Source organism: Aminobacter sp. SR38 (assembly GCF_014843375.1).
Taxonomy (GTDB): Bacteria; Pseudomonadota; Alphaproteobacteria; order Rhizobiales; family Rhizobiaceae; genus Aminobacter; species Aminobacter ciceronei.
This window is the reverse complement of sequence record NZ_CP062117.1, coordinates 1-57671: the sequence shown is the minus strand read 5'-3', so window position 1 is coordinate 57671 and position 57671 is coordinate 1. Positions and strand designations below refer to the sequence as shown.

At 60.8% G+C, this 57671-nt stretch carries 49 protein-coding genes and 7 pseudogenes (1 of these 56 running past the window's edge); 37 read left to right on the top strand and 19 right to left on the bottom strand.

The window, feature by feature from the left end:
* The 4 genes from IG197_RS36430 to IG197_RS32490 all read left to right on the top strand — a co-directional run.
* Nucleotides 1–476, top strand: the 3' portion of a protein-coding gene (locus IG197_RS36430) for a hypothetical protein (RefSeq protein ID WP_246765507.1). It extends 61 nt beyond the left edge of the window; only the last 476 of its 537 coding nucleotides appear in the window; its start codon lies off the left edge, out of view; the stop codon is at nucleotides 474–476.
* A gap of 108 nt (nucleotides 477–584) precedes the next feature.
* Nucleotides 585–4025 (top strand): DEAD/DEAH box helicase, encoded by a 3441-nt coding sequence (locus tag IG197_RS32500; protein WP_192321284.1) that lies wholly within the window; start codon nucleotides 585–587, stop codon nucleotides 4023–4025.
* Nucleotides 4022–5761: a phospholipase D-like domain-containing protein gene (locus tag IG197_RS32495; RefSeq protein ID WP_192321162.1), complete on the top strand. Its 1740-nt coding sequence runs from the start codon at nucleotides 4022–4024 to the stop codon at nucleotides 5759–5761. The genes IG197_RS32500 and IG197_RS32495 overlap by 4 nt, the downstream gene beginning before the upstream one ends.
* Entirely contained in the window at nucleotides 5758–6903 is a 1146-nt protein-coding gene (locus IG197_RS32490) for a hypothetical protein (protein WP_192321160.1), read from the top strand. The genes IG197_RS32495 and IG197_RS32490 overlap by 4 nt, the downstream gene beginning before the upstream one ends.
* Nucleotides 6904–6909: 6 nt before the next feature.
* Here IG197_RS32490 and IG197_RS32485 read toward each other — a convergent pair whose 3' ends face one another.
* Both IG197_RS32485 and IG197_RS32480 read right to left on the bottom strand, forming a co-directional pair.
* Nucleotides 6910–9660, bottom strand: coding sequence for a UvrD-helicase domain-containing protein (locus IG197_RS32485; protein ID WP_192321158.1), 2751 nt, complete (start codon nucleotides 9658–9660; stop codon nucleotides 6910–6912).
* A gap of 25 nt (nucleotides 9661–9685) precedes the next feature.
* Nucleotides 9686–11071, bottom strand: a complete 1386-nt coding sequence (locus IG197_RS32480; protein ID WP_192321282.1) for a hypothetical protein — start codon at nucleotides 11069–11071, stop codon at nucleotides 9686–9688.
* Between the two features lie 207 nt (nucleotides 11072–11278).
* Here IG197_RS32480 and IG197_RS32475 point away from each other — a divergent pair, with 207 nt between their 5' ends.
* The 3 genes from IG197_RS32475 to IG197_RS32465 all read left to right on the top strand — a co-directional run bounded on the left by IG197_RS32475 (nucleotide 11279) and on the right by IG197_RS32465 (nucleotide 13365).
* Nucleotides 11279–12259 (top strand): 3'-5' exonuclease, encoded by a 981-nt coding sequence (locus IG197_RS32475; RefSeq protein ID WP_192321156.1) that lies wholly within the window; start codon nucleotides 11279–11281, stop codon nucleotides 12257–12259.
* A gap of 14 nt (nucleotides 12260–12273) precedes the next feature.
* On the top strand, nucleotides 12274–13095 hold the full coding sequence (locus IG197_RS32470; RefSeq protein WP_192321155.1) for a DUF429 domain-containing protein: 822 nt from the start codon (nucleotides 12274–12276) through the stop codon (nucleotides 13093–13095).
* A gap of 72 nt (nucleotides 13096–13167) precedes the next feature.
* Nucleotides 13168–13365 carry a hypothetical protein gene (locus IG197_RS32465; protein ID WP_246765506.1) on the top strand — a complete coding sequence of 66 codons (198 nt, stop codon included), beginning with the start codon at nucleotides 13168–13170 and terminating at the stop codon, nucleotides 13363–13365.
* A gap of 106 nt (nucleotides 13366–13471) precedes the next feature.
* On the opposite strand, the gene IG197_RS37000 is transcribed toward IG197_RS32465, so the two are convergent.
* Nucleotides 13472–13825 carry a hypothetical protein gene (locus IG197_RS37000; protein ID WP_192321153.1) on the bottom strand — a complete coding sequence of 118 codons (354 nt, stop codon included), beginning with the start codon at nucleotides 13823–13825 and terminating at the stop codon, nucleotides 13472–13474.
* A 221-nt stretch (nucleotides 13826–14046) separates the two neighbouring features.
* Here IG197_RS37000 and IG197_RS32455 point away from each other — a divergent pair, with 221 nt between their 5' ends.
* From IG197_RS32455 to IG197_RS32440, 4 genes are all read left to right on the top strand, one after another.
* Nucleotides 14047–15012, top strand: coding sequence for a DUF3991 and toprim domain-containing protein (locus tag IG197_RS32455; RefSeq protein ID WP_192321151.1), 966 nt, complete (start codon nucleotides 14047–14049; stop codon nucleotides 15010–15012).
* Between the two features lie 145 nt (nucleotides 15013–15157).
* Nucleotides 15158–15760, top strand: coding sequence for a DUF1419 domain-containing protein (locus tag IG197_RS32450; protein ID WP_192321150.1), 603 nt, complete (start codon nucleotides 15158–15160; stop codon nucleotides 15758–15760).
* A gap of 12 nt (nucleotides 15761–15772) precedes the next feature.
* Nucleotides 15773–16171: a DUF3085 domain-containing protein gene (locus IG197_RS32445; protein WP_192321148.1), complete on the top strand. Its 399-nt coding sequence runs from the start codon at nucleotides 15773–15775 to the stop codon at nucleotides 16169–16171.
* 98 nt (nucleotides 16172–16269) lie between these two features.
* Nucleotides 16270–21405 (top strand): N-6 DNA methylase, encoded by a 5136-nt coding sequence (locus IG197_RS32440; protein ID WP_192321146.1) that lies wholly within the window; start codon nucleotides 16270–16272, stop codon nucleotides 21403–21405.
* Nucleotides 21406–21702: 297 nt separating this feature from the next.
* Here the strand turns inward: IG197_RS32440 and IG197_RS32435 are convergent, their stop codons facing one another.
* Entirely contained in the window at nucleotides 21703–22035 is a 333-nt protein-coding gene (locus IG197_RS32435; protein WP_192321144.1) for a hypothetical protein, read from the bottom strand.
* Nucleotides 22025–22345: a hypothetical protein gene (locus tag IG197_RS32430; protein ID WP_246765505.1), complete on the bottom strand. Its 321-nt coding sequence runs from the start codon at nucleotides 22343–22345 to the stop codon at nucleotides 22025–22027. Before IG197_RS32430 ends, IG197_RS32435 begins: the two co-directional genes overlap by 11 nt.
* Before the next feature lie 556 nt (nucleotides 22346–22901).
* On the opposite strand from IG197_RS32430, the gene IG197_RS32425 reads away from it, so the two are divergent.
* From IG197_RS32425 to IG197_RS32395, 7 genes are all read left to right on the top strand, one after another.
* Complete coding sequence (locus IG197_RS32425) at nucleotides 22902–24641, top strand: ParB/RepB/Spo0J family partition protein (RefSeq protein ID WP_192321142.1); 1740 nt, start codon at nucleotides 22902–22904, stop codon at nucleotides 24639–24641.
* 97 nt (nucleotides 24642–24738) lie between these two features.
* Nucleotides 24739–25215, top strand: coding sequence for a hypothetical protein (locus IG197_RS32420; RefSeq protein ID WP_192321140.1), 477 nt, complete (start codon nucleotides 24739–24741; stop codon nucleotides 25213–25215).
* Nucleotides 25212–26105, top strand: coding sequence for a hypothetical protein (locus IG197_RS32415; protein WP_371746609.1), 894 nt, complete (start codon nucleotides 25212–25214; stop codon nucleotides 26103–26105). Before IG197_RS32420 ends, IG197_RS32415 begins: the two co-directional genes overlap by 4 nt.
* Nucleotides 26081–26446 carry a hypothetical protein gene (locus tag IG197_RS32410; RefSeq protein WP_371746608.1) on the top strand — a complete coding sequence of 122 codons (366 nt, stop codon included), beginning with the start codon at nucleotides 26081–26083 and terminating at the stop codon, nucleotides 26444–26446. Before IG197_RS32415 ends, IG197_RS32410 begins: the two co-directional genes overlap by 25 nt.
* Before the next feature lie 4 nt (nucleotides 26447–26450).
* On the top strand, nucleotides 26451–26906 hold the full coding sequence (locus IG197_RS36420) for a hypothetical protein (RefSeq protein WP_246765504.1): 456 nt from the start codon (nucleotides 26451–26453) through the stop codon (nucleotides 26904–26906).
* A gap of 344 nt (nucleotides 26907–27250) precedes the next feature.
* Nucleotides 27251–27859 (top strand): hypothetical protein, encoded by a 609-nt coding sequence (locus IG197_RS32400; protein WP_192321139.1) that lies wholly within the window; start codon nucleotides 27251–27253, stop codon nucleotides 27857–27859.
* A 337-nt stretch (nucleotides 27860–28196) separates the two neighbouring features.
* Nucleotides 28197–29123 carry an ArdC family protein gene (locus tag IG197_RS32395; RefSeq protein WP_192321137.1) on the top strand — a complete coding sequence of 309 codons (927 nt, stop codon included), beginning with the start codon at nucleotides 28197–28199 and terminating at the stop codon, nucleotides 29121–29123.
* 53 nt (nucleotides 29124–29176) lie between these two features.
* Here the strand turns inward: IG197_RS32395 and IG197_RS32390 are convergent, their stop codons facing one another.
* Nucleotides 29177–29434, bottom strand: a complete 258-nt coding sequence (locus IG197_RS32390) for a hypothetical protein (RefSeq protein WP_192321135.1) — start codon at nucleotides 29432–29434, stop codon at nucleotides 29177–29179.
* Between the two features lie 722 nt (nucleotides 29435–30156).
* On the opposite strand from IG197_RS32390, the gene IG197_RS32385 reads away from it, so the two are divergent.
* The 5 genes from IG197_RS32385 (at nucleotide 30157) to IG197_RS32365 (ending at nucleotide 32650) form a co-directional block, all read left to right on the top strand.
* On the top strand, nucleotides 30157–30474 hold the full coding sequence (locus tag IG197_RS32385; RefSeq protein ID WP_192321133.1) for a DUF736 domain-containing protein: 318 nt from the start codon (nucleotides 30157–30159) through the stop codon (nucleotides 30472–30474).
* A 175-nt stretch (nucleotides 30475–30649) separates the two neighbouring features.
* A complete protein-coding gene (locus IG197_RS32380; RefSeq protein ID WP_192321131.1) occupies nucleotides 30650–30904 on the top strand; it encodes a type II toxin-antitoxin system prevent-host-death family antitoxin in 255 nt (84 codons plus the stop codon).
* Nucleotides 30897–31325, top strand: a complete 429-nt coding sequence (locus IG197_RS32375; RefSeq protein WP_192321130.1) for a hypothetical protein — start codon at nucleotides 30897–30899, stop codon at nucleotides 31323–31325. The genes IG197_RS32380 and IG197_RS32375 overlap by 8 nt, the downstream gene beginning before the upstream one ends.
* Nucleotides 31326–31850: 525 nt before the next feature.
* The gene (locus IG197_RS32370; protein WP_192321128.1) at nucleotides 31851–32168 is read left to right on the top strand and encodes a DUF736 domain-containing protein; all 318 of its coding nucleotides are present in this window, start codon (nucleotides 31851–31853) and stop codon (nucleotides 32166–32168) included.
* 311 nt (nucleotides 32169–32479) lie between these two features.
* Nucleotides 32480–32650: a hypothetical protein gene (locus IG197_RS32365; RefSeq protein WP_192321126.1), complete on the top strand. Its 171-nt coding sequence runs from the start codon at nucleotides 32480–32482 to the stop codon at nucleotides 32648–32650.
* A gap of 42 nt (nucleotides 32651–32692) precedes the next feature.
* Here the strand turns inward: IG197_RS32365 and IG197_RS32360 are convergent, their stop codons facing one another.
* Nucleotides 32693–32971 carry an HU family DNA-binding protein gene (locus IG197_RS32360; protein ID WP_192321124.1) on the bottom strand — a complete coding sequence of 93 codons (279 nt, stop codon included), beginning with the start codon at nucleotides 32969–32971 and terminating at the stop codon, nucleotides 32693–32695.
* 138 nt (nucleotides 32972–33109) lie between these two features.
* Nucleotides 33110–33367: a WGR domain-containing protein gene (locus IG197_RS32355; protein ID WP_192321271.1), complete on the bottom strand. Its 258-nt coding sequence runs from the start codon at nucleotides 33365–33367 to the stop codon at nucleotides 33110–33112.
* A gap of 148 nt (nucleotides 33368–33515) precedes the next feature.
* On the opposite strand from IG197_RS32355, the gene IG197_RS32350 reads away from it, so the two are divergent.
* Complete coding sequence (locus IG197_RS32350) at nucleotides 33516–33743, top strand: hypothetical protein (RefSeq protein ID WP_097523135.1); 228 nt, start codon at nucleotides 33516–33518, stop codon at nucleotides 33741–33743.
* Nucleotides 33744–33753: 10 nt separating this feature from the next.
* Here the strand turns inward: IG197_RS32350 and traG are convergent.
* The 3 genes and pseudogenes from traG to traC all read right to left on the bottom strand — a co-directional run bounded on the left by traG (nucleotide 33754) and on the right by traC (nucleotide 36183).
* A pseudogene (gene traG / locus IG197_RS32345) lies at nucleotides 33754–35681 on the bottom strand (Ti-type conjugative transfer system protein TraG).
* A pseudogene (traD, locus tag IG197_RS32340) lies at nucleotides 35668–35882 on the bottom strand (type IV conjugative transfer system coupling protein TraD). Before traD ends, traG begins: the two co-directional pseudogenes overlap by 14 nt.
* 4 nt (nucleotides 35883–35886) lie before the next feature.
* Complete coding sequence (traC, locus tag IG197_RS32335; protein ID WP_192321122.1) at nucleotides 35887–36183, bottom strand: conjugal transfer protein TraC; 297 nt, start codon at nucleotides 36181–36183, stop codon at nucleotides 35887–35889.
* A 260-nt stretch (nucleotides 36184–36443) separates the two neighbouring features.
* On the opposite strand from traC, the pseudogene traA reads away from it, so the two are divergent.
* The 5 genes and pseudogenes from traA to IG197_RS32310 all read left to right on the top strand — a co-directional run bounded on the left by traA (nucleotide 36444) and on the right by IG197_RS32310 (nucleotide 42742).
* Nucleotides 36444–39745, top strand: a pseudogene (traA, locus tag IG197_RS32330) (Ti-type conjugative transfer relaxase TraA).
* A 38-nt stretch (nucleotides 39746–39783) separates the two neighbouring features.
* Nucleotides 39784–40272 (top strand): conjugative transfer signal peptidase TraF, encoded by a 489-nt coding sequence (gene traF, locus IG197_RS32325; RefSeq protein WP_371746616.1) that lies wholly within the window; start codon nucleotides 39784–39786, stop codon nucleotides 40270–40272.
* Nucleotides 40273–40312: 40 nt separating this feature from the next.
* Nucleotides 40313–41480, top strand: a pseudogene (locus IG197_RS32320) (conjugal transfer protein TraB).
* Between the two features lie 12 nt (nucleotides 41481–41492).
* Entirely contained in the window at nucleotides 41493–42119 is a 627-nt protein-coding gene (locus IG197_RS32315) for a TraH family protein (protein ID WP_192321118.1), read from the top strand.
* A gap of 314 nt (nucleotides 42120–42433) precedes the next feature.
* A complete protein-coding gene (locus IG197_RS32310; protein ID WP_192321116.1) occupies nucleotides 42434–42742 on the top strand; it encodes a transcriptional repressor TraM in 309 nt (102 codons plus the stop codon).
* Between the two features lie 3 nt (nucleotides 42743–42745).
* On the opposite strand, the gene traR is transcribed toward IG197_RS32310, so the two are convergent.
* The 3 genes and pseudogenes from traR to IG197_RS32295 all read right to left on the bottom strand — a co-directional run.
* Nucleotides 42746–43450, bottom strand: a complete 705-nt coding sequence (gene traR, locus IG197_RS32305; RefSeq protein WP_192321114.1) for a transcriptional regulator TraR — start codon at nucleotides 43448–43450, stop codon at nucleotides 42746–42748.
* A gap of 185 nt (nucleotides 43451–43635) precedes the next feature.
* Complete coding sequence (locus tag IG197_RS32300; RefSeq protein WP_192321112.1) at nucleotides 43636–45147, bottom strand: APC family permease; 1512 nt, start codon at nucleotides 45145–45147, stop codon at nucleotides 43636–43638.
* 242 nt (nucleotides 45148–45389) lie between these two features.
* Nucleotides 45390–45689, bottom strand: a pseudogene (locus IG197_RS32295) (transposase); the annotation flags it as partial.
* Nucleotides 45690–45831: 142 nt separating this feature from the next.
* Here IG197_RS32295 and IG197_RS32290 point away from each other — a divergent pair.
* From IG197_RS32290 to IG197_RS32255, 8 genes are all read left to right on the top strand, one after another.
* A complete protein-coding gene (locus IG197_RS32290) occupies nucleotides 45832–46671 on the top strand; it encodes an NAD(P)/FAD-dependent oxidoreductase (protein ID WP_246765503.1) in 840 nt (279 codons plus the stop codon).
* 138 nt (nucleotides 46672–46809) lie between these two features.
* A complete protein-coding gene (locus tag IG197_RS32285; RefSeq protein ID WP_192321110.1) occupies nucleotides 46810–47148 on the top strand; it encodes a ferredoxin family protein in 339 nt (112 codons plus the stop codon).
* Nucleotides 47149–47198: 50 nt separating this feature from the next.
* Entirely contained in the window at nucleotides 47199–48578 is a 1380-nt protein-coding gene (locus tag IG197_RS32280) for a glutamine synthetase family protein (RefSeq protein ID WP_192321108.1), read from the top strand.
* Nucleotides 48579–48641: 63 nt separating this feature from the next.
* A complete protein-coding gene (locus IG197_RS32275; RefSeq protein WP_192321106.1) occupies nucleotides 48642–49799 on the top strand; it encodes a cytochrome P450 in 1158 nt (385 codons plus the stop codon).
* A 14-nt stretch (nucleotides 49800–49813) separates the two neighbouring features.
* Nucleotides 49814–50011 (top strand): ferredoxin, encoded by a 198-nt coding sequence (locus tag IG197_RS32270; RefSeq protein ID WP_192321104.1) that lies wholly within the window; start codon nucleotides 49814–49816, stop codon nucleotides 50009–50011.
* Between the two features lie 24 nt (nucleotides 50012–50035).
* Complete coding sequence (locus tag IG197_RS32265; protein WP_192321102.1) at nucleotides 50036–50638, top strand: type 1 glutamine amidotransferase; 603 nt, start codon at nucleotides 50036–50038, stop codon at nucleotides 50636–50638.
* A gap of 16 nt (nucleotides 50639–50654) precedes the next feature.
* On the top strand, nucleotides 50655–50891 hold the full coding sequence (locus IG197_RS32260; protein WP_192321101.1) for a hypothetical protein: 237 nt from the start codon (nucleotides 50655–50657) through the stop codon (nucleotides 50889–50891).
* Between the two features lie 413 nt (nucleotides 50892–51304).
* Complete coding sequence (locus IG197_RS32255) at nucleotides 51305–52063, top strand: GlxA family transcriptional regulator (RefSeq protein WP_371746615.1); 759 nt, start codon at nucleotides 51305–51307, stop codon at nucleotides 52061–52063.
* A 205-nt stretch (nucleotides 52064–52268) separates the two neighbouring features.
* Here the strand turns inward: IG197_RS32255 and IG197_RS32250 are convergent, their stop codons facing one another.
* The 5 genes and pseudogenes from IG197_RS32250 to IG197_RS36405 all read right to left on the bottom strand — a co-directional run bounded on the left by IG197_RS32250 (nucleotide 52269) and on the right by IG197_RS36405 (nucleotide 57566).
* Entirely contained in the window at nucleotides 52269–52541 is a 273-nt protein-coding gene (locus IG197_RS32250) for a hypothetical protein (RefSeq protein WP_057352977.1), read from the bottom strand.
* A gap of 53 nt (nucleotides 52542–52594) precedes the next feature.
* Nucleotides 52595–54174: pseudogene (locus tag IG197_RS32245) on the bottom strand (IS66 family transposase).
* A 69-nt stretch (nucleotides 54175–54243) separates the two neighbouring features.
* Nucleotides 54244–54597, bottom strand: coding sequence for an IS66 family insertion sequence element accessory protein TnpB (gene tnpB, locus IG197_RS32240; protein ID WP_192321099.1), 354 nt, complete (start codon nucleotides 54595–54597; stop codon nucleotides 54244–54246).
* A 202-nt stretch (nucleotides 54598–54799) separates the two neighbouring features.
* Nucleotides 54800–56216, bottom strand: a pseudogene (locus IG197_RS36415) (Tn3 family transposase); the annotation flags it as partial.
* A gap of 984 nt (nucleotides 56217–57200) precedes the next feature.
* Nucleotides 57201–57566 carry a DUF4158 domain-containing protein gene (locus IG197_RS36405; RefSeq protein WP_246765501.1) on the bottom strand — a complete coding sequence of 122 codons (366 nt, stop codon included), beginning with the start codon at nucleotides 57564–57566 and terminating at the stop codon, nucleotides 57201–57203.
* Between the last annotated feature and the right edge of the window lie 105 nt (nucleotides 57567–57671).

The window sequence follows — 57671 nt, the reverse complement described above, 5'->3', positions numbered from 1 at the left end:
CTTATCTGCATTTCGACACGGGTCTTGGCGAACGCGCGGATTTTGAGGTCGTGACCCCGCGCACCGCCCTTTCTGATTTCGTCCCGTCCCGCCTGTGGCTCCCCTATGGAGTCTGGAAACTGAAGGACGGGTCTGAAGTCATTTTTTCCCGCGACTATTTTCCGATGTGGGGAATTTCCGAGGATCGAGTTCAGCGGCTCGCCCCCTGGCTTTGGATCAATGGCATCGTCGACCAAAGCCATTTTTGGAAGGCGGGAGGCGGCAACTGGACGAGCAGTTCAGTACGAGAAATGGCAATCTCCCAACTTGCTGCTTACCGCATCTTCGAACTTCCCAGGCTGATCGATGTAATGCCGCAACTTTTTGAAGCCGATGTCGACTCGATCGAAGATGGTGTCAGAAGGCTTTATGCCGCGGGACGTCGGGACACCGCCCTCCCATCCTATGCCGAATTGAACACGCGCGTTCTTGGCTAAGTCTACGGGCCACAATGTTTGGGAGAATACCAGCTTCAGATTGGATTGACGACGCAACCACCAGACGAATCTGCTATGTCAAAAGCAAATCGGGCGGGCTGGAACGGCATGACGACAGTCAATACGGTCAAACAACATAGAAAATTGTCGCTGGAGTCCCGGTTTACGTTTGCCGAGGACTCTCTCGCCCGTGTGAGCGGTGCTTGGGATTCGGACCTGCGATCCGCGACCGGGCTCGACGATGGTGAGCGATATTTGCTGCGGCTCTTCAGAAAGACCGGCACGCCGCTGGATGACGACCTGAAGGCGATTATCACTCGAGGATTGCGACGAATTCGACGTGTTCTCTCCTCACGGCGGGCGCGTGAAGTCCTGGTCGAAGTACTCGATGTCGTTGAGGACGGGCAGGAAATCGCGATCGTCATGGTTGATCCCGGCAGCCCGATCTCCGGATCGTCCCATAGAAGGAGAGCACGACAGAACCGCTTTCTGGCGAGTACCAGCCGGAATGTTTTCTGGCGCAATATCGTCCGCATCGCGGAAGCGCTTACCCTGTGCCACGATGCCGGTATCGTGCATGGCGGTGTGAGCACCCATACGATCTTCTCGCATTCAGACGATAGCGACGACTATCGTCTCGGGGGATTTGAAGCATGCGTCCACATTGCTGACAGCAATCTTGGAGCCTCCGGCCATCTTCTGCGCGCTTCTGGCGCGATTTCATTTCGGCAGGATTGGATCGATCTTGCCGGAGTGGCCGCTGCCATCCTCGGCGTGGACGGAGATAATTCCCCTTCGCTGCTCTCGATCGAACGCCGAATGCTGGATCGTTTGGCGAACCCACCGCAGTTTCAGCTCTTTGACGGCAGCATCGTGCTCGGGGAGTTGAGGGAAGTTGTCGCCGAACTCGACAGGGTCGGGTCAAGTTCAGATGGAGAACTCATCCTTTACCCCTCGCGCAACGCCCTCCAGAGCGATTTACCGACTCTGTCGTCCGGGACGATACCCGCGCATGACGGCGTTGCCCTCATGCAGTTCGTCGCGGAAGATCTGCTTTCCGCCGGGGTTCGCCTTGTCCCCGCCGGTCAAGATAGCCTGCGCATTCTCACTGATCTGGCGATCTACAACGTGAAGATCGTCCACGACGCGATTGGCATGATTGAGTCGGCGCATAAAAGGCGACCGAACGACTGGATACAAGGCGCGGAGGATGTCGTTCACCGTTTGCATTTGGCGAGAAATCGCGCGAGTGCCGAAGAGCGCGTGCGCAACCTTGGTCCAGGTGCACGACGATGGCGAGATTTCGCGGAACGCGTCCGAGTAGCCGGGGTAACGAGTGATGTTCCGATGTGGTTCGCTCTGATCCTGCTTGAGGCATTTACCCTGCTGAGGGAGCAGTTTCGTCTGTATCCCGTCGAAGTTCTTTCGTTGCCCGCCAGCGAGCAGAACGTGGTGTGGCTCGCACCTCGCGACGATTCGATACGGGACGATCAGCGCGAAATAATGGGATTGCGCCCCACAGCGGAGGCAATGCGACGCGAACTCAAATATGACGACGGAAAGGTGAATTGGACCGTTTCGAAGTCGGCCAGACTCGCAACCGGCCGTGAGCGAGTGCCGGAACTGAGCTATGAGGGAAGCAATCTGGTCGATGGAAAACTGGCGTTCGCCTTTGCAACGAACCTGGCGGTTCCGGCAGGGCAGTCTCTTTATTTGCGGCCACGCAAGGATACCGGAACCGAGCGCGCTATCAGGCGACGGCTGCAGAACATTGTTGCGGCCAGGGCCAATGTCGAGCTCCTAAGAGCGTTGGATGACCCGGCGCAGGTGGCGATGGACGACATGCTGCGCGACATTGCTGTTCCAGGTTCACCGCCGGCAGATGCGGATATGGAGCCTTCGAAGATCGAGGCTTGGCAGTCGATCGTCGCGGGAAGGTCGATCAATGTCGTCGTCGGTCCCCCTGGTGTGGGAAAAACCTTTTTGATTTCACATCTCGTGAAAAGCATCCTCGATCAAACGCCCGATGCCCGCATTCTGGTGTCTGCCCAGAACCATGAGACTCTCGTCCATATGGAGGACGACCTTCGAAAGTTCTTGCCGAAGCAATCGAACATTGTCGTTCGCGTCGAACGATCTCGCGTCAGCGAAGAAGAGAGCACCTTGCGTCGGAACTCGGTCGTCTTGTTGCGATCCGTATCCAAGCCCGACGCTGAGCGCGCGGCGGTCATGGCAAGCCAGCTCCATCAGATCGCTCAGGCGCTCAATCCCGTCGACAGGTCGGAAAAGTCGGTTGCCGAACGCGCCTTGCGCGACACCGACAATCTGATGCTTCGCTCGTCCGATGTCACCTTGGCCACCACCTCATCCCACGTTCTCGAGGAAATGATTGCCGATGGTGAACAGTTCGACTGGGTCTTCATCGAAGAAGCCGCGCGTGCAAACGGTGCTGAACTGATTGGCGCCCTTCTTCTCGGCAACCGGCGGGTTATGATCGGCGATCATAATCAATTATCGCCTTTCGACGTGGTTGAACGCCAAAAGTTCTACGACGGCAAGCGGGCAAACGAACTGTTGAGGGATGCCAAAGAAAAGCTTTCTGCTATTCCCGATCTGCCTGGCGAAGTGGAAATCGCCCTCGACGCGCTGAAGGCGGACCAGTTCTTGCTCAGCGACGTACTCGCCATCGCCGCTCGTCTTGAGGAGCCGTTCCGATCAATCGTCGAGCGAGAGGCCTTGAGAACCGCGGACACGAAACGTCCGAGCTCGATCGCAAACACGCTACGGGAACAGAGCCGGATGCACCCGGCAATCGGCGAGCTTGTCTCCGATACCTTTTACAAAGGAGAACTCGTTTCGTCGGAGCGCGTGAAACAGCGCAAGAAGGCAGTGGACACTGTCGAAGAGTTCCCCGCTTCGCCTATCGTCATCCTCGACATGCCTTCGTTGAGTGTCGTCAAACGCCGGGCATTCGAGCAGAAGATCAAGCGCTCGTATCGCAACGAGTCCGAGGCAACGGCGATCGTGAGCGCCATGAAAAGGCTGCGACCAATCGTGTCGGCAGACGGGCGTCGGCCAACGTTGGCGGTGCTGTCGCCCTACTCCGCCCAAGTTAGTCATTTCGAGCGCTTGCTCAAACCCGAGATCGACACGGCCGAGAAGACCCTGTTTGGCTTCGCCAGCCCGCGCGGAGATGGAAAGTTCTTCTATACGAGCGACAGTTTTCAGGGGGGTGAGGCGGACGTGATCGTCGCTAGCCTTGTCCGAAACAACGTGCTCGTTGGCACGCGAGCCCTGGGATTCATCAAAAATCCGCAGCGGCTAAATGTTCTCCTCAGTCGAGCCAAGCATAAGCTGATACTTGCCACCAGCCGGAGGTTTATCAGCAATACCGTAAACGGAATCGATCCGGACGGGCTGAACGACGAGCTCGGCTTCTTGCGAAGGATGCTCGACGGAATCGCGCGGCTTGCAGAGACAGAGTTTCCGGGGGGTGACATGGGCGCTTCCATCGTCATGGTCGATGAGAATGGGAAGCTCTCCCGATGAACAACATCTACATTCCGGCATGGCATTATCGTGCGCCGGGCATCGTTCAGCGCACGTGGGGCTGGAGCCCTATCGAGGAAATGGTGCTGCTGTCGCTTGATCGCGATCCGGGAACAATCGATGCCGTTGCGGCACACCTGGAAATCCCGCGACAGGTTGTGAGCTCAACGGTCGCCCGTCTGATGCAATTCGGCCTCGTTGAAGTCCGGCTTTCACCACAGCCGGTGCTCGCGACAAGCAGTGTCGGGCATGGCTTCATTCGCGCCGGGCGCGCGCTTCCAGAACGGACCGCGGACCGCGAAATCGGTATCAGTGTCGTCTATGAAAAGGTCGGGCAATCGGTCTTCAGGACGCGAGATGTGGACACGATTCCCGTGTCTAAGCTCCCGGCCAGTGGAGCGATTGTCGCTTTTCCCGCGGACGAAGTGCCGGAGACGGACTATTCTATGATGCAGCGTGTCAGCCAGTTCACAGCCGGTACACTTCGCCCAGGGGAGTGGCTTCGGGGTGTGGAGGCCAACAGTTCATTCCTGGAGCGAAAATTCCTCGTTCTCAATCTCGATGATGTGAAAGACGGGATTCTGCCACAGGGGGCAAGTGACCAGCTCGTGGAAGCGCTAACGGCGACGATAAAAACCGGCATCTTGCCGACGACCGCCGCACCGCCAGTCAGCCAGCCCGTGGTGATCAACACGTCGTTTGCCACTGACCAGCTTGTCGTTGGGTCTGAACAGCACTTGCAGCGCTTCGAGCAAATCGTGGGCGCTGCAAAGTCCCATATCTTTGTCCTTTCAACTTTTGTCGCCTCGCAGTCAGATGAGAAAGGCAAAGAGAAGCGCGAGAGGATATGGCAGGCCCTGGAGCAGGCTTGCAGACGCGGGGTCAAATGCCACCTGTTCTTCGGAACGTCGCTCGACCGCGCTAAGCATGCAGCAGCCATGCAGGAACTCTACACTCGGCTATCGGCAGTTCGGCAAACGAGAGGCTACCTGCTGGTACAGAGAGAGCCTGTCGGCAGCCATGCAAAGTTCATCCTCGCCGATGACGGCGATGGTGGCGCAATTGCGGTCATGGGGTCCTGCAACTGGCTGTCGTCGCCATTTTCGGCTGTCGAGGTTTCAGTGGAGCTCAGGGAAAACAACGCTGTCGCGACCGGGATGGATCTTCTCCGCGAGATCATCGCCAAACTCTCCGGCGCCAGCCGATCCGTGGAAACGCTCCTGTTCATGGCGTCGGAACTGCGGCGCCAGCGTAGCCGACTTTCAGCGGCTTCGGAAACCGCTCCTCCGGCCGCCCGGCTCACCATTCTTCGGGCCGACGACCACGAGCGCCTTCTGCGAGTTGCGGCGCACGATGCCCAGGAGCGTTTCATCTGCTGTACGAACAAGGTCGGAGCCAATATGGTCCCGGCCCTGTTCGACCCCGCAGAGGTCGCAGGCCGGCGACTGAGTGACGTGCGCGTGTACTACTCGCGGCGGTCCGGGCCGGTCAAACGCGGGCATGTCGCGGAACACCGCGAACGTCTGAATGGCCTCGTCGTGCTGACCGGCGTCCCAGAGCCGCAATTGCATGCCAAGTTCCTGGCGTGGGACAAGGACCATATCGTCGTCAGCAGCTTGAACTGGGGCTCGCAATCGGGGTTGGAGGAGAACCCGCTGGACGAAATCGGCCTTTACCTGGAAGGCCCGAACCTGGCGACATGCCTGCTCGAAAAATTCGAGGCGGCGAGTAGATGACCGGGGTCGTGTCTGACAAGTCCACGCCCAACCCCGCAAATGCAGGCCTTATCATGAAATTCGTGGAGCTTGATGGGCAAGACGGTCAGCCGCCTCGTTCCGTGAGCGTCGGTGGCCTGGAGCTGGAACCGCTGAACTACGACGAGCTGGCAGGCGCGCAACTGCATAAACCTCTGTCCGTCCCGCTCAATTGGCGGTTCGCTAGAATTCTTGAGACGAACATCGAAGGGGTAGAGATCAATGGGCTGGCACGCGGAAACGCAGTGCTCGATAGCACTCATAGTTCGATGGTCATCAGCCTACAGCGTGGCGGGTGGCTTCCGTCTGGTCTCGCGCTCGCCAATGCAGGCGTTACGGTTCTGCCGGATAGAAATGTCATCAGCCAGATCAAGGGACGTTTCGAGGAAGGCTCTGTTATCGGCGCGGGCCAGGACTTTCTGGACTTGCTTGCCGGGCAGGAGGTGCGACTTAACCCCCTTCTATACGCGATCGAAGGCAATGACCGGAGTATTCCAGATCGTCCGATTGTGGAAGCGCAGCTGACGGAGGTGATGGCCTTTCTCCGCAAAGCGCTGCCGACGGCAGAGCTCGTTGTCGGCAGCGACAGTCTGAGGGGCGCTCTGGGCCTGATCGACGACACCCGGGCAGGGTTTGAGCGAAAACGCAACTTCCTCCTTCATCTCGCGCCTTTCCTCACTGCTCCTACGAGCCGCAGGCTTTTCGACAAGAGATGGACCGATGTGATGGATGCGGCCGATCGCTACGGTGTGGCCCGCTATTCTCTCATCGTCCTTGCGGCACTGAGTGCAGTGGCGGTTCCAAACTCTGGCAGCCCCGCAAAGAGGATGTTGAAGTTTCGGGAAGGATACTCTGAGCAGGACGCGTACAACGCGCTCGCGGATGTTCGTTCGCTTGAGATCTTGATTCACCTTCTGGCGTTGTTTCCTAAGGAGCATCCTGCCATTTTTACCGCCGACAGGGCATTGGCGCTTTTCTGGACCGGAATCCGGGCGCATAACTTTCGACGCGAAACGCGTTCGGTATCGTGCGACCTGGCGCCGGTAGAGCAATTGTTTCCGGGCGACACGATCAACCTCTGGGAGAGCGACTGCAGGCGTCGCGCAGCCGTGCAGGCAACGTAGACCCGGTCATTCGGCGCTTCGTCGATTAAGTTGCTGCGTGTGGTCACAGCCGGGATACTGGTTGCACCCCAGAAAGCGGCTGTTGTTGCGACCATTCCTCTCGACTAATTGACCTACGCGGCATGCGGGACATTGATGCAGCGGACCGCCATCGACGGTCTCGAAACGCAGATTTTCCCCGGCGATTTCCGAAAGCTCCCGGATATATCTGGATGGGTCACGGCTGTTCGTGAGCAGGAACACGCCACGACTTGCGCGTGTCAACGCAACGTAGAATAGGCGGCGCTCCTCGGCATACTCAAACATTTCAGGCTGCGGCATGACCAGGTTGAGCAGCTCGTCGTCCTCGATCCGGCTTGGCACCCCGTAATCACCTTCGCTGACATCAAGCAGGATCGTATAGTCGGCTTCAAGCCCCTTGGCGCGATGGAAGGACAGTCCAGAAACCTCGATGTTGTCGAATCTTGGCACGGATCCCCTGAACGGTTCAAGCTGGTTGTAGCGCCACAGCACCATGACCTTGAGCTTCTCGCGCCCGTCGCTCCGCCATTGCCCTGAAATCCCGCCAAGGAAGATGTCGAGCCGCTTCAGCAGTCGGTGACAGGCGTCCGTGAAATCTGGCTTGTCTCGATCACCATCGATCGGAACGACCCGGATCGATCGCGCAATCGCCGGACGTGTCGAGCGCACCGACTTTTTCAATTGGGCGGAGTTCCGCTGCACGAAGCTGGCGGCGGTCTCGGCGATCAGCTGGTTGCAGCGATAGGTCTGCTCCAAACGGCCTTGCCAGCTCGCCCCGAAATTCGCATCGAACTGCGTGAAGATCGTAATGTCCGATCCGGCGAAGCGATAGATCGATTGCCAGTCGTCGCCGACGGCAAACAGCTTGGTGAAGGGCTTCTGGTGCTTCAGCGCCTTGATCAGCTTGGCGCGCGGCTCGGAAATATCCTGGAACTCGTCGACGAGGATCAGGGAATAGGGGCTCTTATACTGCCCGGTCTCCACGAACTGCGTGGCATTGACGATCATCGAGTCGAAGTCGATGCGGCCGGCTTCTTCCAGCTTCCGGGAATAGGTCTCGGTGATCTTCCAGACGACCTGCGCAAACTCCCTGGCGCGGGTCCGGTCGTGGAGCGATTTGGCCCGCTCCAGCAGCATGTCCAGAGTGAGGTGGCTGGCGCGGATGTGCTTGATGCAGACGGCAATCAGCTTGTGATAGTGCTTGATGACAACAGGCTCGAGGGCTTTGACGATCGCCGTGTAGCTTTTGCGTTCGAGCGGAATGCGCCGTTTTGCAAGCTCTGCCTCGAGCTCCGCAATCAGCGTTCCATTATTCGCCTGCGCCGAGGTGGTTTGAAAGATGTCCATCCCGGCCTTTCGGTAGGCGGCCAGCTTGTTTTCGGCATGGGTGACATAGTCTGTGAAGGGTGACGAGCCATCGGCATTGATAGCCAGGTGCTCGTGGATCGTCTTGCTTGCGGGGTAATAGAAGTCGGGATGGACGTACCGGATCTGTCCGTTTTTTTCTTCGATCGGAATCTGGCGTTCGTACTCAAACTCGACGGAATTGAGCCACAGCCAGTTGACGATCGTCTGCTCCTGGAGCGACTTCACATGGATCCCGGCAATCGTGCCGATGGTCGCATTGCCTTTCCGCCGGCGCACCGAAAGATAGCGCTCGTAGTCAGCCTCAGAACCAAACACGTCGACCGGGATATCCGCCTTGGGATGAAGGACGAGGAGGTTGACCCAGAGATCGGTGAATTCTGCATCTGATCGCAGCAGTTCCTCAATGATCCGTTCGATGATTCTCGCTTCGCCGGCGGGGTGCTCAACCCAATCGGCAAGTTGCGGCGGCCGACCTTCGACCTCTTCGATAATGCCGCGACCCAGCGCATGAAACGTGGTCACTTTGCATTCCGGATTTCCCGGATCGATCGCGAGCTGCCTGCATATCCGTTCTTGCAGCTCGTCGGCGGCGCTCTTGTTGAAGGCGAGCACGAGAATCTCTTCCGGCCGATAGAGCTGCTTGTCGAGGACATAGGCGACCTTGCCGACCATCGTGGCGGATTTTCCCGATCCGGCTGAGGCGACCAAGAGATTGTTGTCCTCCAGGCGAATGCATGCCTGACGTTGTTGGTCGGACAGTGATCGGTCATCCAGATTGTCGAAGAACGAGCGATATCTCGGCAGTTCTGCCGAAACGAACGCGTCATTGTATCGATGACGCACATCCGGATCGGTGATGAAGGCGAGGGACGGGGGGAGTGCTGCTTTCAGCGCGGCCGGCATCAGTTCCAGATCGAACAGAGGATGCGAGAGCGCTGCGGCGGCGTCACCGGTCACGCCCGCAATGACCCGGCCGAGGTCGGCTTGGGCCAGATATTGTCGGTTACCCTCAATGATCGCCCGCAGTTTGGTATCCACCTCGCTCAATCGACTAATGTCTGCGCCGATCAATGCGAAGAGGTGGTTGTTGATGAAGCTGTGTAGATCGGCCGCCAACTGTGTGGCGGCTTCTTCTCCAAGGCAGGACAGGTTATCGATCCGATCGCGCGACCGGACTTCGACGGTGTGCCATAGCAATGCCTTGCACACGGAAATGGCGACGACATCCAGACAGGGAAGTTTAACAGCGTCGCCGACTCCAAGACGTATGGATGCGGGCGAGGACGCGGTCAGCGTCATCTTCCATTTTCCTTGAGGAAGGAACCGTGCAAAGAATCCAGGCCGGTATGTTTGAACGCGATCAGACATCAGGGCTCACGCACTACTAGCAAATTCAGTCCGGCAGCCATGCGCAATCGACCCATTCCCGTTCGTAGCGCTTTGCAAAATCCCGCATCTCCCGCGCATTGGCCCCAGGTGTCAGGCAAGCGCGGGCGCAGGTCGTGACCACGTCGCGATAAAAGGCCGACGAAACCGGCCGGATGCCCTCGTAGTTCATGATCAGGTCGGGAAGGCGGTCCGTGATCGCCTCGCCACGGGGCGCCATGACAAGGGTCGGCGGCGTCCCAAACGCATTGATCAAGACGTATCTCCAGCTCGGGTCGGCCTGTCCCTGGGCGGGAACGAGTTCGCAAGGACAGGCATCACCGCCGCCGGAAATCTCCTGATAGACCGCTTCGAGCGCCTGAGCCTTCCTGGCGATAAGGACATAGGGCCCCGCAGGCGTGTAGCCGCCCATCCGTTCGTCGTATTCGATGCCCAACAGGCGTTCGAGGTCGAAGCGCGCCGACCTGTCGAGGGTGGAACGCTCCGAGATAAACCACTGGAGCTGGCGCAGGGTGATTCCAGTGGCCGCAGCGATCTCCTTCGGCGGATTGGGCCAGCAGGCGACCAGGTTCTTGGCGACTTCCGCTACGTTGTCATACTCGTCGTAGGCTGGGATGTCGTCATCGTCATCGACGTCTTCCGATGGGTCCTCTCCCGAATACAGCCACATCCTGCCGGTAAATCCGTCGTGTTTGAAATAGCGCGGCCGATCGGGTGGGAGTGAGGTTTCCCAGGACGACAGCCATGGACCGGCTTCCCACTCCACGTTATCGGGAAGAATGTCTGCCGGGGGTCGCATCGGCAGTCCCAGCCACCGCTCGATGTTGTCCTCGATTTTTCGATTGCCAAGCCCGCGAGGGCCGCTGACTGCCCGCCAATCGTGATCGTCATGTGCATCACGACAAAGGGCTTCGACGGACGTGGCCACAGACAGGTCGACCGGATTATGCCTTTTCGACAACCACAGAGAGGCATCGTGAGCCGAGCGTAACGATGCCGGAGCCGCTTTGTCCTTGGGGTCGGCAACCTCAAGCCGGATCCCGAACTTGGCAATATCCCTCGCCAATGATGGGTCGGCCCGTTCCACGTAGCGGTTTACACGCAAAACATCTGGCAGGCCGCGTAAACCCTCGGCGTTTCCCCATGCCGTCAGCAGCACGTCGCGCAATGATTTGCGCTTCTCCATCGTGGAGAATGTCAACCAGCGGATTGGTAGGCCGGCAACGGTGAGCCCGTAAAGTGCGATGGGGCACAGCCCATACCGTTTAGCGTCCGTCAGTCGTATCGGATCGCGGACAGCCACAATGCCGTGTTGAGGGTGGTGGAACAGGAATTTCGCGGTTGAGACATAAAAATGATGTTCTCGGATCGGCTGTTGCGGCTGATTGTTCATGGCTGTTCTCAAAAGCGTCAAATCGTTGTTCGGCATCCTACGATTTCGACGTCAGTACCCAAAGTAGTTCTTTGCTTTGAATAGTGCTTGTCCGCAGTTCCTCGACCGCAGGCTCCGTGCGACGTGCACCCGATCGGGGGCGTCGTTGCTTGCGCCTATGCCGATGCGTATTGTGCGCCGGCCATGCCGCAATCGGATCGGAATACAATGACCTCGCAACTCGACTTCTTTGCAGCTGCTGTTTTGCCGGCTACCACGAAGGTGACCAAACCGCAGGCTGTTGCTGGAAGGGGGCAGGGCGGCTTCGGTTCGGATGACGAGGCCATGGCCTGCCATCTGGAAGCGACCGGCAACTATCGCATTCTGCGAAGGCTCTCGCCCCGATCAGTTGTTGAGCGTGCTCGGCCCGAATTTCCACGGCAGGGCGTGATCCTCGACACCGAAACCACAGGCCTCAATTACCGCACCGACGAAATCATCGAAATCGGCGTAATCGCCTTCACCTTCAGTGACGCGGGCGAGATTGGCGATGTCACCGGCGTTTATGGGGGACTTCAGCAGCCAACCGTTCCCATTCCGGCCGACATCATACGCCTGACCGGCATCACCGATGACATGGTCGCCGGTCAGGTGATCGACGTTACCCGCCTCAAATCCCTCATCGAGCCGGCCGACATGATCATTGCTCACAACGCCGGTTTCGATCGGCCCTTTTGCGAAGCCTTCTCGCCGATGTTTTGCAACAAGGCATGGGCTTGTTCGGTTTCCGAGATCGACTGGGCGGCACGTGGCTTCGAGGGAAGCAAGCTCGGTTACCTGACTGGGCAGTCAGGATATTTTCACGACGGGCATCGTGCTGTCGACGATTGTTTCGCGCTGTTGGAAGTGCTCGGGCAGACACCGCTTGATTCCACCGCGACGCCATTTGCGGAGCTCTATCAAGCCAGCCAGCGGTCACGGGTCCGTATTTATGCGGAGAATTCCCCATTCGACATGAAGGATCATCTCAAGGCGCGCGGCTACCGCTGGTCGGACGGCTCCGACGGGCGCCCGAAATCCTGGTGGGTTGAACTACCGGAAGAGAAGCACGACGAGGAACTGCATTTCCTTCGGACAGAGATCTATCGCTGGGACGCCGACCTGCCCGTCAAATATTTGACGGCGTTCGATCGCTTCCGGGCGGCTTGAATAGTCGGGAGGCGATGACGACCATTGTGGGCATTGATGCGGCCTGGACGTCGACACAGCCGAGCGGTGTCGCGCTGGTTTCCTCCATGGGCGACGATTGGCGCCTGATCTTCGCGGGACCGTCCTATCGTCACCTCCTGGCCCATGCCGACGAGGGGCTGATCTCCACGTTCCGCCCTTCAGGTTCGATCGCAGAACCCGTGGCTCTTCTCGCCGCAGCTGGAAAAATCGCTGGAGCGCCTGTCGATCTCGTTGCTGTGGATATGCCTCTGTCTCGTGAGCCGATCGCAGCGCGGCGCGTGTCGGACAATCTGGTTTCGGCAGCTTACGGCGCCCGTCACTGCAGCACCCACACACCGAGTGCGAGTAGGCCCGGCAAGATCAGCAACGACTTCAGGAGCGGCTTCGGGCACCGCGGGTACGGACTGTTGACGAGAGAGGTTAGCGCGCCGGGCCTATTGGAAGTCTACCCGCATCCCGCCCTGGTCGAACTGATGCGCGCCGAAAAGCGGCTGCCTTACAAGCAGGCGAAGACGCGCAACTATTGGCCAATGGAAACCCCCGTCAGCCGGCGCAACAAACTCTTCGAAACCTGGCGTGCGATCGTCGCCAGCCTCGACCTGGAAATAAAAGGCGCATCCGAGATATTGCGGCTACCCCAATTCGAGGCTCCATCATGGCAGTTGAAGGCGTTTGAAGACATGCTCGACGCGGTCATCTGCGCGTGGGTCGGCATATGCGTTTTCGAGGGAACCGCCGTGCCGTTCGGCGACGACGCGTCTGCGATCTGGATACCCCAATCGGATCTTCTGGCGTCGCGGCGGGGTCGGCGATGATCGGATTACTGTGGCAAATGGATCGAACGCCGCCGCAAAATCCGCCGCCGCTGGCAGGAAGACGCCAGGCAATTGGCAGCAACCGATCCGGTCAATGCCTGTTATGAAGCGCAGCCGAGAGCTGCACGCAGCCGGGCGCAGAGAAACGTTGCCGAATCCTGGCATTGGGCCAAGGTCGCCAGCGAAGTCGCCCGCATCGAGCCGCGCGCCGCGATGGACTTCGAGGTCCTCAAGGCCATCGCCGATCAGGAAGCCGCCGGTCGCGGCTGAACAGCTGCATGACGGAAAATGGAGAACACTCGGGCGATAGCTGTGCCGCGAGCGAGCAACTGTGCCGGAACTCCACCCGGCCATCCGAAGCAAACCAATCCCGCTCTCAGATGATGGCGTCCTGGACCAGGTCCGGATCTGCGTCGATCAACCCTCTGTCGGGGTCGGCTAGCAAGCTGCCGCCACTCGGCTTTGCCTTCGCGGTGATCGCGACCGTCCCCGGTCCTTCGAGGAGCCATCGAGCGGGATCGGCCTGCTCCGGACGGAGGTTTCTCACATGGCACAGGATCTTGCACTCGCTCAGTCTCAGGCTTTCGCACTTGCCCGCACCCTCATGGTCCCGGTGACGCTGTTCAGGTCCGGCGATGAATTCGGCGTCGTCGTCAGCGACGAAATCGACGCCGACGACGATCTCGACATCATTCACGAATTCGACCCGCACGATCGCCGGCCGGCTCATTGAGCCGGCATTTCCCTTTTTGGGTGCCGCTTGCGAGCGGCAGGCGGCAAGGGAGGCTTCGCCGCGCCTGGCACGAACTGTCGGCGTGAAGGTACAGATCTGCAGATTGCCAAGGCGCGCCCTTGCCTCCTTTGCTCTTCGCGGCCCGGGGCAGGCGGTCCCGCAAACTGCGGGAAGAGAAATCGGACAAGAAAGGCGGACGCGGGAGCGCCGGCAAACGAATGAGAAAAGAAGAGCTGGAGGACCTCAGGGACCGGGTTCCGTGCGGCGCCCTGCTGGAGCAGGCGGGCTTTGCGGTGGACAGGCAGGAAAGCACACGCAGAGCCTTCAAATACCGGCGCGGTGCGGAAATCGTCATCGTCATCCATGAGGGGCGGGGATGGTTCGATCCCCTTTCCGACGCGAAGGGCGACGTCTTCAGCCTCGCCGGACACCTCGACGGCGTCGCTTTCGTCGATGCACTTGACCGCGTCGCCTCACTGGTCGGGTTCGTGTCCAGGGAGCCGGTCTGGACCCGATCCGCGGACGCGCCCTTGTCCCTCAGATCCATTGAGGACCGATGGGAGCAACGCCGCAAACCCTGGCGAGGCTCCATGACCTGGCGCTATCTGCGGGAGGAGCGTTGCCTGTCCGAGGCGATCATTCGCGACGCCATGCGGCTCAACGTGCTGCGGGAAGGCCCGCATGGCAGCATGTGGGCGGCCCATGTCGATGATGACGGTGTCGTCACCGGCTGGGAGGAACGTGGCCCCGACTGGCGTGGTTTTGCAACCGGCGGGTCGAAGGTCCTCTTCCGGTTCGGTCCAATAGGCGCCTTGCGACTGTGCGTGACGGAGGCGGCGATCGACGCCATGAGCCTGGCCGCCTTTGAAGGGGCACGGGAAGGCAGTCAATATCTCAGTACCGGCGGGGGATGGTCGCCGGCAACAGATGCCGCGCTACGCATGCTCGCCGCACGTCCCGCCGCCCGGCTCGTCGCCGCGACGGACGCCAACGACCAGGGCGAGACCTTCGCCGCGCGGCTGCGCGACATCGCCGATGCGGCCGGTTGCGACTGGCTGCGTCTGATGCCGCCGGTCGAGGACTGGAACGACGCGCTCAGGGCGCGGGAGAAGGAAAAGAAGACGTGGAAAAGGGAGAGAAGCGGAAGAGGCCTGCCGCATGCCCGCCGGCCGCGTCAAGGGTGAAGCTTCGCCCGGCTGAAGCCGGCCCTTGACCCGTCCGGACGGAGAGGCGGCCTGGGGGGAGGGGTCAGGAAGGGCTGAAGAGAAGATGGCGACCATGAGGTTCCGCCGCGCTTTCGCCCCGACGAAGGCCAAAAGGAGCCCGCTCATGACCCTCTCTCCCATCTGCAAAGTCTTCCAGGGCATCGCCGACCGGCATCAGATGTTCCGCATGTTCGATCGCCATGCGGGGCGCCCGAACCGATGGGAGGGCGACGACGGCGCGCTTTACCGCGGCGAGTGGTTCGAGATCGGTGAGCGCGAACATGACTATATGTTCGAGATCCTGCCGCCGCTCTTCATGCGCGGCGAGATGTTCGCCATGCGCGAATTCCTCACCGGCTCGATCACCAGCATCTTTTTCACACTGTCGATCGACGGGCGAATCCGGCACTTCCATGGGTATCGCGACCTTTCCGACAAGGGGTCGTGCGAGCGCATGCGCGCCGCAATCGTCGAGCGCGAATCCCGTCCCGTCCGCGCGATGACGCGCGAGGAGCGTCTCGAGCATATCTGGTCGAGCACGGCCGACGATTATCGCGGCTATGCCAGCGAGCGTTGGCCGGAGGCCGATCGCGGCAAGCGCACGGTCATGTTCTTCGCCAAGCCAGGCGGCACGACGCTGAAGCTGCTGGATACCCTTACCGACGCTGAGATCGCGGCAAAGCTGCCGGTGCATCTGCGTTACCTGCCCGACGCCATCGCGGCGTGAGGAAGGAGACCCATGTTCACCTTCTCCATCACCGACATTCGCGCCGTGCTCGAGTGCGGCCATGCCGACGCCAGGGCCAATGGCGGATATCGCGTTCCCTATCAGGGAATATCGCCGGAAACAGACGCCAGACCCGGCCTGTGGCTGGTCGGCGACGAGGGCGTTTATGCGATGTCCTCCGGCAAACTCGCCGAGGGCCAGCGCCCGCTCGTCGTCTATGCCGAGGAATGCAATCCGAAAACCAATCCCGACTACTGGCACACCAAGCGCCGATATTTTGGAGGCGATGACGGGGTCGAATTCATCGACGCCGTTGAGCTCGAACGGCTGACTGCCGCCGCGCCGGACGCGACGCATCTGACAATCACCATGGACGATACGTCCCTGTCTCTCCGCCTGATGGGCCGCTGACCACGGCGCTTTCCCTTCCCCATCCAATCTCGTGCGACCGAACCGCCTGCATTGCCGGCGGGCAAGCCGGCGCGCGCCTTCAAACAGGAGAATTTTTTATGGCGCATGATGACCCCTTCACCCTCGACATGTTCGGCTCAAGCGGGTTGTCCTCCGGGTTTGGCCTCGGTGTCACCGCTTTCGGCGGATTTCCCGCCGGAACCGCCCCTGAACCGGACAATGACGACGACGATCCTGATCCTACGCCGGCGGCGCCCGCCCCGGCGATGGCGCGCGCAGCGCCGCGAAAGAATGCGGTTCCTCCTGGACACGGCGTCCGTAGCAACTTCCATCTCGACAACGGCGAGGATCGCGGTCTCGCCGCATCCTGGAAGGAGCGAGCCAAGGCCAACGTCGCGGCGATCCTGCTTGCCGATGAGATCGAAAAACAGGAGCGCCCCGCGACGCGCGAGGAGCAAGTGAAACTTGCCCGCTTTACCGGCTTCGGCGCCGGCGAGCTCGCCAACACCATGTTCCGACGGCCGGGCGAGGTGGATTTCCGCGAGGGCTGGAACGATCTCGGGTCCTCATTGGAGGCGGCCGTCACCGATCGCGACTATGCGAGCCTTGCCCGCTGCACGCAATACGCCCACTTCACGCCGGAATTCATCATCCGGGCGATCTGGTCGGGATTGCAGCGCCTGGGCTGGCGCGGCGGCCGCATTCTGGAGCCGGGCATCGGCACAGGCCTGTTTCCGGCGCTGATGCCGGAAAACTATCGTGACAAAGCGCATGTCAGCGGCGTCGAACTCGATCCCGTCACCGCACGCATCGTCAAGCTGCTGCAGCCGAAGGCGCGGATCATCGAGGGGGATTTCGCGCGCACGGACTTCTCAGCCGTCTACGATCTTGTCATTGGGAACCCGCCCTTTTCCGATCGCAGTGTGCGTTCGGACCGGCAATACCGGCCGCTTGGTCTGCGGCTGCACGACTACTTCATCGCACGCTCCATCGATCTCCTGAAGCCCGGCGCCTTCGCCGCCGTCGTCACCAGTGCCGGCACGATGGATAAGGCGGATACGGCCGCCCGTGAGCATATCGCCAGATCCGGCGACCTGATCGCGGCGATCCGCCTGCCCGAGGGCAGCTTCCGCCGCGACGCCGGCACGGATGTCGTGACCGACATCCTGTTCTTGCGCAAACGCAAGGCCGGTGAGCCCGAGGCGGATCTTTCCTGGCTCGACGTCGATGAAGTCCGTTCTGCAACGGAGGACGAAGGCGCCATCCGCGTCAATCGCTGGTTTGTGCGCCATCCGGATTTCGTGCTGGGTGAGCACACTTTGACCTCCGGACCGTTCGGCGAGACCTATACCTGCCGTCCCCGCGCCGGCGTCGATCTCGAAGGGGCGCTGAATGCCGCCATCTCGCTCCTGCCGGAAGATCGCTACGACGGCGAGCCGTCCGCAATCGACATCGAACTGGAGGACGAGCTCGGGGAGGTCGTAGATCTCCGTCGCCAATCTGAAAAGGTCCGCGAAGGAAGCTTCTTCATCGACGCCAGGCATGGTCTCATGCAGATGGTCGACGGCTCCCCGGTTCCGATCAAGGTCCGCAAGGGGCGGTCTGCCGTGAGGCAGACAGGCGAATGCCTGTCCGGAAAGCATGTCCGCATCATCCAAAAGCTGATCCCTGTCCGGGATGCTGTGCGCGAGGTTCTGAAGGCCCAGGAGCAGGATCGCCCGTGGAAGGATCTGCAGGTACGGCTCCGCATTGCCTGGTCATCATTCGTTCGCGACTTCGGCCCAATCAACCACACGACGGTGTCGATCTCGGAGGATGCCGAGACCGTCGAGGTGCGCGAAACCCATCGCCAGCCAAACCTTCAGCCCTTCCGCGATGATCCTGACTGCTGGCTGGTCGCTTCCATCGAGGATTACGACCTCGAAACCGATACCGCCCGTCCCGGTCCGATCTTTTCCGAACGGGTTATCTCGCCTCCTGCCGCCCCGGTGATTATGTCCGCGCCTGATGCCTTGGCCGTGGTGCTCAACGCGCGCGGCCGCGTCGACATCGAGCATATCGCCGAACTCCTGCATCGTGACGCGCAAGCGGTTATTGCCGAACTGGGTGATGCGATCTTTTGCGATCCGACCGACGGTTCGTGGCAAACGTCCGACGCCTATCTCTCCGGCCCGGTCCGCACCAAGCTTGCTGCTGCTCAAGCCGCGGCTGCGCTTGATCCGGCTTTCGGGCGCAATGTCGCGGCGCTACAGGAAGTCCAGCCCGCCGACCTGGGTCCATCCGATATTACCGCTCGCCTCGGTGCGCCGTGGATTCCGGCGTCCGATGTCGTCGCCTTCGTCAAGGAGATGATGGGGGCGGAGATCCGCATTCATCATATGCCGGAACTGGGATTATGGACGGTCGAGGCTCGGCAACTTGGTTATAGCGCCACCGGCACTTCGGAATGGGGCACCAGCCGCCGCCATGCCGGCGAACTGCTCGGCGATGCGCTGAACAGCCGTGTGCCGCAGATCTTCGACACGATCAAGGATACAGGCGGCGAGCGCCGGGTGCTGAATGTCGTCGATACAGAAGCGGCCCGCGACAAGCTCCAGCGGATGAGGCAAGCCTTCCAGAATTGGGTCTGGTCAGATCCGGATCGCGCTGACCGGCTGGCGCGGGTCTACAACGACCGCTTCAACAACATCGCACCGCGCAAATTCGACGGCTCCCATCTGAAACTTCCCGGCGCCTCAGGCGCCTTCACTCTTTATGGGCATCAGAAACGCGGCATCTGGAGAATCATCTCCTCCGGCTCCACCTATCTCGCCCATGCCGTCGGCGCCGGCAAGACCATGACGATGGCAGCCGCCATCATGGAACAACGCCGGCTCGGCCTGATCGCCAAGGCAATGCTTGTCGTTCCCGGTCATTGCCTGGCGCAGGCGGCGCGTGAGTTTCTGGCGCTCTATCCGTCGGCCAACATTCTCGTCGCTGACGAGACCAACTTCACCAAAGACAAGCGCCAGCGTTTCCTGTCGCGGGCGGCGACGGCGGTCTGGGATGCGATCATCATCACGCACTCTGCCTTCAGGTTCATCGGCGTTCCCTCGGCCTTCGAGCAACAGATGATCCACGACGAGCTGGAGCTTTACGAGGATCTGCTGACCAGGGTCGATGATGAGGACCGGGTTTCGCGCAAGCGGCTCGAACGTCTGAAGGAAGGTTTGGCTGAGCGGCTGGAGGCGCTTTCTACCCGCAAGGACGATCTGCTGACCATCTCCGAAATCGGCATCGACCAGATCGTCGTCGATGAGGCGCAGGAGTTCCGCAAGCTGTCCTTCGCCACCAACATGTCGACGCTGAAGGGCATAGACCCGAACGGCTCGCAGAAAGCCTGGGACCTCTATGTGAAGTCTCGGCTTATCGAGACGAAGAATCCGGGCCGGGCGCTCGTGCTTGCCTCCGGCACCCCGATCACCAACACGCTCGGAGAAATGTTCTCGATCCAGCGCTTGCTCGGCTACGAGGCGTTGCGCGAGCGCGGATTGCATGAGTTCGACGCCTGGGCCTCGAACTTCGGGGATGAACGCACCGAACTGGAGCTTCAGCCATCCGGCAAATACAAGCCGGTAAGCCGCTTCGCCAGTTTCGTCAACGTCCCCGAACTGATTGCCATGTTCCGCGCCTTTGCCGACGTGGTGATGCCGGAGGACTTGAGGCAATACGTCAAGGTGCCTGACGTCGCGACGGCCAAGCGGCAGATCCTCACCGCCGCACCGACGCCAGCCTTCAGGGCCTATCAACAGATCCTAGAAACCCGCATCAAGGCGATCGAGGAGCGTGATCGGCCTGCCGAGCCCGGTGACGACATCCTGCTTTCCGTCATCACCGACGGACGCCATGCAGCGATCGACCTGCGCCTGGTGACGCCTGACATGGATGACGAGCCGGAAAACAAGCTCAATCTCCTGATCCGCAACGCGCATCGCATCTGGCAGGAGACCTCGGAGAACAGCTATGTCCGCCCGGACGGCAAGCCTTACGAACTGCCGGGCGCCGCGCAGATGATCTTCTCCGATCTCGGCACGATCAATGTCGAGAAGACCAGGGGATTTTCAGCCTATCGCTGGATCCGCGATGAGCTCATCCGCATGGGCGTGCCGGCATCCGAAATCGCCTTCATGCAGGACTTCAAGAAGACCGAGGCCAAGCAGCGCCTGTTCGGCGACGTTCGCGCCGGCAAGGTCCGCTTCCTGATCGGCTCATCCGAGACGATGGGCACAGGCGTCAATGCGCAACTCAGGCTGAAGGCGCTGCATCATCTCGATGTGCCATGGCTGCCCTCGCAGATCGAGCAGCGCGAGGGCCGGATCGTCCGTCAGGGCAACCAGCATGACGAGGTCGATATCTACGCCTACGCCACGCAAGGCAGCCTTGATGCCACGATGTGGCAGAACAACGAACGAAAGGCGCGGTTCATCGCGGCGGCGCTTTCCGGCGACACCTCGATCCGCCGGCTGGACGACCTGAACGAAGGCCAGGCCAACCAGTTCGCCATGGCAAAGGCGATTGCCAGTGGCGACGAGCGGCTGATGCAGAAGGCAGGCCTCGAGGCCGATATCGCGCGTCTGGAACGGTTGCGGGCCGCCCATGAAGACGACCTCTTCGCCGTGCGCCGGCGGATCCGCGACGCCGAGCGCGAGATCGAAACGGCGACCCGCCGCATCGGTGAAATCAGCCAGGACATCGAACGGCTGGTTCCGACGTCAGGCGACGCCTTCGCGATGATGATGACAGGCAGGCCATTCTCGGAGCGCAAGGACGCCGGCCGCGCGCTGATGAAGGAAATCCTCACCCTCGTCCAGCTCCAGAGGCCAGGTGAGGATCACATCGCCTCGATCGGCGGCTTCGATCTCATCTATGAGGGCGAACGTTTTGGCCGGGGTGACAATTACCACTACCAGACCCTGCTTCAGCGCACCGGCGCGACCCAAGAGATCGATCTCGCCGTCACCGTCACGCCGCTTGGCGCCATCTCCAGGCTGGAACACGCGCTTGACGGCTTCGAGGAGGAGCGCGAACGTTATCGCCAGCGGTTGGCGGAGTACCAGCGGCGGCTTTCCTCCTACCAGTCGCGGCAAGGTGGCGCCTTCGCCTTCGCCGACGAACTGGCGGAGAAGCGTAAGGCGTTGCGGGAGGTGGAGGAGGCGCTTGCAGGCGACGCGCGTGCTGAACTGCAAGCGGCCTGAAGGGCCGCGTCACGCACTTTTGAATGCGCCGCAGCATTTGCATAGCTGCGTTGCACAAAAAGTGGTTTGCGATTGGTCATAAAACAGGCATTGTGATGATAGCTGATGCACATGGCGGTCGCTCCTCCCAGTTCCGCCGCACCAGCTGTTCCCCTCTGGAGGTTTATTGACCTTCACACTTCAAGGGCCGCGGCTTCCGCTGGCCCTCTTTTTTTGCCCATGCCGAATTCAGGCTCATCTCCAACCAGGTGACGCATTCGCGACCGGAGCGTTCGCCGCTCTTCCTGACATTGCCGTTCAATGCATCGTGGCTTCCCGCAGCGGCAACAACTCGATGGCCTTGTTGATGACCTTACGCAACTGGCGCCAGTCGCGAAGGTCGCGTTCGTTCACCCGCTCCTGGATCGCGGTCAATATCCAGCCGACGCAGGCAATGTCGTCTTCGGCGCGATAGGCATCGGACCGCGCGAAGCAGGCGAGGATACGTGGTCTCGCGTCGCCATTATCCTTCGGGATGCTGGCGACCAGGTCGCGCGCCTCGCAGTAAGCGAGGGCAATACGCTGGCAGTCCTCGATCATGCCGCAGGTCCAGGCAAGCGTCTTCGATAATTCCTCGGATTCATCTCCCATCTCGGATCGGCTCCCCCATGATCATGCCGAGCGTCTCGATGACGGCAGGCGATAGTTGGAATTGCCTGGCCAATCCGCGCCCCATCGAGTTGTTCCCCATGGTTTCGATCAGAAGCCCTCTTTGCACGAGCGCGTGCATGTCCTGAGCAAGGACGCTCCTGGTGAGGCCGGTCAATTCCATCATCCGGGTCAGCGTGATGGTTGGATCTTCGCTGTGCAGGACGCCGATCAGCGTCATCAAACCGATCAGCTTGACGCGGGCCGTCGGCGTTTCGCCCTCAAGCGGATTGCCAAGGATCTGGTTGGTCATCATGGTCACGTAGGCCTGCGCAAGCCCCAGGGGCCGCCTTGAGCTTGAAGCGCAATCACGAGGCTCGCGCTTTCGCCCAATGCCATCGCCATTGGTAGACAATCCTCATCATCTCCTTCTCAAGCGATCACCGATGGCGCAGACGCACAATCCGAGCCGTGAGGGGGTGATTCTCGATGCAATCAGCCCGCGTTCTTTTGCCATCCTCAAGGCGATGATTTCAACCGCCGGGCGACAATCTTCCTGTCGGGTGTGCGCCGATCGGTGGCCTTGTGCCGCTCGTGAGCGGTTGGGATGGAAGAGAGGGAAAGAAAAAGAAGGGAAAACCGGTCGCAAAGCGATCTTGCCGGTGACGCGTGACCGCTCAACCGCCCGCTCCTCGTCCCGGCCGCGCGCGCCGCGCAGGGCTGTCAGCCCCGCTTGCGCGTCACGGCAGGGCCGCTCGCGCGCAGTTGCACCGGAAAGCCCGCTTCGCGGTCCGGGAAGTGTCTTCGGAAAAACTGAAGACAGGAAGAGCGGCAATCGCCGCCCCGAAACCCCTAAAGGAGCAGGTCCCATGCAGATCCTCAAACTCGACCCGCGCGCTCTCAAGGACAATCCCGACGATGCCCGCCGCTCGAAGTCCTCGCCGCAGGCCGATGCGCTGTTGCTGGCGACGGTGAAGGCCGTCGGCATCATCCAGCCGCCGGTCATCTCGCCCGAAACCGATGGCGGCAACGGCTACATCATCCAGGCCGGCCACCGCCGCGTCAAACAGGCGATCGCCGCCGGCCTCGAGGAAATCGACGTGCTGGTGACCGATGCCGCCAACGACAATGGCGCGATGCGCTCGATGATCGAGAACATCGCGAGAGAACCGCTCAACGCCATCGACCAATGGCGCGGCACGGAACGGCTTGCGGCTCTGGGCTGGACCGAGGAGGCGATCGCCATGGCGCTGGCATTGCCGGTTCGCCAGATCCGGAAACTTCGCCTGCTCGCCAATGTTCTTCCCGCCATGCTCGACCAGATGGCCAGGGGCGATATGCCGAACGAACAGCAGCTTCGCACCATCGCCGCCGCTTCGATCGACGAGCAGAAGGAAGTCTGGAAGGCCAACAAGCCGAAGAAGGGCGACATCGCGGCCTGGTGGCAGATCGCCAATGCGCTGTCGAAGACCCGCATGTATGCGCGTGACGCGAGCTTCGGCGACGACCTGCGGCAGGCCTACGGCATCGAGTGGGCTGAAGACCTGTTCGGTCCGGCCGACGAGGACAATCGCTACACGACCAATGTCGAGGCGTTCCTCGGCGCCCAGCAGGAATGGATGACGGCGAACCTGCCGAAGAAGGGCGCCATCGTCGAGGTCAACAGCTGGGGCCAGCCGGAACTGCCGAAGAAGGCCGAACGCGTCTACGGCAAGCCGGGCAAGGGCGACCACACCGGCCTCTATCTCGACCGCGACGGCAAGGTGCAGAGCGTGCATTACCGCATGCCGGAGCCGAAAGCGGCCAAGGGCCAAACCGGCTCGGCGGACGGTGACGCGACCGCTGACGGAGATGATGCCGCTGCAGCCGCCAAATCCCGCCCCGACGTCACCCAGAAGGGCCAAGACATGATCGGCGATTTCCGCACCGACGCGCTGCACGAGGCGCTGGCCCGCGCGCCGATCGAGGACGACACGCTGATGGCCTTGCTCGTGCTCGCCTTCGCGGGCATGAATGTCCGGGTCGACTCCGGCGCCAACGACCAAGTGTTCGGTCCCAGGCGGTTCAAGCGCCATGCGGCGCGACTCCTCGACCAGGACGGACGCCTCTCCTTCGACCTCCAGACGGTGCGGGTTGCTGCGCGCGCCATGCTAGTCGAGGTTCTGTCGTGCCGGCGCGGCATGTCGAACAGCGGTGTCGTCTCGCGCATTGCCGGCGCGGCGATCGGCGCGGACGGATACCTTCCGAACATGGGCACGGAAGACTTTCTCCTGTGCCTGTCGCGGCAGGCGCTCGAGACCGCAGCCAGGGAGGTCAGCCTGGAGCCGCAGCCGCGGGTGCGCGACACGCGGACGGCGCTCGTCGAGCACTTCAAGGGCGAAGCGACCTTCATCCACCCTGCCGCGCTGTTCGCGCCCGACCCGCGCGAGATCGCCGATCTGATCGGCCATGCCGATGAGCTCGACGCCGAAGATGGCGCCGCCGATGGTGGTGCCGGCGGAGTTGACACCGCGCCGACCCCTGCCGTCGACACCGACGACCCGTCCCGCGAGGCTCCGAACGAAGCGCCTGACGAGCTCGAGGCCGCCTACGGCATCGCGGCGGAATAGCCCGACCGCATTTCCCTCCCGAATGACGATCGCCGCCGGCTGCCCCGGCGGCGCTTTCGTTTCCATCAACCGCAGAACCCGAACTGGAGGCTTTCTCATGTCTGCGTCCCTGATCTTCGATCTCGCCCCGATCGGCTCACTCGTGTCCTGGTCCGACGGCAAGCCCCGCCCGCCGGAACGTTTCCATAAGAAGCTCGCCGCCTGGCAAACCAGAAACAGCCAGGGCCGGCTCATCCGCGAGGAAGGGCCGCGCAAGCTCGGCAGCTACACGTCGCCCGGCTATTTCACGCTCCATCAGGAGGACATCGGCGGCAAGTCCATGATCCTCGTCACCCTCCACCGGACCTTCGGGCTCGACTCCGATCTCACCTTCAAGGTCCTCGAGCGCCCGCCGCTCGGCGCGGTGCGCATCTTCGACCGCGCCGGTGAAGCGCGCGAGCTGCTCCATCTCGCCGAAGACCGGCAGGCTGCCGAGACCTGGTTGCGGTCGCATCGCTACCCGAGCGCCGTGCTCGAGGCGGTGACGCCCGACGAGGCAGACGCAAAGGCTGATGACCGGAGGACCGCACCATGAATCCGATCTCCATCCCCTCGCAAACTCGCAAGGTCTGTACCGACAAGATTGCTGACGTGGAATTCGACCGCGCCGCTGACGGCATGGCCGTTGCGCGCGTCGGCGATCTCGTCTTCGCCATGCTGCCATCCCGCGATGGCCGGCATCTGCTGGCGAGCGCCTGGCGCGTTTCGCGGCCGCTTGCCGCGCTCAGCCGCGACGATTTCTATTCGTACCATGGTTCGATCGAGGATGAGGCCGCCTTCAGCGCCCGCATGATCGAGCAGGCCGAGCATAGTCGCGAGCTTCAAGCACTCGCACGCCGGACCGTGCGCATCGCCTGCAATACGCCGTGGGGACCGTCGCAAGGGGCCACGCTCTATGCGGAGGGCGTTGTTGCCCACACCACGGCAGGCCATGGCGGCTTCTCGCTTTCGCCAGAGCGGAACGAAAAAGTCCATCCGCTGCTTCGTTCACAGGACGGGTTCTATGAGGAAGATTCGTCCTGGGCGGCCGTCGCCATCACCTTTCCCGACCTCTTCACCAGCATCGAGCGGCGTTCGGCGGAAGCAACGCTCAAGGATTGGCAGCCCGATGCCTGGGAAGCGATCACCGGCACGGTCCTTGCGGCTGGTGAATCTCATGTGAAGGACCGGCGCGCCTTCGAACGCGAACATGCCGGCGACTGGGTCGTGATATCAGCACTTCACTCCGACCATCATCCCGGCATGACCGAGGTGATTGCGACGCGCGGCGGAAGGCGTGATGCTCATGTCGAAGAACGGCGCTTCCTGGTTGCGTCCACCGAATACCAGGTCGGGCGGTTCGGCTTCGTCATCGACGAGGCGCGGCACGTTGCCTATGACCGCCGGTCGAGCTTCGTCACATGGGCGGGGAGGAGCACGCCATGATCCCCTCCATCGATCGTCAGGCGCGGTTGCGCCGCATGGAAGAGGCCTGCCGGCAGACCCGGCACCAGCTCGACATGATCGAGCGCCAGATCATCCGCAAAATAACGGCCTTGATCCCGTCGCTTGGAGCTCGCCGGCCGAGATATCGCCGTGGCAGGCCGCCCGAACCGGACGCCTTCCTCGCCCGCTATCGATCCAATCTCGCCGCCATCACCGCCGAGCGCCAGCCGGAGATCGATGCACTCTCCCGCAAGCTCGCTCGACAGGAGGCCGCGATCGGCGTCTTTCGCGAAAGCCTCTGCGCCGCAAAGCCTCAGCCTCAAACCCGGGGGGAGGTCTAGCGCCATGGCGACGATCGGAGATCTCGAACGCGCGGCCCGTATCGGTCCGACATCTCAGGAGCGCGCCGCCTTCTGGCGGCAGTTCCATCATCTCAAGGGTAAGGCCTGCCTCGACGCCGGTGTGGCCGAGCTCAAGCGATTGATTGCCGCGAAAGTCGCTCGTGCCGAGGGCGTGCCGGAAACGCGGCGGCGCCTGCCGAAGCGCGATCGGCTTCCGCCACTCACACCCGAGCAGCAGACGGCGCTGCAGGCCTATGCCGCAAGACACGGCCGGCGCTGGAAGAGCGTTCTGAACAATGTCTGGATGGGTGGGGCACCCCATGACGATGGCGGGATCCTGCGCGGTCTGCGCAATTCCCATGGCCCGACCTGGCTGCAGTCCTATCGGCTGCCCCCGCGCTGGTTCGGCGAACGCTGCGACCGCGGCGCCCGCACAAGGCGCGGCCGGCGTCGGGGATGACGAGGTGTAGCGCTCGCATGGCTGGCTTCCTTGTCCGCCATGGCATCTGGACACGGCCGCCTCTCCGGTCTGCCCTTCGGTTTTGCTGCGGTCTGAACCGGCGCCCGTCTGGTTCAAGGCCGCTTGCGCGCCGCGAGGCGGCCGGTCATGCCGCTCGTCGCAAAGCAGGCACGCGGGAACGGCACAGGACCGTTGGTCCCGCTTGCCCGCATACCGTCTTTGCTCGATCTGGCCCGCCCGGACCCTGAACCGCCCGGCTGGCGCAGGTTCTCTTCGACCGCACCGAAGGGCAGACCGGCCAAGGGGGCCGGAACCGCTTCGGAAAGCCAGAAAAGGAAACTGCCATGGCAAAGCCCGCAAGCACCTCCCGTCAAACGAACCGCCCGGCCAACCGCCCTTCAGCGCGCGTGGTCCAGCTCCGCAAGGGCGCCACCCTCGAAATGGTCCGCCTCACATGCCCCGACGAGGGCCAGGCGCTCCGCATCGCCGAGAGTTTCGGGACCGCGATCCTCGACAGCGACGGTATCCGCGACATGCATGAACGCCTGATCGTCGCGACCGCCACCGGTCTCTCCGAGGGGCTCGGCGAACGGGCGATGCAGATCCATCTCCAGCGGATCGTCGGCGCCTATGTCGGATCGGCCCATGGCGCCGGACAGTTCTATTCCCGCGCCGTCACCGAGGCGCGCGACGCCACCGCCAAAGGGGCGGGCGACGACCGCGAAGACGATCTCGGCCCGGTCGGCTATGACAGCAACGCGCAACGCAAGCGTGAATTTGCCGCCGACATGGGCATTCAGGCCCATGCACTGAGGATGGCTGCCGAAGGCGCGGTTGCCGCCTACGAGCAGATCGTCGGCGAGACGTGGAAGCCCTTCGACCGGCCGGTCGACAATCCCGGCGACAGGCTCGACCGCAAGGCGGCCGAAGCGCAGATGTCCGCCTTCGACTGAGGCCGTACCGGCGGAGCTTCGGCTCCGCCCTATCCCGATCCGCATCGAGGCCGTCTTCTCCCGAAGGCGGCCTATTTCTTTGGCCCTTATCGCAAGGCGCAAGGAGGCAAGGAGAGAGAGAGAGAGAGAGAGAAAAAAGAAGATCGGAATGATCCGCCGGTCGCGGCCCGTCCCGTGCGCCGGTCCTGCAGGAGCCGGCGGCAAGGCGCAACGGCTGTCACCGTCCTCCACATGCGTTCCGGCCGTTCCGGTGCGCTTGCCGCCCGGTCGCTCCTGCTTTTGGCCCTTCGCGACGGGGCCGCGATCGGCGCGGCCTCCTCAAATGGAGGTATGAACCATGAGCAGGAAATCGGAACACATCCGCACGGACATTTACGCGCGCATCACCGACAGGATTGTTGCCGATCTTGAGAAGGGTGTGCGTCCCTGGGTCAGGCCCTGGAGGGCTGAAAATCTGACCGGGCGCGTGAGCCGGCCGCTCCGGCATAACGGCCAACCCTATACCGGCCTGAATGTCCTGCTTCTCTGGTCCGAGAGCGTCGCCAGCGGTTTTAAGTCGGCGACATGGATGACGCTGCGCCAGGCAAATGAGCTCGGCGCCCACGTGCGCAAAGGCGAAAGCGGCGCGACCGTCGTCTATGCCAGCCGCTTCACCAGGACCGAAAGGGATGCGAGCGGCGGCGAGATCGAGCGCGATGTCCCGTTCCTGAAGGCATACACTGTCTTCAATTGCGATCAAATAGAGGCCCTGCCGGAGCACTACTACCGTCGTCCGGAACCGGTCGCGAAACCGCTCGAGCGCATCGAACATGCGGATCGTTTCCTGGATAACACAGGCGCAGTGGTTAGATATGGCGGCGACAAGGCGTATTACTCCCCCTCCACAGACCACATTCAATTGCCGAGGCCGGAACTGTTCAGGGATATGGCCTCAATGGTCGCAATCAGATCCCATGAGACTCTGCATTGGACTTCGGCTCCTGGCCGGCTAAACAGGGACCTCAGTCGCTACCACAAGGATCGCCGGGAGAGGGCCTTCGAGGAAATGGTGGCAGAGCTTGGGTCGGCGATGATTTGCGCCGATCTCGGGATCGTGCCGGAACTCGATCCGCGTCCCGACCACGCCGCCTACATCCAGAGTTGGGCCGCTATCCTCGGCTCCGACAAGCGCGCAATCTTCGCCGCAGCCGCGCATGCCCAGCGTGCGGTTAACTATCTTCACGCGCTTCAGCCGAATGCCGAGACCAGCCGGGAGGCGGCCTGATCGGATATCCAAGGGGAGGGCTCGGGTCCTCCCCGACCCGGTTGCGCCTCTTGTTACGGACGATCCCGCACCGGAAACATGTCCTCGCCATAGTGGTGAAGCCTGGTATGATGGCGCCGGCACAACCATCGAACCTTCAAGGGCTCGTCGTATTGATCGTGGTGGGCATCGACCGCTTCGAGCCCGCAGACCTCGCATGTCTGCTTTTCCAGTTCGCCTGCCTTCACGGCGCGCTGCACGGCAAGGTGAGCATCGTATTTTGCCGGATTGGCGCGCCGCCAGTTCGCCTGGCGGGTATCGGTGTTCAGCATTGCTTCATCCTGCTTCGCCGGTCTCGTCTTCCGTCGCCGAGACCTTTATCACGATTCTTGCATCTTTTGACCGGTTCCGCGAGCCACTTGGATCCGGGACGGCGAGCGGCCGCCGACACTGACCGGGTGAGACTCGGCACTGGCGGACCGGCGCGGCGCTCTGCCGTCTCCAGAGATGCGAGGCGCTCTATCCCGCTTGGCCGGCACGGGGATGAAACGCAGTGAACGACCCTTTCGCAGGCAGGCCGACAGCCTCGCCGGCCGAGGGAGCCATCATCGAGCGGCGCGGTTTCGTTTCCGGTGCAACGGTGATGCGACCGAGGACGTCGGCGATGGCATCGAGGGCGGGAGCGGGCCTGCAGCGCTGACGAGGGCATGAGCATAGGCACGAATGTTGCGCAGCCTGATGGCGGATGATCGTCAATCCGGCTGACGTCGTCGCATTCCATCCACCCCGAGCTGGCCACACCGACGCGACCTCGATGGATCTGGTGTGACCGAAGGACGCCTTCGTCTCGATCGCCTTGACCGCAACGGCCGCTCACAACTTTCTTCCCCTGCGAACAGGTTCGCATTCCTCGCGCGACCAAGAAAGCCGCTCCCGGCCGTCCTCCACTGACGGTTCCGGCCGCCAGGCGGTGCGGTGTCGATCGCCCCCGGTCTTAACACCGTCATCGAGGCCGCGATCGGCGCGGCCCGAACAACCGGAAAGGAACGCGACCATGGCAGTCATCGGCGAATTCACCACCAACGGCAACAACTCGATCGTCGGCACGGTGCGCACGCTCACCGTCAGCATGAAGGCCCGCCTGAACCCGATCGAGCGCGTCTCACGCGACGCCCCGGACTTCCGCATCACCGCCGGCAACGGCGTCGAGGTCGGCGCCGGCTGGAAGGCGGTCTCCAACGACGGCGAGGAATACATCTCGGTCAAGCTGGACGATCCAAGCTTCAATGCCCCGATCACCGCAGCCCTTTGGCCGGGCGAGAAGGACGGCGAATACGCCCTCATCTGGAACCGCCCCAAGCGCGAGGCCTGAGACCGCAACCCAAGGAGCCTCGTCGGACAAGGCGGGGCTCTTCTTCCTGTGCCGCATGGCGAAACCGGCCGCGGGCATCGAGCCCGCCTCCGGCTTTCCTGGTCTCGCACAGGGCTGGATATGGAGGCCCTTTTCGCCTATATGGATATTATGGATATTCTGGACAGAGGCCGCTATGAAATCATTCACCACCGCTGATCTCAACAAGCATGTCGGCGACGTGACCACCGCGGCACGGCGCGAGCCGGTGTTTATCACCCATCATAAGAAGCCGAAGTTCGTTCTCATGGCGATCGAGGATTATGATCGCCTGCGCGGCGAACAGGATCAACGTCGTGCCTTCTCGCTCGACACGATGCCCGGCGATATCGAGGACGGGCTGCTGGCACTTGCCGACTCCATCGAAAACGATGGCGCCAACGATGATTGATCCCGAAACCGGCCTCGTCATTTCCTATCATTATCTCTGGACACATCAACATGACCGCGGCGAGGAGAGCGGGCGAAAGGCGCGGCCCGCCTGCGTCGTTGTTCCCGTCACATCCGATGGCAAAAGCGTCGTCATCTTCCCTTTGACGACGAAGGAGCCGGGACCGGACCGGCTGGCAATCAAGGTACCCGATACCGAGCGCAAGCGTCTGACGCTGAGGGGGCGTGGCCCAACCTGGCTCATTCTCGATGACGCCAATGCGGACGTGCTTCCGGGGTCCTTTCACGTCGAACCTGTCAGCTACGACCCGCTGACGATCAGCTATGGCAAGTTCAGCAAACCGTTCATGGACCTGGTCATCAAGACGGTTGCCAACGCAATCCGTGCCAGGAAGATCCAGATCGCGAAACGCAAGCGCTGAAGTCGGCCGTTCTGAACGAACCTTTTCAGTACCAGGCCAAGCCGGGACTGACCTTGCGGATCGGCGAATAACGCGTCGACCATGCGCCGTTTTCGATCCTGGTGCAACGATGATGCGACCGAGGACGTCGGCGATGGCATCGAGGGCGGAAGCGGGCCTGCAGCGCTGACGAGGGCATGATCATAGGCACGAATGTTGCGCAGCCTGATGGCGGATGATCGTCAATCCGGTTGCCGCGCATCGCGTTCCATCCACCCCGAGCCGGCCACACCGACGCGGACCTCGATGGATCTGGTGTGACCGAAGGACGCCTTCGTCTCGATCGCCTTGACCGCAACGGCCGCTCACAACTTTCTTCCCCTGCGAACAGGTTCGCATTCCTCGCGCGACCAAGAAAGCCGCTCCCGGCCGTCCTCCACTGACGGTTCCGGCCGCCAGGCGGTGCGGTGTCGATCGCCCCCGGTCTTAACACCGTCATCGAGGCCGCGATCGGCGCGGCCCGAACAACCGGAAAGGAACGCGACCATGGCAGTCATCGGCGAATTCACCACCAACGGCAACAACTCGATCGTCGGCACGGTGCGCACGCTCACCGTCAGCATGAAGGCCCGCCTGAACCCGATCGAGCGCGTCTCGCGCGACGCCCCGGACTTCCGCATCACCGCCGGCAACGGCGTCGAGGTCGGCGCCGGCTGGAAGGCGGTCTCCAACGACGGCGAGGAATATCTCTCTGTCAAGCTGGACGATCCGAGCTTCAATGCCCCGATCACCGCAGCCCTTTGGCCGGGCGAGACGGACGGCGAATACGCCCTCATCTGGAACCGCCCCAAGCGCGAGGCCTGAGACCCAATCCCGAGGAGCTCCGCCAGACATGGCGGGGCTCTTTTCCTTGTGCCGCATGGCGAAGCCGGCCGCGGGCATCGAGCCCGCCTCCGGCTTTTTAGGTGCCATACGGGGAGGAGAAGTCTGCTCAGAATGACCAATCGTGCCGGAGAGCCGGGAAAGCGTCGAAGCACGAGCGGTACCCCCAAAATGCTGGCGCATTTCGGCTCCCCCACTCGCCGGCTCCGCCGGTCGCCTCTGGCGATGCTTGACCCTGTCCCGTCTCCCCGACCGCGGACGCCGTCTTTCACGAAACGTCAAGGAGACGAACGATGACGATGGAACTCGAAATGCAACGCGAAGAGCTTAAAGCCGAACTCAGGAACGCCTGCGACGCGAACGAACGCCGCCAGATTGTGGCGGAGCTGGAAATCGTGTTGGCCGAGCTTGCGGTCATCGAGGCCGAACAGGACGGCCGCTTGGGCACGGAGCCTCCCTTCTGAGGAGGCTTCCTTCATGCTGCCGGAAACGGCAGCGAATTCGCCTCAGCCGTTCAGCGCGTCCTTGACCGCCTTGCCCGGCGCAAACGTCAGCTTCTTCGACGCGGCAATCTTGATCGTGGCGCCTGTTGCCGGGTTGCGGCCTTCGCGCTCCGGCGTTGCCTTGAGTTTGAACTTTCCGAACGAAGGTATGGACGTCTCCGAGCCTACCAATGCCGCATCGGTGATCTGCTTGAACACGCTTTCGACGATCGCCTTGGCCTGCGCCTTGGTCAGGTTCTGCTCGGATGCGATCTTGTCGGCGATTTCGTTGGTGGTCGTCATGATTGGATGGTTCCCTCGTTCTGGTTTATCCATCCGGTATGACGAAGAAGATGGTCCGAGGATAGGGGTGAAGCTCGAGGCGCTGCCGCAAACGCCTCAAAAACCACAGGAAACATCGGGTTACCGGGTATGACACCCTCAATCGGCGAGAGCGACGTCGCGATAGCCGCGCTTTCTTTTCGTCCGCTCGAGGCGTGAGAACGCTTGGTCGGCGTCCTTCTGGCTGTCGAATGTCTCCATCATCATCTGGCCGTTCGCTCCGATCCGGCCCCAGTTCCTGATGACCGAGGCGCCGCCAAAGAGCGTCGGCTGGATCGAGAGCGCATAGAAGCGGCGCATGTTTTGTGTTGCGTCGATACGATGAAGATGAACCGGGTTTGTAGCCTTTTTCTCCATGGCCGGATTGTCGCTTCCCGACAAAGCGGCGTCCAACAACTTATATGAATCGCTCAGGGCTCATCGATTCATCTTCCTGATGTGTTTTCCGTGGCCTTCGGCTCGACAAAACTTTAAGTCGCGCGGCAGATATTTTCGGGAGAAGATCGTGGAAGAGACTGTACAAATCGGCAGCCGCGGCGACTTCGGCCTCTGGGCGATTGAAGTTGCCAAGCAGATCGTCGGCGAACAAGGCTTTGAGCTCGCCAGGGCAGCGCGTGACGGTACAGAGGACGATGTACGGGCGGCTGGCAATGCACTGGGGCAGGCGATCACCAATGCGCTTCTCGAAGTCTTTGACGGGCTCCTCGAAGACGCGCCTGCCGACGCGTCCTGAAGCTGCGGCATTACTGCTTGTCTCTGCTGTCGCGGAAGAACCGACTCGGATTGACGCAGGCCTTCATCTCCTCGCGCCTGAACCAGATGGCGCGGCCGCACTTAAGCGGCGGATTGCCCGATGTGAAGACGATCTGCTCGTCGGCGCGCATACGCAGGACCTCGTGCGGCAGGATCAACGGCCGTCGGCTCAACTGCTTCGAGCGCGACCGCGACGACCCCTTCATGCCGGACGAACGATTGGTCTGGTCGACCTCGACGGTGGTGTCGCCGCAGCGCTTAGAGATGTAGTCGGCGGTCTCGGGATCATTGATCGCCGAAAACGAAATCCAGCTGGCGCTTTCGAACCATTTCGAGGTTGCGTCGCGGCCGCCATAGGCCTCGCGCATCTGGCCGATCGACTGGAAAATCATCGTCAGCGTGATGCCGTATTTGCGGCCGGCGTCGCGGGCGGTTTCGAGGATGCGCAGGTAGCCGAGACGCGCCACCTCGTCGAGCAGGAAGAGCGTTCTTCCTTTCACGTTTCCATTGCGATTGTAGATGGCGTTGAGCAGCGCGCCGATGACGACGCGGGCAAGTCCCGGATGGGCTTCGAGCACCTTGAGATCAAGCGCGATGAAGATGTCGGTTTCGCCGTCGGCGAGATCGTCGGTCGAAAACTGTCGCCCGACACCAGCCCGGCATAGCTCGGATAGGAGAGCCAATGGGTTTCCTTGACCGCATTGGCATAGACCCCGGAAAATGTCTCCGGCGTCATGTTAACGAAGACGGAGACGTTCTCCTTCACGAAGTCGGATTGCGACTGTTCGTAGATGCGCGTCAGGCGCTCGCGCAGTTTCGGTTCCGGCTCGGAGAGATTGGCGCGCACGCGCCTCAGCGTCTGGTCCTTGTCGTCGGTATGGCCGGACAGGCAGACGTCGGCGATCAGCGCCGTCAGGAGCTGCATGGCTGAGGCCCGAAAGAAGTCGTCGCGGGCAGACGCGGTGCGCGCATTGTCGGTCATGATCCAGGTGGCGACGGCGACGATATCCTCTTCCCTCGTGTTGCCGTGGCGGCCGATCCAGTCCATCGCGTTGAAGCCGGCGCCGGACGCGGAGGGATCGAGAACGATCACCTTTCGGCCGGCCTTGCGCCGGTGCTCGGCGACCATCGGCGCGACCTCGCTTGAGGGATCGAGCACAACGAGCCCGCTGCCCCATTTGAGCGCGGTCGGGATCGTCACCGATGTCGTCTTGAAGCCGCCGGAGCCGGCAAAGACGATGCCGTGCGAGGAACCGAAGGAGCCGTCGAAGCAGAGAAGCGGCGCCTTTCCGCCGGTCCCCCAGCCTTGCGGTTCGTCGGCGCGAAACGGCATGGCGGCGACGCTGTCCCGGTCGACGCGGTAGCGCTCGCCGATGACGATGCCGCCGGCGTCGGGGAAAAGCTTTGCCGCTTCCGGCAACCTCATCCAGTCGGCCTCGCCGTGTACGGCGCGTTTGCCGACGATGCGGCGTGGCCCTGCGTGAGCAAAGGCGGCATTGCCTCTGATTGCCACACGCAGGGCGAAGATGCCTGTGAAGAGTGCGGCTGCCGTCCCCAGCATCGTCGCCGGATCGGCGTAGGCGAGAACCGATTGTCCGGCGGGCACACTGCCCGCGATGCCCGCAAGCCGGATCGTCTCACGGATGACGGCGACGGCGATCACCGCGCCGTTGCCGGCGAACACGCTGAAGCCCGCCGCCTTGATGTTGACCGATCCGTTCGCGGCGAAGAGAGCGATGACGCCGATCGCGGCCGCCGCGACATAGGGCAGCGCAATCCCGCTGCGTCCAAGCATCAGCCTTGCCTGAGTGTTGGTTCCGAGGCCCGCAAGCTTGTGCTCCATGCCCGACGTTGCGACCATCGCGGCGAGCATGATTGTTGCGGGCAGGGCCAGCAGCAAAAATCTATTCGCCGTCATGACCGAAGGCCTCCGCGCCGATGGCAGTCAGGCGCGATCGCTCTGCCTCATCGCCCCTGATCCGGCGCCCGGCGTCGATCAGCAGGCCGAGCAGCAGCGCGCGTTTCTCAAAGCGCAGCCCGCCTTGACGATCAGCCCGCCAAGCTCGATTTTTTCGCGCGTGTCCTTTTTCCGCGCATCTGATTTCATTGCCTTCGCCATCCGCTCAAGCCTCGCCAGACCCGCCCGCAGCCGCGCCAGACGCGAACGTCGCGGGCGAGCCGTGATCCGGCTTGTCGCCACCGCCATGTCTCTTCCCGCTCGCATCGCCCTTGCCTCCGCGAAAGCGTTTCGCGATCTCCTCGAAGGCGGCCTGCAATGCGGTTTCCTCGATCTCGATATCGCCGAGACCGGCCTTCAGCGCGACCCTGCCGATCCGCTCGGCCTCGCGCGTCTCGGCGGCTCTCAGCTGGTCCTGCAATCTCGCGATTTCTTCCCTGATCTTCGATGACGGCTTCTTCATTCCGGTGGCATCTCCTGATGGTTGCGGTGTTGCTTCAGCGACGCCCACTCTCTCCCGAATGCGCACTTGAGGAAATGTGCAGATCTGCACATCGGCAAAGCCGATCCTTTGGAGCATGATCCCGGCCGTTCCGAAGGAGCGGCATCCAAGGGGGCGCAATTATACGTCGCTGACGCGACGTCCTTGCTTACCGGCCCTGGCGGGGCCGCCGCGGCTGCCGCTCCGGACGAACGTGGTTCAAAACCGGAGTTTCTCGCGCCGTGGCCATCGCCCATTTCTCAGCCAGCATCGTCAGCCGTGGCTCCGGCCGCAGCGTCGTGCTGTCGGCGGCCTACCGGCATTGCGCCAAAATGGACTATGAGCGCGAAGCCCGAACCATCGATTACACGAGGAAGCAAGGGCTGGTGCATGAGGCGTTCGTGCTTCCGGCCGATGCCCCGCAATGGGCGAGGGCGCTGATCGCCGACCGCTCGGTTGCCGGCGCGTCGGAAGCCTTCTGGAACAGGGTCGAGGCTTTCGAGAAACGCTCCGACGCGCAACTGGCCCGTGACCTGACGATCGCATTGCCGCTGGAGCTCTCGGCCGAACAGAACGTCGCGCTGGTGAGGGATTTCGTAGAGAAGCACGTGCTGGCGAAAGGCATGGTCGCCGACTGGGTCTATCACGACAATCCGGGAAATCCGCATATTCACCTGATGACGACCTTGAGGCCGCTGACAGAGGACGGCTTCGGGGCGAAGAAGGTCGCAGTCATCGGCGACGACGGCCAGCCGGTCCGCACCAAATCCGGAAAGATCCTCTATGAGCTCTGGGCGGGTTCATTGGGCGATTTCAACGTCCTGCGCGACGGATGGTTCGAGCGGCTCAACCATCATCTGGCGCTCGGCGGCATTGAACTCCGCGTCGATGGCCGCTCCTACGAGAAGCAGGGGATCGATCTCGAACCGACCATCCATATCGGGGTCGGCGCCAAGGCGATCGAGCGCAAGGCCGAGAGCCAGGGTGTTCGGCCGGAGTTGGAACGGATCGAACTCAACGAGCAGCGCCGCGCGGAAAACACCCGCCGTATCCTTCGCAACCCCGCCATCGTGCTCGACCTGATCACGCGTGAAAAGAGCGTCTTCAACGAACGCGATATCGCCAAAGTGCTTCATCGCTATGTCGACGATCCCGCGCTCTTCCGGCAGCTGATGGCGCGCATCATCCAGGATCCCATGGTGCTGCGTTTGCAGCGCGACACGGTCGAACTTGGCACGGGGGCCAGGGTGCCGGCGCGCTACACGACGCGGGCGATGATCAAGCTGGAAGTGACGATGGCGCGCCAGGCGATCTGGCTGTCGGACAAGGAGACGCATGCCGTTTCATCAACAGTGCTCGATGCGGCGTTCCGGCGGCATGAGCGGCTCTCGGAAGAACAGAAATCGGCGATCGAGCGCATCGCCGGTCATGCCCGGATCGCTGCGGTCGTCGGCCGCGCGGGTGCGGGCAAGACGACGATGATGAAGGCGGCGCGCGAAGCTTGGGAACTTGCCGGATACCGCGTCGTCGGCGGCGCGCTCGCCGGCAAGGCAGCCGAAGGTCTGGAAAAGGAAGCGGGCATTCAAAGCCGCACGCTCGCCTCCTGGCAACTGCGCTGGAAACAGCAACGCGATACGCTCGACGCGAAGACCGTCTTCGTCATGGACGAGGCCGGCATGGTGGCGTCGAAACAGATGGCGGGCTTCATCGATGCGGTGGTCAGGGCAGGGGCCAAGATCGTTCTGGTCGGCGATCCCGAACAGCTCCAGCCGATCGAGGCGGGGGCGGCCTTCCGCGCCATTGTCGACCGCATCGGTTATGCCGAACTCGAGACGATCTATCGCCAGCGCGAGGATTGGATGCGGGCCGCCTCGCTGGATCTCGCCCGTGGCAATGTCGACAAAGCGCTCGACGTCTATCAGGGCCAGGGCAGGGTGCTCGGATCTCCCCTGAAGGCGGAAGCCGTCGAACATCTGATCGCCGACTGGAACCGGGACTACGATCCGAAACAGTCGATGCTGATGCTCGCGCATTTGCGCCGCGACGTGCGTCTGTTGAACGACATGGCGCGGGCGAAACTGGTCGAGCGCGGCATCCTCGGCGAGGGCCACGCGTTCAAGACCGCCGATGGAACACGCCGCTTCGATGCCGGCGACCAGATCGTTTTCCTGAAGAACGAGGGATCGCTCGGCGTGAAGAACGGCATGATCGCTCATGTCGTCGAGGCGAGCCCAAATCGCATCGTCGCCCTCGTCGGAGAAGGCGAAGGCCGCCGGCAGGTGACGGTCGAACAGCGCTTCTACAACAATCTCGATCACGGCTATGCGACGACGATCCACAAGTCCCAGGGCGCCACCGTCGACAAGGTCAAGGTGCTCGCGTCGCTCTCGCTCGATCGGCATCTGACCTATGTGGCGATGACCCGCCACCGTGAGGACCTGCAGCTCTATTACGGGCGCCGTTCCTTCGTCTTCAACGGTGGCCTCACGAAGGTCTTGTCGCGGAAAAACGCCAGGAGACGACGCTCGATTACGAGCGCGGGCAACTCTACCGCGAGGCGCTTCGCTTTGCCGACATGCGCGGCCTGAAGATCGTCGAGGTGGCGCGCACGCTTGCGCGTGACCGGCTCGACTGGACGCTGCGGCAGGCGACGAAACTGGCCGATCTCGGGGCGCGCCTTGCCGCCTTCGCCGAGCGGCTCGGCCTTCGCCAATCACCGACTACCCAACAGAGGCAGGAGGAAAAGCCCATGGTCGCCGGCATCACCCGGTTCGAGAATTCCGTTGCCGACAGGGTCGGCGAGAGGATCGACGCCGATCCGGCCCTGAAGAGGCAATGGGACGAGGTCTCCGCCCGCTTCCGTTATGTTTTCGCCCATCCCGGGACAGCCTTCCGGGCGATGAACTTCGATGCGGTTCTGGCCGACAGAGAAAGCGCCAGGCAGATCCTGCAGAAGCTTGAGGCCGCGCCGGAGTCGATCGGACCGCTCAGGGGCAAGACCGGCATTCTCACCGGCAAGGCGGAGCGTGAAGCGCGCCGTATCGCCGAACTCAATGTGCCGGCGCTGAAACGCGATCTCGAACGGTATCTCAGCATGTGCGAGAGCGCGCAGCAGCGGCTTCGCCTGGACGAGCAGGCGCTGAGACAGCGCGTGTCGATCGACATCCCGGCGCTGTCGCCGGCGGCGCGCGTGGTGCTCGATCGGGTGCGCGATGCGATCGACCGCAACGATCTGCCGGCGGCGCTTGGGTTTGCATTGAGCAACCGCGAGACCAAGCTCGAGATCGACGGGTTCAACAAAGCCGTCACCGAACGTTTCGGCGAACGAACGCTCTTGACCAACAGCGCTCGCGAACCATCGGGAAAACTCTTCGACAAACTCTCCGAAGGCATGCGGCCCGAGGAGAAGGAACGGTTGAAGGAAGCCTGGCCGGTCATGCGCACGGCCCAGCAACTCGCCGCCCATGAACGCACCGTCCAGTCGCTCAGACAGGCGGAGGACCTGCGCCTCACCCAGCGCCAGACGCCGGTCCTGAAACAATGAGACGGTTCGGTCCGATCCTGTTTGTCGGTGCGTCCATCATGGTTGGAGCCGGCATGGTCACGGGCGCCATGGTCGGCGGTTATCGCATCAACCTGACACCGAGCGAGCCGCTCGGGCTCTGGCGCATCGAGGCGCTGCGACGTCCGGTCAGGACCGGCGATCTCGTGTTCGTCTGCCCGCCGGGAAACGCAACCTTCGCCGAAGCGCGACGGCGCGGTTATCTCCGGCGCGGGCTTTGCGCCGGCGATTTCGCGCCGCTGATCAAGACGGTCGCCGCCCTTACCGGTCAGCGCGTCGAGATCACCGATCACGTCATCATCGATGGGCGCCCGGTCGAAGCCTCGTCCGTCCGGGAGAGTGACGGCGAGGGCAGGCTGCTCATACCCGATCCCGGCGGCGTGGTGCCACCTGGATACCTGTTTCTCCACTCATCCTTTGCGAGATCCTATGACTCCCGATATTTTGGTCCGGTTCCGGCAAGCGGCCTTCTCGGTCTGGCGCGGCCCGTTCTTACCTTCGATCCCTGATCGTCCCGGTGACCGTCCATGGGATCGCTGGCGATCCGCTGTGCTCGTCGTCGCGTCCGTCGCCTGCGGCGCAATTGGCTGGAGCGGCCATGTCCTCCTCCTACCGGTCGCCATACTGTTTCCGGCGCTCTGGGCGATGGCGCCCTCGCGTGCGACCGCGGCGCTCGTCGCGACGGGCTATTTCCTTGCCGCTTCGCGCGGCCTGCCGCAGGGCGTCGCCAATTTCTATGCCGCCGATCTCTCGCCCGGCCTGCTGCTCTGGCTCATCGCTTCGGCCTCCTTCGTTGTCGTGCACACGGTGTTGTGGACGAAACCACGGGATGAAGCTGCTTCCGGGAGACAAGCGGCGGATGCGGCAAGGGCGGCGCGCTATCTTCTGGCCCTGGCGCTGATGGGGCTGCCGCCCTTCGGCATCACCGGCTGGGCACATCCGTTGACGGCGGCCGGCGTGCTCTTTCCCGCATGGGGCTGGTGGGGGCTTGCCGCGACCGTCGCCGGTCTCGCAATGATGACATCGCGAGGCCGGCTCGCCGCAGCACTGGTGCTGGGAGGCTTCTGGGCCTGGTCCGCCGCAACCTGGACAGCGCCGAGACTACCGGAAGGCTGGCGAGGCGTCGACCTCGAACTGGGCGAAACTCTGGGGCGCGACACGTCATTTGCGCGCCACCGAGTCCTGATTACCACAGTTCTCCGCAACGCTCACCGCGACGACCGCGTCATCGTCCTTCCCGAAAGCGCCTTTGGCTTCTGGACGCCGACCGTCGAGCGTCTGTGGCGCGAGGCTTTGCGCGGTCACGATATCACGGTCATTGCCGGCGCCGCCGTCATCGAGCACCAGGGCTACGACAATGTCATAGTCGCCGTCTCCGCCGACGGGCGGGGTCCTCTATCGCGAGCGCATGCCGGTCCCAGGATCCATGTGGCAGCCATGGCGGGAATGGACGGGGCAGGGTGGCGGCGTCCGCGCCCATGTCTTCGGCAATCCGGTGGTCGAGATCGGGGACGAGCGGATCGCGCCGCTGATCTGCTATGAGCAGCTCCTCCTCTGGCCGGTGTTGCAATCCATACTGCACGCCCCCGCGGTCATTGTCGCCACCGGCAATGGCTGGTGGACCAAGGGCACGTCGATCGTCTCGATCCAGAAAGCGAGCGTAATCGCATGGGGCAAACTCTTCGACATTCCCGTCGTCATGGCATTCAACACATAAAGGAGAAACCGGATGGTCGATGTCGCCCTCATCCAGCAATGCGCCGATCCTGGTCTGAAGCCCGCGATCATTGAGCAGTTCATCGCGCGGGCGGGATCGAAAGACCCGCTTGCCGTCACCGTGCGCTCCGGCAACCGCGTCGTACTCGTTCCGAAACCGGCAACAGCGGACGAGGCGATGGACCTGATCCGCAAGCATATCGGCCGCAATGCCACCCGCGTTGGTATCACCCAATATCCGGCCGGGCTCGGCATCCTCGAGGCGGGCCAGCTGAAACCGGACCTGGTCGATGCTTGCGCGAACATCCGCATGGGAACGGCGCTCTTCGCGAGAGTCTATCGCATCGTCCTCGAGTGGTACGGCAACCCGACCGGAGAAGACGGTGCGCGCCAAGTGTTCGAAGATGCGATCATCGCCTGGCAGACGGGGTATTTCGAGGGGGAGGCGGTGTTTCGGACGCCGGACCCGGGCGAAGAAAAGCACGCGGAGCCGGAGCCAGCCGAAAGCGACGAGGTCGGTGTGCAGACCGGCGATCGTCGGGAGGAGGACAATGCCGTACTTCCTGCCGATGCAGTCTCTTCCGATCCGAACAAGGCGGGGATCCGGATCGATCTTTCGGGCATCGGCGCAAAGCGGTGAGGTCATGCATGTGGAGATCTGCAGCGGGATTCTGCGGCTGTTGCACTAGCGGGAACGGCTTCGGCCTTCTATAAGGGCGGACAGGGCAGTACGCGCTGCCCCGGGGTGTGGAAACCTCTATCTGGCGGTTGGTGTCGGCCGTTGCGACACCAGAATCCTCTGGCCTTCGGCCGGTGGGCCTGCGACGTATGTCCAGGTGCTCCGGTACTAAAGGTCGCAGGACTGTCCAGGTACAGTTTCCAACCCCCGGCTCGGGATCAGAAGATTAACGTTTGCGGGGGCGCACCGCGGACAAGCCAGAGAGTGGGATTGGGATGGGAACGGACGCTTTAACGCTTGACGAGAAACTCGAAATTCGTGCCATCTTCGGGCTGACGCAGGGCCTTTCCAAGGCCGACGTGGAGAGCCTCGCGGTTGATGCCATCCGAACCCACCGCGTTCTGGTCGATGGAGCCGACAAGCTCTTCCAGGACCTGCCCGAGGACTATAAGTTGGGGAAGGAGTCCGGCGGCCCCCAACACCTGACCTACATCAAGGCCTGCATGGAGATGCACGCGCAGATGTATACAGTGAACACGCTGATCACCGTGCTTGGCTATATACCGAAAGTCATGGTCAACTGATCGTCAGATCAGTTTCCTGCGGATCGCAAGCGACGACATATGTGTGTTCGAGTGGATGTCGAAGGGTTTGCGTGCCTCTTGAAGCTTGACCCGGACAGTGTTGTATTTGACGCCCTCGATCGTCGCGATCTCTCCCATCGACTTTCCAACCGCAAACCAGCTCAGGTATGTGGCGGCCTTCGGATCGAGCGAAAGACCGTCGTCGACGGTCGGCGTGGGATCTGTAAAAACGATGCGGGCATGCAGTTGCCCTACCGCAGCAGCAGCTTCGATCGGGTCCAGTTCACGTGTCAGATTGATCGCGGGTTTGTCTGAGGCGAGCGTAAACATCGCTACCGTATTCTGTGCCGCCTTGATCGGGATAGTAATGCCGGAGCGGATCCCAAATTCCGCGGCGTCCGAATAAAAGGATTGCTCCGCCTTCGAAAGCCTGTGCCTTTCCTGTTCGCCGCTCCAGGCAAACGCGCCCTTCAGCATTTTGGCGCGGCGGATGACAGGATCGACGGCAGCATGATTCTTCTGGAAATAGGTGCTTTGCCATCCGCCGTTGTAGTTGGAGATGACCATCGTAAATCCGGTGCGGATATAGACGTAGGCATAGGCCGCATAGCCGGCATCCTCGGTGATATTCGCGAGGCCCGTCTTGAGGCCATCCTCGTTGCCCGGAAGTGCCGCGAGATCGGTTATTTTTTCCAGCAAATGTTGCATTCGGAATTCCTTGCGATCGTCAGATGGAACAGATCAAATGATTCCTCTACAATTGCTCTGACAGATTTGCATTCCAACCACGATGCAATTGCGATTATCTGCCTGGGCCCAAATTCCTCTCCGGCAATAAAGTCGGGGTGAGGCGACATCGCCTCACCCCACTAAACCGCGAGCTGATTGTGAAGTCAGTTCGGACTACGTCCATCAGCGACATACATTTCATCGACGAAGGCATCCATCATTTCTTCGTCGTGAAGCTGTCCAATCATGTCGTACCGACTACGGTCGCTGTTGCGAAGCCACAAGGCATAACCAAACCCTGCTAACGCAATGATCGCGACATAGAGAGGAATCAGTTTGACCACCATGATCTCACTTCCAGCAAGGAAAGTGATGTTTTCGAGCAGAAGCCAGACAACAACCGCTTGAGCAATCGCGCCCAATATCGGGGCGAGGATCGTCTTCCACCAATCGAGAGGGCCGGACCTTCCAATACGATTAAAGTAGCCAATAACAGCCAAAGACACGATGAACTGAACGACGATTACGGCCAACGTGCAGAAGATCGGAAGCCAAGTGCCGAGATGGAGAAGCGGATCGGCTCCGGCGAGCGCAAACAAGGCAACCGTCACGATTGCAATAGTCGCCTGGACGGCGGCTGCGATGTAGGGAGACTTCTGCTCAGAATGCGTAGATCCGAGGCTTTTCGGAAGAATGCCATCTCTGCCGAGGGAGAAGAGGTATCGCGTTGCGTTGTTATGAAATGCAAACGAGCAGGCAAAGAAGCTTGTGATCACCAAGAAGTCCATGATGACACGAACCGTATGTATCGTATGGATATCGGCCAGCTCGAAATAGTACTGGTCAATCAGTGTCCCGGCTTTCCCGGGGGCCTCGGCGCCGAAACCAACAATTCCGGCGTAGGCCGCAAACGTGTAGAACAACCCAAGTGTCAAAACCGCGATATACGTGGCTCGGGGAACCGCGCGCTTTGGATCCATTGTCTCTTCGCCGTAGATCGCTGTCGTTTCAAAGCCAATCCACGACCAAAAAGCTAAGAAGAAGCCAATTCCTACAGCCGGAGCGGTGCTCCACTGCGACAGGCTGAAAGCCTCGGGCATTTGGCCAGACGCACCACCTGAACCAACGGTAGCCAGACAAACGATGAGAATTACGAGCACTTCAACCGCAAGGAGAAAGCTAAGAATACTTGCGCCATACGTAATGCGATAGAACGAAATCATGAACATCAACGCCAGCGAAGCGATGCTACACCAATACCACGCAATATCCAGTCCAAAGTAAGCACTTAAAAGTTTTGTGGTATAGAACCCGAAGCCGCCTGCGATTGCAGGTGAGATCATGCTGTAGGCCGCCATGACGGTGAAGCCAACGGCCAAGCCGACCGGACGACCAAGTCCCTGTGTAGCGAAGGTGTAGAAGGCTCCTGCCGAAGTTATTCTTTTCGCCATTTGGGCGAAGCCAACTGTAAAGATCAGAAGGATAAACGTCGTGGCTGCATAGGTAAGGGCAACTGACATCCCCGCCCCTCCAGCAAGGGAGATTGGAATGTAGGCGGAGACCACAACCAATGGAGCAGCCGCTGCTGTCACCATAAAGACGATGTGAAAGAATGATATCGAGCTACGAAGTAGGCTATTCGAAGCCGACTGCGGATTTCCGGCATGTGAAGCCATTTTAATTCCCCCAGTTTGAGTTCCGACGATAGGGTGTTTTTGTTATCCCTATATGTTTCGTATTTGGAAACATGTTGCGTGTCAAGAATTCGATTGCCCACAACGACATGCAAGAATCTGCCGATAGGCCGTTATCAGGCGTAAAAGGCTCCAAAAGACTTTTTGTCACTTGGCTGAAACCCACCTCATGATCCGCAAAAAAGGAATTAGCTCCGGCGCTTAGAGTCTGACTCGAAAAGGTTTCAACAATATCCGTACCTTGCCAAGCGCCGTGTCAGGACCCGAATGTGGGCGATAGTGATCCAGGCCTCAGCTGATGCGATGGACTTTGACCAATCCTTCGCCAGTCGTCGGCGTCTGCCCAGCCATGCGAAGGTGCGCTCCACGACTCAGCGACGCGGCAGAACCTTAAAGCCTTTGGCCTCGTCCGTCCGCTTGACGATCTGGAGGGTGAACGCAGCGATCTCTTGCAGTGCGCCCTTCAGCTTCGGTCCCGCATAACCCCCCCCATCGGCGAAGATATGTCTCAGCCACGGCCAGCGCCTATGAGACGGTCACCTAGTCCAATTTCAACTCTATTTTTTGATTCAAAGAGTGGTGAGCAGTGACGTTGTGGTTCTTGACAGGATACATGTGTCGTAATAGGAAACACTAAAACGGAATTAGACACGGGGCGCCATTTTGATGACAAATGACAACCAATATGACTTGGCAATTATCGGTGCCGGCCCAGCTGGTCTTTTCGCCGCCTATTATGCTGGGTTTCGCGGCCTGAAAACCGTGATGTTTGATGGTTTGCCGCAAGTCGGCGGGCAGATTTCGACGATGTATCCGGAGAAGAAGATCCACGATGTTGCCGGGTTTGCCAGCATTCGAGGTGCTGACTTCGTGAAGAACCTCTTCGAGCAATCGAGACGGCAGGAGTATGAGCTCCGTCTTTCCGAGACTATCACAAACCTAGAGTCAATGGATGACGGCTCGTATGAGCTTCGATCCGACAAGGGGTCGGTATTCAGCGCGAAGGCCGTGATAATCGCCGCCGGGCTGGGAAAGTGCCAACCTCGTTCTCTTCCGATCCTCGAGGAAGTTTTCTCCCCGAACATTATCCACTTTGTACCTGATCTTGCGGTGCTCGAAGGACACAACGTTGTGGTCGCCGGTGGCGGCGATAGTGCGGTCGACTGGGCGCTTGCTGCTCTCCCTCGAGCAAAGTCTGTCACGGTCGTCCATCGCCGCAATCGCTTTCGGGCGCACGAAGCTAGTGTCAAGGAAATGTACGACAGCGGCATCCGGATCGTCGCGCCAGGTGAAGTCGTCGCATATCGGTCCGAGGCGGGCCAGGAGTTTCTCACGATTGATGCGGCGGGAAAGTCAGAAGAACTGCAATTCGGCAAGTTTGTAGTTGCCCTCGGCTTTCAGTCCGATCTTGGCCCAATGAGCAATTGGGGCCTCAACGTCGATGGTTATCGCATACCGGTGCAGCCGGACATGCAAACTGCCTGCCCGTGTTTTCGCCATCGGTGATGTTAGTGAATATCCGGGAAGGTGCGGCTCATGGCGGTCGGCTTTGGCGAAGCGTCCATCGCAGTGAACCATGCGGCTGCAGCAATAAACCCGGGCACGTCTGTGTTGCCCGGTCATAGCACCAACGAAGGATGAGCGATGCCATACGTCATCAACGACAATTGCATAGGCAGCAAAGACCAGGCCTGCGTCGATGTCTGCCCGGTCGACTGTATCTATGAGGCCGAAGGGCGACTTTGGATACAGCCTGACGAATGCACAACTTGCGGCGCATGCGAGTCCGTCTGTCCCGTCGAGGCGATTTATTACGCTGATGATGACAGCGACAGCCAGGATCTGAGGGAAGCGAGGGAATTCTTCGCTGCGGTTCTCCCTGGTCGCGACACGCCTGTCGGGAGCCCAAGAGGCGCTGCAAAATTAGGAATGATCCGTAGCGATCATCCACGAGTCTTGGAGGTGTTGGCAGGAGCAAAATAAAAAATACAGGGTTTAAGCTTTCCAATCCAAGCACACTGGGAGAAGATGAAATGGCGAATGATAAAGATGCGGAAATCGCAGATGCAAAAGCATTTGTGGAAGCGAACAACGTGGACACTCTCCGCGTTGGAGCAGTGGATATTGATGGCGTATGGCGCGGTAAACAGTTCGGCACTGAATATTTTCTGAATGCCGTCGCGAAAAACGGCACCAACATTGCAAACGTCCTGTTCGGTTGGGACGTCGCCGACGAAGTTGTGGAAGGTCTAGCTTACACCAATTGGGATACCGGTTATCCGGACATCAAACTTGTTCCCGACCTGCCTACGATGAAGCTCATTCCGTGGGAGGCGCGCACGGCTGCAGTATTCTGTGATATGCGGTCGATCGATGGTGATCCCCTGAATCTATCGCCGCGCGACATTCTCCGCAGTGCCGTGGACAAAGCCAATGGAATGGGGTTTGTGCCCAAGGCAGCCTATGAATTCGAGTTCTATCTTTTCAATGGCACCATTGCCGAACTCGCCGAAAATCAGTGGCGCGATCTGAAGCCTTTGCGCAAGAGCGGCTACTGTTACAGCATGCTTCATCACGCCGGCTCGGAAGACATTCTCGGCCAAATTCGCAATCAATTGCGTTCTGCTGGCATTGAAGTCGAGGCAACCATCAGCGAACACGGCCCGGGCCAACATGAAATTAATCTGAAGTATTCGGACGCTATTTCGGCCGCCGACAATGCGATTTTCGCAAAGTATGCCATCAAGGACATTGCTTCGAAGAACGGTTGCACCGCCACCTTTATGGCCAAGCCCAACGCGGTTTGGGCCGGCTCTTCCGGCCACATGCACATGAGCCTATCGGCCTTTGATGGAAAGCCTGCTTTTGCCAATAGCAACGATCCGAAGATGCTGTCGGAAATCGGAATGTCGTTCCTCGCCGGCATGAAAGAACTCTCCCGCGAGATGTCGGCGATTTATTTGCCGAACGTGAACTCCTACAAGCGGACCAACGGAGGATCATGGGCAGCAGCTAATTCTTCTTGGGGTGTCGACAATCGTACGACTTCGTTCAGGGCGATTCCTTCTTCGGGTCCGGCGGCGCGCGTCGAAAATCGCATTCCCGGTGCCGACACCAATCCGTACCTCGTCATTGCGACGAGTCTTCTCTCTGGTCTTTACGGCATCGAGAATGGCTTGAAAGCTGGTGAACCCTTCAAGGGGAACGCCTACCAGGCAACCGCCGCGCAAGCGCGACCACTCGCCGGCTCTCTTGAAGAAGCAATGGGCCTGTTCCAGCAGAGCAAGGTCGTTAGAGAGTTGTTTTCTGAGGATTTTGTCAATCACTACGTGCAAATGAAGAAATGGGAACTCCGTCGGACTAACACCCACATCACCGATTGGGAGTTGGGCCGCTATCTCGATATCATCTGACAGAGTAGCCGAAACGGCCCCGCCTTTGCGGGGCTGCCAAGCGCAAGGAAGGAGAAGAAAACTATGAGTAATGTAAGCGACGTGGCTAAAGCCTTCGACTATCATGGCGAAGCTCTCGACAACATTTTCGATACCTACGCCGAACTTCGTTCGAAGTGCCCTGTTGGTCGGAGTGAGCAACATGGCGGTTTCTGGTTCGTAACCAAGAGTGACGACATTTTTGCGGCCGAACAGGACCCTTCAACGTTCTCGGTTGGGCCGAGCATGATGTATCCGCCGGTTTCCGAGGTGCCGCTGCCGCCTATCGATATCGATCCGCCCGAGCATACCGCCTACCGCAAGATCCTGCTCCCGCTCTTCACGCCGCAGGAACTCAAGAAGCTCGAGGAACCAATTCGCAGGACAGCACAAAACCAGGCCCAGGAGTTCCTTAAGATGGGATCTGGAGCCGACGCCTCCTACGGATACGCTCGCCCCGTCCCGATGATCATCTTCGGCCGCCTTGCAGGCTATCCAGAGTCGGATTGGCCGAAATTCGACCAGTGGATCGATGACATCTTCTATGAGCGCATTCACAATGCGCCGAAGGCGGAAGCCGCGCAGCAGGCCGTCTATGACTACTTCGCGAATTTGTTGGACAACTGGAAAGACGACCCATCCTCGGCGACTCTCATCGATTACCTTTGCCGGGCCAAGATCGACGGCCGTCCGTTGAGCCGCGACGAACTGCTCCGCTATTGCTATCTCCTGTTCCTTGCAGGGCTCGATACGACGGCATGGGCCATTCGCTCGGGGCTGTGGTTCCTTGCCAACAACCCCGACGCGCAGAAGAAACTTCGCGATGATCCGAGTTTGATCCCACTTGCCTGTGAAGAGTTTCTGCGCTGCCTTTCGCCGGTGCAGGGCATGGCTCGCACATGCCTAAAGGACACTGTGATTCGCGGCCAGGAGATCAAGAAGGGCGAACGCGTCGTTCTTGTCTTCGGGGCAGGAAATCGGGACGAAGAAGTCTTCCCGAATCCCGACAAGATCGATATCGAGCGGCAGGAGAACCGCCATCTCGGCTTCGGCGGCGGCATTCATCGCTGCTTGGGCTCCAACCTGGGGCGTCGCGAGCTCGTTGTCGGAATCGAGGAATTCCTGAAGGCCGTACCCGAGTTCCGAGCTGCCGATCCTTCTCAGAAATGGCACGGCGTCGGCCCGCTCAATCTCACGTTCTAGGAAGGGATACCGAGATGAAAGTATCTATCAACGAAGGTCGTTGTCAGGGACATGCCCGGTGCATCTATTTTGCACCGGAGGTCTTCGAAATCGACGACGAGGGCTATGCCAAAATCAAGCCAGGCTTTGAAACCGTTCCTCCGGAGTTGGAGGACAAGGTTCGTAAGGCCTGTGCGAACTGTCCGGAACTCTCGATCATCGTGACCGAGTAACCGAGCGGGCTGGGACGTATGACGATGAAGCGAATTTTGATCGCGGACGGAAACATTCCAGCCGACCGCGCCGTTTTCACAAGATTCAACGGATGCGCCCCAAGTGGGATGTTCGATCAGCTGCTTCGCACGGGCTGGTCGAACATCGAAACAGAAATCTTGTATCCGACTGATGCAGATGCTGCTGCTTCTCTCCCGCTTGAGGCGTATGACGGCATTCTTATTACCGGCTCCAACTCAAATATCTACAAGCGGGAGCCCGGAACATTGCGGCAGATTGAATTCGCTCGCGAAGCGTTCAGATCAGGGACGCCAATGTTCGGAGTATGTTGGGGTCTTCAGTTGGCGACGGTCGCGTTGGGCGGTGACGTTGAGCCGAGTCGCAGTGAAAACTGTCGATGTGAAGCTCCTTTTGGAGAAGCAATCACGTTGGTCCAGGATGACACTGGTTGCATTCATCCGATGCATAAAGATCGTGCTAAAGTCTTTGATGCATTTGCATTTCATTCTGATCAAGTTTCGCGGCTGCCGCCAAACAGCACCATAACTGCGAGCAATAGAAATTTCATACAAGCCGCTGAGATACGTTCAGAGAAATCCGTTTTCTGGGGTCCAATACCATCCTGAGCTCAGCGGCGCTGGAATGGCTGGCTTTCTACGAGGATCGATCAACGAGCTTTATCAAGCGGGTCGGTACCATTCACTGGAAGAAATCGAGGCTGCGGCGGCCGCGATGGAAAGTTTTGCGCATGCTGTACCGATCGCTGAGGCCCATAGCCGTCATTTTGAGAAAATCGATCCAGCTCGCTTTGAATTCAGGCCACTTGAACTTATCAACTGGGTTGAAAAGCTCGTCATAGGGGCCGACAACGACCGGTGAGTGCAAAGGGCCGATGGCGCGCGTGATTTGGAGGATCAGTCAAAAATTTCGTGTACTTCTGCGGGCCATGATCTCTTGTCGCGATGGTTAGGTTGTTCTCCGCGGTGGGACGTTGCCAATACGGAACTGGGACAGTTAGGCAGTAGCTCATCCAGCTTCCGCAGACGGAAATAGAACGATAGGGATGATCTTGTGCGCTTGCCCAACGTTGCCATTGTTGCTGTTGACGGCTTCGGTCCCTATCAGATGGCCGTTCCGCTGGTAGTTTTTGGCAATTTTCTGCCTGGAGTCGAGCTCTTTAACCTAAAGATATGCGCTGGTGAGGTAGGTCCTCTGCGTTCCGGGCTCGGCTTGCAGATCGAAACAAGTGACGGTTTGGCTGAAATTGCGCATGCGGATATCGTGATAGTTCCATTCTGGCGGGACCCGCAGAAAGGCCACAACAAGCACTCCTAGACGCGGTTGGCCAAGCGCATGCGCGAGGGGCATGGATAATCGGCCTTTGTCTCGGCGCTTACATTCCCGCCTATGCTGGATTGTTGGACGGTAGTAGGGCTTCCACTCACTGGGAAGTCGAGCAAGATTTCTTATCGCGCTTCCCAAAGGCTGTTTTGGATCGAAACGCCCTCTTTATAGATGACAATGGCATAATCACTTCTGCAGGGACGGGTGCTGGAATGGATTGCTGCCTCTACGTTGTCCGCAAACTCTACGGCTCCACCATTGCAAACAGTGTTGCGAGAAGATTGGTCTTGCCGCCGCAAAGGGAAGGCACGCAGGTGCAACTGATAGAGAGGCCGGTTCCACCCGCTACGAAGGATGCGAGGATTTACCGCCTTCTCGATGAAGTGAGGATGAATTTACGCCGGGAGTACAGTATTGATGAACTCGCCAAGCGTACGTCGATGAGCAGGCGCAGTTTTACGCGTAACTTTTTTCGTGTCACGGGCATGTCCTTCGGCACTTGGTTGCGAGCAGAACGGATCAAGATTGGCAGGGAAATACTTGAAACGACCGATCACAACATAGATCGAGTGGCGGAAATCGCAGGATTTGGATCTACAGCCCTGTTTCGTCAGTATTTCAAGTCTGTTTTCGGATGTCCTCCAACAAAAATCCGTAGAAGAAACTCAGAAGCACCAAATGTGAGCGAGCTAGCCTCGTTGCAATGAGAGGCTTTCTCGGTCGGTTGTAGAAGTAGGGCGGCTGTTCGCTCTCTGTCCATCCCGGCGTGTGCACCCATTGGCGTCGCTGCCCCGCCGCCGCTTGATCCCCGTGAACACAAGGTACGTGGTGCGGCTGCCATCTGGCCCTAGAACGACGACAATTGGCCTGTCGCAAGCTTTTTCCGTAAGCGCTGTTTGAGGGCACGTCGGTTTAGGCTTGACGGAAGGGGATAACGTTGTTGCCGCGCATGAACGCGAGGGCACCTTCTGCCTCGATGGTTTTCACCGCTAAGTCACGCGCGACTGCATCGGATTCGAATTGCTCTTCCCAGACGTGACTGGTGTTGTTGTGGTCAACAACCTCAAGGGTCCAGGTCTTGTCGGTTTCCAGGCGGAAGATGTCGATTGAGAAGGAATAGCCATCAACGACGATCCTCTTGCTCTTGCCAGAAGTCACCAGATTGGGTTCATCGTCGTCGATCATGTCGCAGGCCCAGCTTAAGTAACGCGGCGAGTATGCCGTTGGAGTCCAGCTCGTCAAGCGGCTGGCATGGCGGCGCTTGTGAAGTTCCAGGGCAGCAATTCATCGATCCGGCTTTGTTTGTGGCCATTGACGATGGCGGTGAGCGTCGTGGTCAAGTAGGCCTGTGGATCGACGGCATTGAGCTTGCAGGTCTCAATGAGCGAGGCGATGGTCGCCCAGTTCTCTGCTCCGGCATCATGACCAGCAAAGAGTGCGTTCTTCCGATTAAGGGCAATCGGACGGATGGTCCGCTCTACGCTGTTGTTGTCGATCTCGATGCGGCCGTCGGTCAGGAAGAGCTTCAAACCATCCCAGTATTTGGCGATATAGGCCAAAGCGTCGCCAAGCGGAGATTTGGTTGCGACGCGGGCACGATGATGCGCGAGCCACGTTTGCATGTCGGCAACCAGCGGTGCTGATCGTTCCTGTCGTCCGGCGAGGCGAGCCTCCGGATCAAGGCCTCGCAGCTCGGTCTCGATCCGATACAGCTCACCGATCCGTTTGACGCCTTCCTCCGCAATCGGGGCTGCTCCGTTGCGGGTAATCTCCACCAGCTTGCGCCGAGCATGGGCCCAGCAGTAGGCAAGCCGAATATTCTGACGAATCCGGTCTGGTGCGACCAGCCTGTTGTACCCGCATAACCATCGACTTGCAGAACGCCGGAGAAGCCCTGCAATATCCATTCGGCATGAATGCCACCGCGACCAGGCGCGTAGGTGAATGCGACACCTGGCGGAGCACCGCCAAGGGCGATCATCTCGCGCCAGCGCAGAAGTATCCGGTCTTGGTCTTGCGGGAACCTGGATCAAGAACCGGAGCACGAGTCTCGTCCATGAACAGCTTGGCTGAACGCTTCAGGTCGGCGATCAACGCATCGAAGACGGGACGCAGTTCATAGGCTGCCCGACCGACCCAGTCAGCGAGCGTGGATCGGTCGAGGTCAATGCCCTGGCGGCTCATGATCTGCGCCTGCCGATAGAGCGGAAGATGATCGGCATATTTGGAGACCAGCACATGGGCGACGGTCGCTTCCGTCGGCAGCCCAGCCTGGATAAGGCGAGCCGGGGCTGGAGCCTGAACGACACCGTCAGTGCAGGCACGGCACGCGTACTTGGGGCGACGGGTGACGATGACACGGAACTGCGCCGGGACCACATCAAGCCGCTCGGAGACATCCTCGCCAATGCAATGCAGGCAAGCGCCGCAGTCGCAAGTCAGGCTTTCCGGCTCGATCACCTCTTCGACACGGGGAGATGCTGGAAGGGAGCCGCGATTGATTGCGCGCGGCTTGCTGATCCTGTTTCCTCCAGGAGCGTCCGCCTCATCCTCAGCATGGATCACGGCCATAGCCGTCTCCAGGTCTTCCAGCGCCAAGTCGAATTGATCGGGATCGGTCTTCTCAGATTTGCGTCCGAAGGCGGCCTGCTTAAATGCTGCGACCAGCTTCTCAAGCCGTTCGATCCGCTCATCCTTGCGGGCGATATGCTCGTCTTTGCTGGCTATCGCGGAGTCTTTGGCCACCTCGCGCCTGCGCCGCAATCAGCATCGCCTTCAGGGCGGCAACATCATCGGGAAGGTCGGCGGCATCAAGCATGGCCGGAAGCTACCAAATCCCGAGCCGACTTGCCCTCGGAATTTGCGGTGCTGAGTCATCGTGCCGCAGCTATTCGATGGCCTCCGGCGTCCTCGTCTGGACGGCATGAACCCGCCGCCAATCGAGTCCCGCAAACAGGGCTTCGAATTGGGCGTGGGTGAGCGTCATTAGACCATCTTTGATGCTGGGCCAGGTGAACGTGTGCTCTTCTAGCCGTTTGTAGGCCATGACGATCCCGGACCCATCCCAGTAGATGAGCTTCAAACGGTCCGCCTTGCGTGACCGGAACACGAAAACCGTTCCGGTGAACGGGTCCTTGTGCAGTTCATTCTTCACCAGCGCCGCCAAGCCATCGTGACCCTTGCGGAAATCTACGGGTTTGGTCGCCATCATGATCCGCACGCGGTTTGACGGAAAGATCATGTTGCCGCCGCCAAGGCGCGGGCGATGGAAGCGATCCGGGACGCAGACGCACCTTCCTCAAGACGGATCGTTACAGCGCCAACAACGATCTCGGTCCGGGAGACGGCTTTGACCGTCGGCGGCTCCAGCGCGGGTGTCCCGACAACCACGGCCGCAAACTGGGGTCTGAGTAGCAACGGAACAGAAAACCTACATAAGGATTTCAAGGCTCTTCGTCCGGATCGACATTTTTCGGATCGCGTAGCGGCCTGAGTTCGCCTCGGGCCACGAATTCTGGGAGCGTAAATGCGTATCGGCCGACCATGTTGACATGTCTGAAGCCGAGCGGCGACAAGCGCGCGACATCCTCCGGCCTGACATCGTACCTTTCGACTACGAGTTGGTTGAGGGCGGCATCCGTGTAGATGGTGTTCCACAGCACGACGAGATTGACGACCAGACCGAGTGCTCCGAGCTGGTCTTCCTGACCTTCACGATAGCGCTGGCGCAATTCGCCGCGCTTTCCATGGAAGATGACGCGGGCGAGCTGATGGCGTCCTTCACCGCGATTGAGCTGGATGAGAATACGGCGCCTGTAGCTTTCATCGTCGATGAATCGCAGAAGATAGAGGGTCTTGATGAGGCGGCCGAGTTCCTGCAGGGCGCGAGCAAGACGGGTTGGCCGGTCATTGGTCTGAAGGGTCCGGGTGAGGCCAGCGGCCTGTACAACACCGAGTTTGAGGGAGCCAGCAAGCCGCAACAGATCGTCCCAATGGTCGGCGATCAGCTTCATGTTGATCCTGTTCGACGCGATATTGTCGAGGATGCCGTAGTCGGCTTTAGCATCGACGCGCCAGAATCTCGCGCCGCCGACATCTGCAATGCGAGGGCTGAACTGGTACCCGAGCAGGTAGAATATGCCGAAGATGGTGTCGGTATATCCAGCCGTGTCGGTCATGATTTCTGTCGGCTGAAGCTCGGTCTCCTGTTCCAGCACGATGGCGAGCAGATTGAGGCTGTCGCGCAGGGTGCCGGGAACGGTCATGGCGTTAAGGCCAGTGAACTGGTCCGAGGCGAGGTTGTACCAGGTGACACCGCGCTCCTGCCCAAAATATCGCGGATTGGGGCCGGAATGAATGGTGCGGACCGGCACGACAAACCGCAATCCATCGGCGGAAGCCACTTCGCCGCCGCCCCATTTCCTCGCCAACGGGATGGCGTTTTGCGCCGCGACCAGGGCGGCGTTTGCAGCGATCAGCGTCTCGGCGCGCAGGAAGTTTTGCTTGACCCAACTGAGCCGCGAGCGTCGAAGTGCCGGGACATCGAGGCGTACCAGCGGCTCGAATCCAGTATTGGTCGCTCGGCGACAAGAACGGCGCAGATGCTGGTTGCGATGTTTTCTGCGCGGGAACCGCCCTCGCTGGCGTGGGTAAAGAGATCGGCAAAGCCGGTTCTCGCATGCAATTCCATGATCAGTTCGGGCAGATCGAGCCGAGGCAGACGCGCGTCGATCGCGGCGCGCAGCGCGGTGAGGCTGGCGTTCCTCGATCTTTCCAGGCGTTCGACAGGTCAGAATCTTCCGAGGTATTGATGATGGTGACGGCTGGGTTCATCGGGACACGATCGGCGGTTTCCCGATAGGCGAGGTCCAGCCGGCTCGACAAACGCCCGAGTTCTTCGTCAGCGATGGTGGAGACGCCGACGGTACGGCAGACCGTCGGACGAGCCGCTTCCCATGCCGGACCTGATAGCAGCCCCTTGCGCGGATCGGCATACCGCAATGAGCGAACCGGAAAGATGTCGCGCCGGCGAATAGCGCGGCGAAGCTCATCGAGAATGCAGAGCCGGTATCCTGTCAGATCGACAGCCCCGTCGACGGTCTTTAGTTGAGTAAGCCATGCCTTCGGCGCAAAGGCTGTCGGCGGTGGACCTGTGCGTTTGCGGCCGGAATGAACGGCACGAAGATAGTCGATCGCCTCCAGCAAAGGCCGGCCAGCGGGGGCAGCACCAAGATCGAGGCTGGCGAGCAGCCCCGGCGTATAGGCAATCTTCCGATTGTGTTTCCTGGGTTCGGTAAAATAGGTGTCGTCATGGGGCTCGGCGAGTACGCCGACGCGCTCGACCGCCATCGAGCGTATTCCTGTCAATCAGCTCGAAGATCGCAGCGCGAACGGCGCCGTCGGGCGTTTCGGGATCGAGGATGACAATTGCCGCGTCCCGCAACTTCAGCGCTGCGGCGTCGAGATCACGCAGCGACCGTAACCTGGCCTGTTTGGCGGCCGAAGACGCCTCCGACACCATCGATGTCGTGACCGCATCAAACAGATCGATGACATCGTCTCCAGCCGAAGCCTCAAGGGTTCGGATGAAGGCCAGCAGAGTTGCGGCGCGTCGATCATCCGGCAGTCGCGAAACGGCCTGAGCCTTGCGGCGCTGGCAAACCGCGCCAGCGCCATGACCCTGCCCGGCGGCAAGCGATCGATTGAGGGCAACCCGCTGGCAAGGGTCCGAATCTCCTCCAGTCGCCCGAGGGCACGGCTGATCTCAGCCGCGCGGACGTAGGGACGCGTCAGGCGGGAACCGCGACCAGGACGGCCGCGCTGGGCTCTGGTGCATCGCCCCGATCAGCAATTTATGCAGCCGGCTGTTCGCCCGCGTGCGAACCCTTGCCACGGCTCTTTCCAGCACAGACAGGCAGCGCCAGCAGCACCGGCTTCCAGCAACCATGCGACGGCACGGTCGAAGAGCGCCGAGGGTCGATCCGATCCCGTCCAGCACAGGGCGTAAAGAAAGCGGTTGAGCCGAAACGCGACGCCGTAATTGGTGTAGGTCCGGTAGCCATAGTGCTGACGAATGCGGAGCGCATGTCGCCAGCGTCCTTCACTGCGCACATATTCTGCAATCAGGCGCTCGGGATCGGAGAACGAAAGCTGGCGCCCGGTGAAGCGCAGCGCGGTGGCAGGAACCTGACCTGGATCTTCGAGAAACATCAGGCATCCTCAACGATCCGAGCTGGACAGCCACGCCGAGCCGATGTGATCGCCGCGATGCGTCGCGACAGATCCGCGATCGACGTCATCGAGATGGAAATAGCG

Coding starts and splice junctions, on each gene's coding strand:
- traF (WP_371746616.1), top strand. CDS start 39,784: ATGGTTGGAGCCGGCATGGTCACGGGCGCCATGGTCGGCGGTTATCGC.
- IG197_RS32470 (WP_192321155.1), top strand. CDS start 12,274: ATGACGACCATTGTGGGCATTGATGCGGCCTGGACGTCGACACAGCCG.
- IG197_RS32285 (WP_192321110.1), top strand. CDS start 46,810: ATGCCATACGTCATCAACGACAATTGCATAGGCAGCAAAGACCAGGCC.
- IG197_RS32480 (WP_192321282.1), bottom strand. CDS start 11,071: ATGAACAATCAGCCGCAACAGCCGATCCGAGAACATCATTTTTATGTC.
- IG197_RS32300 (WP_192321112.1), bottom strand. CDS start 45,147: ATGGCTTCACATGCCGGAAATCCGCAGTCGGCTTCGAATAGCCTACTT.
- IG197_RS32495 (WP_192321162.1), top strand. CDS start 4,022: ATGAACAACATCTACATTCCGGCATGGCATTATCGTGCGCCGGGCATC.
- IG197_RS32265 (WP_192321102.1), top strand. CDS start 50,036: ATGAAGCGAATTTTGATCGCGGACGGAAACATTCCAGCCGACCGCGCC.
- IG197_RS32415 (WP_371746609.1), top strand. CDS start 25,212: ATGAATCCGATCTCCATCCCCTCGCAAACTCGCAAGGTCTGTACCGAC.
- IG197_RS32275 (WP_192321106.1), top strand. CDS start 48,642: ATGAGTAATGTAAGCGACGTGGCTAAAGCCTTCGACTATCATGGCGAA.
- IG197_RS32355 (WP_192321271.1), bottom strand. CDS start 33,367: ATGGAGAAAAAGGCTACAAACCCGGTTCATCTTCATCGTATCGACGCA.
- IG197_RS32440 (WP_192321146.1), top strand. CDS start 16,270: ATGGCGCATGATGACCCCTTCACCCTCGACATGTTCGGCTCAAGCGGG.
- IG197_RS32485 (WP_192321158.1), bottom strand. CDS start 9,660: ATGTCTGATCGCGTTCAAACATACCGGCCTGGATTCTTTGCACGGTTC.
- IG197_RS32420 (WP_192321140.1), top strand. CDS start 24,739: ATGTCTGCGTCCCTGATCTTCGATCTCGCCCCGATCGGCTCACTCGTG.
- IG197_RS32475 (WP_192321156.1), top strand. CDS start 11,279: ATGACCTCGCAACTCGACTTCTTTGCAGCTGCTGTTTTGCCGGCTACC.
- IG197_RS32385 (WP_192321133.1), top strand. CDS start 30,157: ATGGCAGTCATCGGCGAATTCACCACCAACGGCAACAACTCGATCGTC.
- IG197_RS36420 (WP_246765504.1), top strand. CDS start 26,451: ATGGCGACGATCGGAGATCTCGAACGCGCGGCCCGTATCGGTCCGACA.
- IG197_RS32365 (WP_192321126.1), top strand. CDS start 32,480: ATGACGATGGAACTCGAAATGCAACGCGAAGAGCTTAAAGCCGAACTC.
- IG197_RS37000 (WP_192321153.1), bottom strand. CDS start 13,825: ATGAGCCGGCCGGCGATCGTGCGGGTCGAATTCGTGAATGATGTCGAG.
- IG197_RS32310 (WP_192321116.1), top strand. CDS start 42,434: ATGGGAACGGACGCTTTAACGCTTGACGAGAAACTCGAAATTCGTGCC.
- IG197_RS32290 (WP_246765503.1), top strand. CDS start 45,832: ATGACAAATGACAACCAATATGACTTGGCAATTATCGGTGCCGGCCCA.
- IG197_RS32380 (WP_192321131.1), top strand. CDS start 30,650: ATGAAATCATTCACCACCGCTGATCTCAACAAGCATGTCGGCGACGTG.
- IG197_RS32370 (WP_192321128.1), top strand. CDS start 31,851: ATGGCAGTCATCGGCGAATTCACCACCAACGGCAACAACTCGATCGTC.
- IG197_RS32425 (WP_192321142.1), top strand. CDS start 22,902: ATGCAGATCCTCAAACTCGACCCGCGCGCTCTCAAGGACAATCCCGAC.
- IG197_RS32455 (WP_192321151.1), top strand. CDS start 14,047: ATGAGAAAAGAAGAGCTGGAGGACCTCAGGGACCGGGTTCCGTGCGGC.
- traC (WP_192321122.1), bottom strand. CDS start 36,183: ATGAAGAAGCCGTCATCGAAGATCAGGGAAGAAATCGCGAGATTGCAG.
- IG197_RS32280 (WP_192321108.1), top strand. CDS start 47,199: ATGGCGAATGATAAAGATGCGGAAATCGCAGATGCAAAAGCATTTGTG.
- IG197_RS32490 (WP_192321160.1), top strand. CDS start 5,758: ATGACCGGGGTCGTGTCTGACAAGTCCACGCCCAACCCCGCAAATGCA.
- IG197_RS32410 (WP_371746608.1), top strand. CDS start 26,081: ATGGGCGGGGAGGAGCACGCCATGATCCCCTCCATCGATCGTCAGGCG.
- IG197_RS32445 (WP_192321148.1), top strand. CDS start 15,773: ATGTTCACCTTCTCCATCACCGACATTCGCGCCGTGCTCGAGTGCGGC.
- IG197_RS32450 (WP_192321150.1), top strand. CDS start 15,158: ATGACCCTCTCTCCCATCTGCAAAGTCTTCCAGGGCATCGCCGACCGG.
- IG197_RS32315 (WP_192321118.1), top strand. CDS start 41,493: ATGGTCGATGTCGCCCTCATCCAGCAATGCGCCGATCCTGGTCTGAAG.
- traR (WP_192321114.1), bottom strand. CDS start 43,450: ATGCAACATTTGCTGGAAAAAATAACCGATCTCGCGGCACTTCCGGGC.
- IG197_RS36405 (WP_246765501.1), bottom strand. CDS start 57,566: ATGTTTCTCGAAGATCCAGGTCAGGTTCCTGCCACCGCGCTGCGCTTC.
- IG197_RS32260 (WP_192321101.1), top strand. CDS start 50,655: ATGGCTGGCTTTCTACGAGGATCGATCAACGAGCTTTATCAAGCGGGT.
- IG197_RS32395 (WP_192321137.1), top strand. CDS start 28,197: ATGAGCAGGAAATCGGAACACATCCGCACGGACATTTACGCGCGCATC.
- IG197_RS32250 (WP_057352977.1), bottom strand. CDS start 52,541: ATGATCGACGACGATGAACCCAATCTGGTGACTTCTGGCAAGAGCAAG.
- IG197_RS32390 (WP_192321135.1), bottom strand. CDS start 29,434: ATGCTGAACACCGATACCCGCCAGGCGAACTGGCGGCGCGCCAATCCG.
- IG197_RS32400 (WP_192321139.1), top strand. CDS start 27,251: ATGGCAAAGCCCGCAAGCACCTCCCGTCAAACGAACCGCCCGGCCAAC.
- tnpB (WP_192321099.1), bottom strand. CDS start 54,597: ATGATCTTTCCGTCAAACCGCGTGCGGATCATGATGGCGACCAAACCC.
- IG197_RS32500 (WP_192321284.1), top strand. CDS start 585: ATGACGACAGTCAATACGGTCAAACAACATAGAAAATTGTCGCTGGAG.
- IG197_RS32375 (WP_192321130.1), top strand. CDS start 30,897: ATGATTGATCCCGAAACCGGCCTCGTCATTTCCTATCATTATCTCTGG.
- IG197_RS32360 (WP_192321124.1), bottom strand. CDS start 32,971: ATGACGACCACCAACGAAATCGCCGACAAGATCGCATCCGAGCAGAAC.
- IG197_RS32270 (WP_192321104.1), top strand. CDS start 49,814: ATGAAAGTATCTATCAACGAAGGTCGTTGTCAGGGACATGCCCGGTGC.
- IG197_RS32435 (WP_192321144.1), bottom strand. CDS start 22,035: ATGGGAGATGAATCCGAGGAATTATCGAAGACGCTTGCCTGGACCTGC.
- IG197_RS32430 (WP_246765505.1), bottom strand. CDS start 22,345: ATGACCAACCAGATCCTTGGCAATCCGCTTGAGGGCGAAACGCCGACG.